Source organism: Rathayibacter rhapontici, from assembly GCF_001995175.1.
GTDB lineage: Bacteria > Actinomycetota > Actinomycetes > Actinomycetales > Microbacteriaceae > Rathayibacter.
Genome location: NZ_MUKN01000028.1, coordinates 1 through 51747, shown reverse-complemented (window position 1 = coordinate 51747; position 51747 = coordinate 1). Strand labels below are relative to the sequence as shown.

The following is a 51747-nucleotide window of genomic DNA, read 5'->3' as shown; positions in this document are numbered from 1 at the left end:
CGATCCGCCGCCGCCGCCGCCGGCGCCCGCGACGGCGAGACCGTGCTGGCAGCCGTCGGACCCGATGGTCGAGAGGTACTGCGCGTCGCCGCCGACGCGCCGCGGCCCTGCCAGTCGGTGGCCGACCATCCGGCCGCCCCCGCAGGGGCTCCCTTCAGGCGCCCGATCTGCAGGACCTGTCCCGGAGTGACGGCCACGTCCACGACGAGCGTCGAGCCGCTCCCGCCCTTCGACCCGTCCCCCACGAAACCGATGCCGCTGACCGAGTACGGAGCGGAGCCGCTGCCGTTCTGACCGCTCAGGATCGCGCGCACCGTGGTCACCCCGGCGGGCACCGTGTAGTCGAGAGCCCTCTCGACCTTCGGTGACGTGAAGCACGCCGTGGTGAAGACCGGAGCGGCCGACGCGGTCGGCGCGACCACGACGCTCAGCCCGATGCCGGCGACGAGGACCGCCCCGGCGACGAGGGACGAGAGGAAGGACTGACGACGCATGCGCTGCTACTCCTGGCGGCTGCTGCCGGGAGCCGATGCCCGCGGTCGCCTCACAGTAGGAGTGCAGCCGCGCCACGGGAACGCGGAAGGTACACGCTCGCCCTTGTCGGGGGGTACGGATTCCCGTTCTCCGAGCCTCCTCCCAGAGAGCCCTCCTCCGCCGGAGCGCCGATCGGCACAGGGCCGGAGTCGCGCTGATCGTCGCCCTCCCTCCCGTCCCGGCAGCCACGGCAGTGTCCCGGTAGATTGACCGCGAGATGACAGCCGATCCCGATTCGCGCCAGTGGCGGAGGCCGTCGGTGACGGCCGATCAGCGCCGGCCCGACGCCGCGACCGCCGCCGCCCTGTTCGGCGCCTCGATCCTCTCGCTGGTCCTCGGCCGCGCGATCGGGATGTACCCGGACGGCGCCGAGCCGGCGCTGAGCATCGGCCTCCTCGCCCTCGTGATCCTGCCGCTCGCCTTCCGCCGCAGTGCCCCGGTGCCCGTCCTCGCCGTCACCTCGCTGGCGTTCCTGCTGGTCGGCGAGCTGCGCGTGCCCGAGCTGACCATCAGCAACATCGCCCTCTTCATGGCGATGTACACCGTCGGGGCCTGGGAGCCGAGGCGGGCGCGGGCCGACTGGACGCGCGGCGTGCTGGTGATCGTCATGGCCGTGTGGCTGCTCGTGACGTTCTTCCGCGCGAGCACGCAGGACCTCGAGTTCGAGGGCGCGGGCATCGGCGCGCTCACGCCCGTCGCCGCGTACCTCCTCCAGCAGATCCTGATCAACATCCTCTACTTCGCCGGGGCCTGGTGGTTCGGGAACCACGCCTGGGCCTCGGCGCGCCAGCGGGCCCTGACCGACCTCCGCACCCGGCAGCTCGAGGACGAGCAGGCGAAGGTCGCGCGGCAGGCCATCACGATCGAACGGCTCCGCATCGCCCGGGAGCTGCACGACGCGGTGGCCCACCACGTCTCGCTCATGGGGGTCCAGGCGGCGGCGGCGCGGACCCTGCTCGACTCCGACCCCGACCGGGCCCGCGGGCAGCTCGAGGCCCTCGAGGGCACGTCGCGCGCGGCGGTCGGCGAGCTGTACCAGCTGCTCGGCACGCTCCGCGACGAGGAGTCCGTACTCGACCCGGTCACCGCGTCGCTCGGCCTCGACTCCCTCCCCGCGCTGATCGCCGACGCCGAGGCTGCCGGGCTGCGGGTGACGCTCGAGCAGGTCGGCGAGCCGTTCGACGTGCCGCCGCTGGTCGGGCTGAACCTCTACCGCATCGCCCAGGAGTCGCTGACGAACGTGCTCAAGCACGCCGGGCCCGGCACGAGGGCGCGGGTGCACGTGCGCTACGGCGAGGACGCCGTCGAGCTCGAGGTCGCCGACGACGGACTCGGCCGCCCGGGCCCCCGCCAGCGCAACGGAGGCCTGGGCCTCGTCGGCATGCGCGAGCGCGCGGCCACGCTGGACGGCGTGCTCGAGGCGGGGCCGCGCGCCGGCTCCGGCTGGGTCGTCCGCGTCGCCGTCCCCCTGGGGGTGGCGGCATGAGCGATGTCCGAGTCGTCCTCGTCGACGACCACGCCCTCATGCGTCAGGGCATCAGCACGATCCTCTCGGTGCAGCCCGGCATCGACGTCGTCGGCGAGGCCTCCAGCGGCGAGGAGGCCCTGGAGCTCGTCGCGAGGACCCGCCCCGACGTCGTGTGCATGGACGTCGAGATGCCGGGCATCGGCGGGATCGAGGCGACCCGGCGGCTGCTCGCCGATCCGGGGACGCCGGTGCGCGTGCTCATGCTGACCACCTTCGACCGCGAGGACTACCTGCTCGAGGCGCTCGACGCCGGAGCGAGCGGGTTCCTGCTGAAGAACTCGCCTCCGGAGCACCTGGTCTACGGGGTGCGGGCGATCGCGGCCGGGGAGGCGCTGCTCGCGCCCGAGCTGACCCGCGCGGTGATCGAGCGCGCGGTGGCCGCCCGGGGGCGGACGTCCGCGCCGAGCAGGCCCGAGCCCGAGCAGCTGACCCCGCGCGAGGTCGAGGTGCTGCGGCTGATGGCGCAGGGGCTCTCGAACGACGAGATCGCCGACCTGCTCGGAGTCGGCCGCGCCACCGTGAAGACGCACGTGTCGAACGTGCTGATGAAGCTCGACCTGCGCGACCGGGTGCAGGCGGTCGTCTACGCCTACCGGTCCGGCCTCGTCGGCTGAGCCCTCCCTCCGTCCCGAGGCGGAGAGACGGGTTCACCCCCGGGCCGGAAGCGCTCCCCGCGGCCCGCTTCTAGCGTGGAGGTGTCAACGGATCCGGGGAGGTCGCATGCTCAGCGTGCAGAACATCAGTCGCAGTTTCGGCGAGCGCCGCGTCGTCGACGACGTCAGCTTCGACGTGGGCCGAGGGCGCCTCACCGGCTTCGTCGGAGGCAACGGCGCCGGCAAGACCACGACCATGCGGATGATCCTCGGGGTCCTCCGCCCCGACTCCGGCACCGTGACCCTCGACGGCGCGCCCGTGGGCCAGGCGGCTCTGCACGGCTTCGGCTACATGCCGGAGGAGCGCGGCCTCTACCCGAAGATGGAGATCGGCGAGCAGCTGGCCTACCTCGCGCGGCTGCACGGCATCGACAAAGCGACCGCCGTGCAGCGCGGCGACGACCTGCTCGAGCGGCTCGGACTCATCGAGCGCCGTCGGGACAAGCTCGAGGCGCTGTCGCTGGGCAACCAGCAGCGCGTGCAGGTCGCCGCGGCGCTCGTGCACGACCCGGACGTGCTGATCATGGACGAGCCGTTCTCGGGGCTCGATCCGCTGGCCGTCGACGAGGTCGTGGCCGTGATCGCCGAGCACGCGGCACGCGGAGTGCCGGTGCTGTTCTCCTCCCACCAGCTCGACGTGGTCGAGCGGCTCTGCGACGACCTGGTCATCATCGCGGGCGGCAGGGTGCAGGCGGCCGGCGAGCGCGAGGCCCTGCGCGATCAGCACTCCGGCGACCGCTGGTCGCTCGAGATGAGCGGCGACGTGGGCTGGATCCGCGGCCTGCCCGGCGTGGAGGTGGCCGAGCTCGCCGGGACGTCGGCCCTCTTCCACGCCGATGCGGCCGCCGCCGACGCCGTCCTGCGCGCCGCGGTCGAGCGGGGCACCGTGTCGTCCTTCCGGCCGGTGAGGCCGACCCTCGGAGAGATCTTCCGGGACATCGTGGTCAGCGCACCCTCGGGTGCCGATGAGAGAGCAGCAGCCTGATGAGCACCAGCACCAGCACCAGCACCAGCACCAGCACCCCCGCGACCGGCGGCACCCCTCGCTCGGACGCCCCCCGCGACGCGCGGCTCGGCACCTGGGGCGCGACGCTCCTCGTCGCCGAGCGCGAGATCCTCTCGCAGGTGCGCTCGAAGGCGTTCCTCGTCTCGACCGTGATCACCCTCGTCCTGGTGATCGGCGGCATCGTCCTCTACAGCGTGCTGGGGAACCGCACCGCCGAGGCGACTCCGGTCGCGGTCGTCGGATCCGTGCCCTCCGCCGTCACCGGCGCGGACACCCTCGAGATCACCGAGGTCGCCACGCAGGCCGACGCGGAGGACCTGGTCCGCGACGGAACGGTCGATGCCGCTCTCCTCCCCGACGACTCCGCCCTCGGCTTCTCGATCGTCGCCCTCGACGAGGCGCCCGAGGACCTGGTCTCGGCCCTGTCCGTCAGCCCCGAGGTCGCCCTCCTCGACCCCTCCGAGACGCCTTCCGGTCTGCGCACGCTCATCGGGCTCGCCTTCGGCCTGGTCTTCATGCTCGCCGTCCTCGGCTCGGGAGCGACGATCATGCAGAACACGGTCCAGGAGAAGCAGTCGCGGATAGTCGAGATCCTGCTCGCCGCGGTGCCCGCTCGAGCGCTGCTCGCCGGCAAGATCCTCGGCAACTCGGTGATCGGAGTCGGCACCGCGGCCGCCATCGCCGCCGCGTCCGCCCTCGGGCTGGCGATCACCGGCCAGACCGAGCTGCTCGATCTGCTGTCGGCTCCGCTGATCTGGTTCGTCGTCTTCTTCGTCTTCGGATTCGTCCTGGTCGCGAGCGTCTTCGCCGCCGGTGCCGCCCTGGTCTCGCGGCAGGAGGACACGGGCTCGGTGATGACCCCGGCGATGATGCTCGTGATGGTCCCGTACTTCGGCGTCGTGCTCTTCGGCGACAACGCGCTCGTCATGACGATCCTGTCGTACGTGCCGTTCAGCGCTCCCGTGGCGATGCCGGTGCGCCTGTTCTTCGGCGAGGCCGACTGGTGGGAGCCGCTCGTCTCGCTCGCGCTCCTCATCGTCGCGACGACCGCCGTGATGGCCGTGGCGAGCACGATCTACACGAACTCGCTGCTGCGGATGGGCTCGCGGGTGACGCTCCGCGAGGCGCTGAAGTCGAGCTGACCCCGGCCCTGTCGCCTCGTCGCCCTCCGCAGACGCGGCGCCGTCAGGCGGGGGCCCGGTCCGTCGCCGCGTTCTCGACGGAGTCGCCGCCCGCGCGCTCCGCTCCCGGATCGCGCGAGGCGCGCGGCCGCAGCTCGCTCACGATCGTCCCCGCCACGATCAGCGCGGCGCCGACCAGCGCGAGACCGGGCAGCCGCTCGCCGGCGAGGCGGCCGACGACCCCTCCCCAGACCGGCTCCGCGGCGTAGATGATCGTCGCGCGGCTGGGCGAGACGGAGCGCTGAGCCCAGTTCATCGTGAGCTGGATGAGGCAGCTGCTCGCCCCCAGGGCGAGGGCGGCGACGAGCCACACCCAGGAGAACGCGGGGATCGCCTCCCCCGCGACGGGCATGGCCGCGAACGCGAGCCGCCCGCGACGAGCAGCTGCACCACGGTCACGCGCCCGAGGTCGACGCGGCCGGCGAAGACGCTGATCAGGATGATCTCGGCGGCGATCGGGACGGTGCTGACGAGCGTCGCGATCTCGCCCGCCCCCAGCGCGACTCCCGGCTGCGGCCCGGCGACGAAGAGGAGCCCGACGAAGGCCAGCGCGACCCCGACCAGGGTCAGGACCCGCGGTCGCCGGCGGAACACGACCCACTGCAGCAGCGGCACCAGGGGCACGTACAGGGCGGTGAGGAACGCGGAGGTGCTGCTCGGGATCGTCTGGAGGCCGGAGGTCTGGAGCCCGTAGCCGAGCGCGATCATCGCCCCGATCGCCGCGCCCGCACCGAGGTCGATCCGCCGCATCCCGCGCAGCGTCCGACGGAAGACGAGGGCGCTGATCAGGCCCGCGACGACGAAGCGGAGCCCGACGAAGAACAGCGGACCGCTGTGCTCCATCGCCACGTGCACGGCGAGGAAGGTCCCGCCCCAGACCGCGGTGATGCCGATGAGCGCCCACTCGGGCTTCGAGAACCGGAGGGAGCGGAGGAGCGGGAAGTGCAGCATTCTGCACACTTTAGGGTGCAGAATAGTGCGCATGCAACCGTCCTCGGTCCTCGCCCACGTCGGCGGTAACCTCCGGAGGGCCCGGCTGCTCGCGGGGCTCAGCCAGGCCGCGCTCGCGGAGCGCTCGGGCATCAGCCGGCGCACGATCGTCAACGTCGAGGCCGGGGAGGCCAACATCAGCTTGACCGGTGTCGACCGCCTCGCCGAGGCGCTCGGCACCAGCTTCACCGCGCTCGTCTCGGCACCCGGCGGCTCCCCGACGTCGATCGGCGAGGTGGCCTGGCGCGGCGCGGATCCGGCGAGCGTCGCGGTCCTGCTCGCCTCGGTCCCCTCCCGCGAGGAGTCGCAGCTCTGGACCTGGACGCTCGGACCGGGCGAGCGCTACGACGCGCAGCCCGACCCCGACGGCTGGCACGAGATGCTGCTCGTCACCGACGGCACCCTCCTCCTCGCCCGCGACGGGGAGGAGGACCTGACGCTGACCGCCGGGCAGCACGTCGCCTTCTCGACGGACCGGCCCTACTCCTACGTGAACGCCGGAGCGGAGCGCTCCGTCGCCGTCGTCCGCGTCGTCGTGCGGTGAGACCGACCGCCGCCGCGCGGGTGGTTCACTGGAGGGATGACCGATCGTGACGCCCGCATCGCCGATTTCGCCGACTTCCTGACGGCCTCCCCCTCCTCCTTCCACGCCGCCGCCGAGACCGCGCGCCGCCTCGCCGATGCCGGGTCCGTCGCTCTCGACGAGACCGAAGCGTGGCCCACCGCGCCCGGCCGGTACCACGTGGTCCGCGACGGCGCGATCATCGCGTGGCACCTCCCTGCCACCGCCGACGCCGTGACGCCGTTCCGCATCCTCGGCGCGCACACCGACTCCCCCGGGTTCACGCTCAAGCCGAACCCCACGATCGGCTCCGAGGGCTGGCTGCAGGCCGGCGTCGAGGTCTACGGCGGACCGCTGCTCAACTCCTGGCTCGACCGCGAGCTCGAGCTGGCCGGTCGCGTCGTGACCCGCGACGGGAGGGAGCTTCTGGTCCGCACGGGGCCGTTCCTCCGGATCCCGCAGCTCGCGATCCACCTCGACCGCGAGCAGAACGACGGCCTCACCCTCGACCGGCAGAAGCACACCGTGCCGGTGTTCGGCCTCGGCGACGCCTCCGAGGTCGACCTGCTCGACCTGCTCGCCGCGGAGGCGGGGCTCGCCGACGCGTCCGACATCGCCGGCTACGACCTCGTGACCTGCGACACCCAGCCGCCTCGCCGCTTCGGCCTCGACGACGCGCTCTTCGCGGCCGGCCGGATGGACGACCTGAGCTCGGTCCACGCCGGTCTCGTCGCCCTGCTCGCGGCGAGCGCCGCCCCCGTGGAGCCGCGGCACATCAGCGTGCTCGCCGCCTTCGACCACGAGGAGCTCGGGTCCGCGAGCCGCTCCGGAGCCAGCGGCCCGTTCCTCGAGGACGTGCTGACCCGCATCGGAGCCGCCCTCGGCGCCGGCGTCGACGAGCGCGCCCGGGCGATCGCGGCGTCCTGGTGCCTGTCGGCCGACGCGGGCCACTCCGTGCACCCGAACCGCGCCGACAAGCACGACCCCGTGAACCGCCCCGTCGCGGGCTCCGGTCCGCTGCTCAAGATCAACGCCTCGCAGCGCTACGCGACGGATGCGCGGGGCGCCGCGCTCTGGGCGGGCGTCTGCGCGCAGGCCGGAGTCGAGTACCAGGAGTTCGTCTCGAACAACTCCGTCCCCTGCGGCTCGACCATCGGCCCCCTCACCGCGACCCGGCTCGGCATCTCGACCCTCGACGTGGGCGTGCCGCTGCTCTCGATGCACTCCGCCCGCGAGCTCGCGCACGTCGACGACCTCGTCGCGCTCGCCCGCGCGATCGAGGCCTTCTTCATCCCGGAGGCGTGACGGGGAATCCCCGCGGCCGCCGCGCCGTTGTCCCCCGCATGTCCTCGCGCCTGCTCATCGTCCACGGCTACCGCGCCTCGGTCCGGGCCCACTGGTTCCCGTGGCTCGAGCGCGAGGCCGAGGCGCTCGGCGCGACGGTGACGCGCGTCGTCCTGCCCGACGCGATGGCTCCGGATGCGGCCGCCTGGCGCTCGAGCGTCGCGGAGGCCCTGGGAGCCGCCCGGGGGCCGGGCCGCCTGGTCGTGGTCGCGCACAGCCTCGGCTGCGTGACCGCGCTGCGCGCCATCGCCGCCACCGGCACCCGCGTCGACGGCGCCGTGCTGGTGTCGGGCTTCGCCGAGCACCTGCCCGCCCTCCCGGCGCTCGACGGATTCCTCGGAGAGGATCCGGCTGCCGTGATCGCCGAGGCGGCCCCGCACCTCGGCGCCGTGCACCTCGTCCGCTCCGACGACGACCCGTTCGTCCCTGCGTCCGCGACGGACGCCCTGGCGTCGGCGCTCGGCGCCCCGGTCGACGTGGTCCCCGGCGGCCGCCACTTCCTCGCCTCCGAGGGCTTCACCGAGCTGCCCGTCGTCGGCCGCCTCGTGCGATCCCTCCTCTGACGCCCCCCTGCTGCCCCTCTCCGAGACATCGCGGATCTCGATACGCGCGCTACTCGATCAGCAAGAAGAGGTCCGGAGCATTCCTTGATGGTCGAGTAGCCCCGCAGGGGCGTATCGAGACCCACCTCACCAGGAGCGCCGACGGCGCACGCCCCCTCAGAACCGCGCGGCCACCTCGTACAGCACCTCGTCGTCGCCCGCGTACAGCCCGTCGGCCCGCGGCCAGTGCGAGATCACGTCCGTGAATCCCAGCTCCCCCGCCCGCCCGGCCATGTCCTCGAAGAGGCTCACACTCGAGAGCGAGTAGTGCGGCCCGGAGTCGAGCGACAGGTGCCGCTCGATCGAGCGAGGATCGCGCCCCGCGGCATCGAGCGCGTCGTCGAGCCGTCCGCTCAGCGCGGCCACCGCCGACCACCACTCGTCGCTCGTCGTGCCCTCGGGCCCGGTGGTCACCCAGCCCTGCCCGCGCTCCGCGACGAGCGCGAGGCCCTTCGGACCGTTGGCCGCGAGCACGAACGGCACGCGCGGACGCTGCGCAGGCTCGCCGACCATCCGGGCCCCTCGTGCCGTGAACCAGTCGCCGTCGACGTCGATCCCGCCCGAGCCCGGCTCCTCGTGCCGCAGCAGCACGTCCAGCGCCGACACGAACTCGACGTAGCGCTCGTGCCGCTGGCGGGCCGAGTAGGCGGGCTGCCCGAGCACCGACGCGTCGAAGCCCGTCCCTCCCGAGCCGATGCCCAGCACGAAGCGCCCGCCGGCGATGTCGTCGACCGTCGCGACGTCCTTCGCGAACGGCACCGGATGCCGGAAGTTCGGCGACGCGACGAAGGTGCCGAGCCGGATCGTCTCGGTGACGAGCGCCGCCGCGGTGAGCGTGGGGATCGTCGCGTGCCACACCTGGTCGGCGAGCGACCGCCACGAGAGGTGGTCGTAGGTCCAGGCGTGATCGAAGCCGAGCCCCTCCGCCGACTGCCACTTGCGGCGGGCGGTGGTCCAGGTCTCCTGCGGGAGGATGACGATGCGTGGCGCATCGTCCCAGCGTAGGGTCAGGCCCCCACCGGCGTCGCCAGGATGTCGTCCCACTCCTCCGCGCGCTCCCAGCGGAAGCCGTGGCGCTCGTAGAGCCGGCGGGCGGGGCTGAGCTTCAGCACGTCGATCCGGAACGGCAGTCCCGCCCGGGCCTCCTCGGCCATCACGTGCCGCAGCACGGCGGATCCGGTGCCCCGGCCCTGCGCGGACGTCGCGAGGTAGAAGTGCTCGATCCAGACCGCGTCGTCCTCGACGCGCGAGGCGATGCAGCCGACGTCGACGCCGTCGATCACGATCACCCGCGTGCGCTCGGGCACGAAGCCGTCGAGGAACCGGTGCCGCACGCGGTGCTCGTCGTAGCGGTCGAGCCGCTCGAGGTCGGGGCGCATCACGACGGCGCGGAGCTCCGCGATCCACTCGGCGTCGTCGACGGTCGCCGGCCGCAGGCTCCAGTCAGCGGCCACGGGGCTTCCGCGTGCGCCGCACGACGGCCTTCGCCGGACCGGGACGCGCGGGCTTCTTCTTGCCGCCGCCCGCCTTCTCGGCCTTCTCGCGCGCCTCGCGGGCCTTGGCCTTGGCCGCCTTCGCACGCGACTCGACCTTGGGGGTCGCGGCCGTGCCGCGCGTGGTGTTCGAGCTGCGGCCGCGGACCACGCCGATGAAGTCCTCGACGTCGTCCGTCTTCTCCTCCGTGACCCACGCCAGGCGCACCGCGGTCGGCGCGACTCCCGAGACCGGCACCGCCCGCACGTCCTTGCGGCTGTGCACGCGGGCGACGGCCTGCGGCACGATCAGCACGCCCACGCCCGCGGCTACCTGCTCGACGGCGTCGTCGAGCCCGGACATCCTCGGCAGCGCGCGCCGCGAGCCGTCGGCGACCTCCACCGCGACGGCCGCCCACTCCGGCACCGCCGACGGCTCCTGCAGCAGGTGCTCGTCGGCGAGGTCGGCGACGTCGACCGACTCCGCGTCGGCGAAGGCGTGCTCGCGGCCGAGCACCACGACCGGCTGCTCGTCGTAGAGGTGGATGGCGCTGAGGAGGGAGGCGTCGACGTCGCCCCGGACGAACGCCACCTGCGCGCGGCCGTCGAGCAGCGCGCGCGCCGTCTCGTCCTCGGCGAGCGCCAGCACGCGCAGCGGCAGGTCCGCGCGGCGGTCTCCCCAGATGCGCGTCCACTTCGTCGGGGTGACGCCCGGCGCGAGGGCGACGGAGAAGACCGGGCCCACGGGCTCGTCCGCCTCGACGGCCTCCACCTCGTCCGCATCCGGCTCGTCCGCAGGCGGCTCCTGCGCACCGGACGCGTCCCCGTCCGGCCCCTCGATCGCAGCCTCGTCCAGGCGCTGGGTCCCGACGGCGTCGGCGTCCTGCTGCGGGGTGTCCGGCTCGTCGCTCATCCGTCCAGGGTAGGCGCTGTGCGCGCGACGGTAGGGTTGCCGCATGGCCAAGGCGACACAGACGATGAAGGCTGCGACCGCGGCGAAGAAGCTCCAGATCTTCCTGCCCGCGACCCCGGAGGAGTTCCAGGAGTCGGCGATCACGCGCGAGCAGTACGACGAGCTCGTCGCGAACCCGCCGGCGTGGCTCGTGGAGCTGCGCGAGAACGGGCCGCACCCCCGCCCCGTCATCGCCTCGCGGCTGAACGTCTCGATCTCGGGGCTCGCCCGCGGCGGCATCACCGACGCCCTCACGACCGACGAGATCCAGGCCCTCCTCGACGAGGTGCCCGAGTGGCTCCGCGTCGAGCAGAACCGCTACGCCGAGGTGCGCCGCGAGCAGGCCCGCCTGAAGTCCGAGCGCGCCGCCAAGGCGCCGAGTAGCCCTCCCCCTCTGTCGAACCGGTCGGCGTCGACTCCTCCTCCGTCTCCTGCGAGCAGCTGTCCGAAGGTCGGCCGCACGGTGCGCGGCCGACGCCGGGAACATCGACTGCCCGTGTGCGTCGGCTCCGAGCAAGTCCCTGGCGACGTCGGTCGACGACGGCGGCGCCGAGACCCGACCGAGGTCCACGCCGCCGAGGCGGGGGTCGAGCGGTTCTTCCGGGCCCCGCCGAAGCACCTCCAGTGGTGTCCGCGACGGCGAGGGGCGGGGGTGTCACTTGCTGTCGGCGCGGCCGATCGGGTCGGTGCTGGTGCGGAACGCGCGGCGGGCAGTGGGCCAGCTGGTCGCGTCGACGTTCAGAGCGGTGCGGAGGTAAGCGGTGCTCATCCGCTGGATGACGGCGACCCGTTCCGGGTTCTCGTCGGTGGTCTCGGCGACGTCGTACCCGACGATCCCGCCGAGGGCGTGCTCGGCGCCGGAGAAGGTGAGGAGGTCGGTGGCGCCGGGGCTGTGGGTGTAGGCGTCGGTGAACCAGTCGGGTCCACGGCTGGACATCGTCGACTGGTCGTGGTCGCCGGCGATCACGAGCGTCGGGGTGGTGAGCTCGCGGAACGAGGGGCGCATGAACGGGAAGTTCGCCTGTGCGAACGGGTGGAGGTCGTCACCCCCGAGACCGGTGGCGGCGAGGAGGACGCCCGCGGTGATGCGGCTGTCGGACATGTCCTCACCGACCTGACCGTCCTCATCGAGGATCCGTGCGCCGAGGAGCGACTGGGCCGTCTGACCACCCCAGGAGTGTCCGGTGGCGGCGATGCGGCTCCGGTCGACGCGGCCGGCGAGGCCCGGGACGGCGGCTTCGACGGTGTCGAGCTGATCGAGGATGCGGGTCAGGTCGGCGATCCGCTCGGTCCAGATGGTGGGGAAGACGGGGTGGTCGAACCCGAATCCGTTCCGGCGCGAGTCCAGGTGCGTGGGCTGGATGACGACGAAGCCCCGCGAGGCCCAGAAGGCGGTGAGGGGAGCGTAGCCGTCGAGGTTCCACCCGTTGCCGTGGGAGAACACGACGAGGGGAAGATCCGTGCCGGTCGCAGGTGCCGACACGCGCACGTCCAGCGGCACAGGGCGATCCGGGGCGAGCAGTGCGACAGGCGCGACGGACACGACCGGGCTGCCGACGCCGATGATGTCGTCCAGCGCGGAGAGGAGTGGTGAGGGCATGGGAGTTCCTTCCGGGGTAGCCGCTCTGCGATACTGATTATCGGAGCGCTGCTCCGCAACGTTACGGAGCACCGTTCCGAAATGCAAGCGAGCCGTTCGACGACCGCGGAGGAATCGATGACCGAGACACGGAGCGACGACCAGACGGCTGTGCGGTCGGTCGGTCGTCCCCGTCGGAGCCGGCAGGCCCTGTTGGATGCGGCCGCAGCGGTGTTCGTGGAGTCCGGTGTCGACGCACCCGTCCGTGAGATCGCGGCGAGAGCCGGTGTCGGGATGGGCACCGTCTACCGCCACTTCCCGACCCGGCCCGAGCTGGTCGTCGCGGTCTACCGACACCAGGTCGAGGCGTGCGCAGAGGCCGGGCCGCGGCTCCTCGCGGAGAGCGCATCCCCGGAGGCGGCTCTGCGGCAGTGGGTGGCACTGTTCGTGGACTTCCTGGTGACGAAGCACGGTCTCGCCGGGGCGGTCCACGGTGACAGCAGCGGATCGGATGTCCTGCACGCGTACTTCGTGGACCGCCTCGTGCCCGTCTGCGGCGCTCTCCTCGACGCGGCCCGTGCAGATCGAGGTTCTCCGTCGGGAGAATCGGCCCTGAACGGGTACAGCCTCTTGAAGGGTGTCGGGAACCTCTGCATCGGAGCCGCGAACGACTCCGACTACGACGCCGATCGGCTGGTGCAGGCTCTCGTGTCCGGCGCGCTCACATCCAGCCGACCGCCGGCAGCGGGAGTCCAGTAGCGCACCACCGCGGCTTCGGCGGAGAGCAGATCACGAAGCGCATCGGCAGCTCTGGGACGTCGTCCGCCTCCCACTCCCGCGCCACGAGCACGCCTTCGGCCTGACCGACACAGTGCGATCGCGCTCGCGTCCCGGAGTGGCATCTCGCGCGGCAGTGCCCCCTACTGGTTCGAGAACGCCGCGTCGAACGACGCCGTCGGCGTCCTCCAGAGCAGCGAGCGGATGAACCCCACGGCCTCCGCCGCCCCGTGCAGTCGGTCCATCCCCGCGTCCTCCCACTCGATCGAGATCGGGCCGGAGTAGCCGATCGCCTCGAGCGCGCGGAACGAGTCCTCCCACGGCACGTCGCCGTGGCCGGTCGACACGAAGTCCCAGCCGCGCCGCGGGTCGCCCCAGGGCAGATGGGAGCCGAGCACGCCGGCCCGGCCGTTCTGCGGGCGCATCCGCGTGTCCTTGCAGTCCACGTGGTGGATCCGGTCCTTGAAGTCCCAGAGGAAGCCGACCGGGTCGATGTTCTGCCACATCATGTGCGACGGGTCCCAGTTGAAGCCGAAGGCCTTCCGGTGGTCGATCGCCTCGAGCGTCCGCACGCTCGACCAGTAGTCGTAGGCGATCTCGGACGGGTGCACCTCGTGCGCGTAGACCACGCCCTGCGCGTCGAACTCGTCGAGGATCGGGTTCCAGCGGGTCGCGAAGTCCTGGTAGCCCTCCTCGATGACCGACGCCGGCACCGGCGGGAACTGCGCGACGTAGGGCCAGATCTTCGACCCCGTGAAGCCGACGACCACGTCGACGCCGAGCTTGCGCGCGACGCGGGCCGAGCGCTTCATGTCCTCCGCCGCCCGCTGCCGGACGCCCTCGGCGTCGCCGTCGCCCCAGGTGTAATCGCGCACGAGCGCCTTGTGGCGGAAGTCGATCGGGTCGTCGCAGACGGCCTGCCCGGTGAGGTGGTTCGAGATCGCGAAGACCTCGAGTCCGTACCGGTCGAGGATCTCGAGCCGCGACGCGGCGTACGAGTCGTCCTCGTCGGCGCGCTTGAGGTCGAGGTGATCGCCCGACGCCGCGATCTCGAGGCCGTCGTAGCCCCACTCGGAGGCGAGCCGGGCCACCTCCTCGAACGGGAGGTCGGCCCACTGGCCGGTGAACAGGGTCACCGGGTGCGTGGCGGCGTAGGACTTCTCGCTCATGGCGCTGTCTCCTTCGACAGGGGGGTCAGAGCGCGGCGGGCACGGTGACCCAGGCGCCGGAGTCGGCCGCGTCGAGCACGGCCTCGGTGATGCGGGCGGCGCGGAGTCCGTCGTCGAAGGTCGGCAGACCCTCGACCTCGGCTCCGGCGATCGCGGCGTACGTGTCGCGGGCGAACGCGGTGAACGCGTCCTGATAGCCCATCGGATGCCCGCTGGGCACGATCGAGAGGCGGGCCGCGTCGGGAGCGAGGATCGCGCCGTCGCGCGGCACGAGCACCGCGCTGTCGCGGCGCCCCACCCAGAGCGTCTCGGGCAGCTCCTGCTCGAAGCGCAGCGACTCCTCGAGCCCCGACACCTCGAGCACGAGCTCGTTGCGGTGACCTGCCGTGACCTGCGAGACGAGGAGGGTGCCGACGGCACCCCCGGCCAGGCGGACGATCGCCCCGGCCACGTCCTCGGTCTCGACCGCACGGCCGCCCCGCTCGGCGTGGATCGTGCTCGTGATCGCCGCGAGCGCCTCGATCCGCTCGCCCGTCACGAACTCGAGCAGGTCGACCAGGTGCGAGCCGATGTCGCCGAAGGCGCGCGAGCGCCCGCCGGCCGCCGGGTCCACGCGCCAGTTGTCGTCGGAGGCGCCCAGCAGCCAGTCCTGCAGGTAGCTGCCGCGCACCGTCACCAGCCGGCCGGTCTCGCCCGCGGCGACCCGGGCGCGCGCCTCGCGCACCATCGGGTGGAACCGGTAGGCGAACGGCACGGTGGCGACGATCCCCGCGGCAGCAGCGGCGCTCGCGAGCGCCTCCGCCTGGGCCACTGCCCCCGCCAGCGGCTTCTCGCACACCACGTGCTTGCCCGCGTCGATCGCCGCGAGGGCGAGCTCGGCGTGCGACGCGTTGGGCGTGCAGACGTGGATCACGTCGATGCCGTCGTCCTCGACCAGCGCCCGCGCGTCGGCGTAGGCGCGCTCGAAGCCGAGCTCGCTCGCCGCCCTCTCGCCCTTCTCCGGGCTGGAGGAGGCGACGCCGGCCAGGACCGCGCCCGCGCTGCGGGCCGCCCGGCTGTGCACGGCGGCCATGAACCCGCCGCCGAGCACGCCGACGCGCAGGGCTCCGCCCATCAGACCAGGGTCGCTTCGCTCGGATCCCAGTCCTCGGGGACCGCGGGACGCGGCGCGACCGTGCTCTCGACGAGCACCTTCTCGCCCGTCTCGGCCGCCTCGAGGAGCGACAGCATCACATCGGTCACGTGGTACGCGAGATCGCCCGACGCCGCCTCGGGCCGATCGGCCCGGATCGCCCGGGCGAGCTCGAGCACCCCGGTGCCGCGCGAGAACGTCGATCCGGTGGCCGGGACGACCTCCGGCTCCGTCTCGCCCCGGCGGTACAGGGTGACCTCGCCGTCGTGCATGTTGGGGTCGGGCAGCACGAGCGTGCCCTCGGAGCCGTTGATCTCGACGAAGCCCATGCGCTGCATGCTCGACTCGAAGCTCCAGACGCCCTGCGCCGAGGCGCCGGACTCGAAGCGCAGCAGTCCGCCGATGTGCGTGGGGATCGTGACCGGGAACTCCGTCCCCTCGCGGGGGCCGGAGCCGACGACGCGCGTGGCGCGGGCCTGCGAAGACACCGCGGTGACGCTCTCGACCGGGCCGAGGTTCTGCACGAGGGTCGTGATGTAGTACGGCCCCATGTCCAGCAGCGGGCCGCCGCCGGGCGCGAAGAAGAACTCGGGGTTCGGGTGCCAGCCCTCGGGGCCGGGGCCCTGGAAGAGGGTGATGGCCGAGAGGGGCGTGCCGATGGCGCCGCTCTCGATCACGCGCTGCGCGGTCTGCAGGCCGGCACCGAGGAAGGTGTCGGGCGCCGTCGCGACGCGCAGCCCCTTCTCCTTCGCCAGGGCGAGCAGCTCGACGCCGCTCTCGCGGTCGAGCGAGAAGGGCTTCTCGGTCCAGACGTGCTTGCCGGCCTCGAGGGCGCGGCGGGCGACCTCGACGTGCGCGGCCGGGATCGTCAGGTTGACGACGATCTCGATGCCGGGGTGCGCGAGGAGCTCCTCGACGGGGCCCGATCCGGGCACGCCGAACGCCTCGGCCTGCGCCTTCGCGCGCTCGAGGTCGATGTCGGCCACGAAGAGCACCTCGAGGTCGGGGAAGACCGTGAGGTTGGTGAGGTACTGGGTGCTGATGTTCCCGGCGCCGATGACGCCGACGCCGACGCGTCCCGAGCCGCTCATGCGGAGAGCTCCGAGACGTAGCGGAAGCCGGTGGTCAGGCCCTCGAAGATGTCGCCCGCGTAGGCGTCGAACTCGAGCACGGGGAGCGCCTGCGGCGCGGCGGCGAGGATCGACGGGATGTCCATCGCGCCGTCCCCGGCGGGCAGCTGCTCCTGGGTGTCGCTCGAGACGGGGCCGTCCTTGATGTGCAGGAAGCGGACCTTCTCGCCGAGGCGGCCGAGCACCTCGGCGGGGTCGTCACCGCCGACCGCGGCCCAGTAGGTGTCGAGCTCGAGCACGATCCGCTCGTCGAGCAGGCCCGCGAGGTGCTCGAAGGCGCTGCGGCCGTCGACGCGGTTCTCGAACTCGAACGCGTGGTTGTGGTAGCCGAGGGTGATCCCGCGCGAGGCGGCGGAGTCGACGAGCGCGTTGAGCTCGTCGGCGATCGTCGCCACGTCGTCGGCGCTGGTCCAGCGCGTCGGGTCCACGTGCGGATCGATCACGGTCTGCACGCCGAGCGAGGCGGCGATGTCGAGGATCTCGTCGACGGAGGTGCCGTCCTGCGGGCCGAGGAGGCGCGCGTGCGCGCTCGGGGCGGTCAGGCCGCTCGCGGGCAGCGCCGAGCGGTAGCCCTCGGCGAGGTCGACGAACGAGAAGAGCTCGACCTTCGTGAATCCGATGCCGGCGAGCCGGTCGAGGGTGGCGGGCAGGTCGGCGGCGAGAGGCTCGCGGACCGAGTACAGCTGGACGGAGAGGTCTGTGGATGTGGCCACCGGGGGTGCTCCTGATCGACGTCGAACGTGGGTGCTCCGAACCCTACGCGGGCTTTTGCGTCCCAACAAGCAGAACTTCGCGACTCGGCGGGAGAAGTCGGTCGTGTCCCCAGCAGAAGACCCGGCGCTGTGGTTGACTTCGGCCATGCCGTCCCGCCGCCGCTCCGCCACGAGCGCCCCGGGCGAACTGCTGCTCCTCCTCTCCGACGGCGACGCCCGCACCCGCGCCGACGTGGTCGCCGAGACCGGGCTCCCCCGCGCGGCGGTCTCGGCCCAGCTCGACCTGCTGGCCGCCACCGGCCTCGTCGTCCGGCGCGACGACGCCCCTCCTCGGGCGGCCGCCCCGCCGCCCGCATCGCCTTCGATCCGAGCGCCCGCAGCCTGCTCGCGATCGACCTCGGCGCCGCGCACGCCACGATCGCCCTGACCGACCTCGACGGAGTCGTCCTGGCCGAGAGGCGCGAAGCGATCGCGATCGCCGACGGTCCGCACGCCGTCCTGGGCCACGCGCTCGACACCGCCGCCGCCCTGGTCGCCGAGGCCCCCGCCGCCGGTCCGCTCGCCGGCGTCGGCGTCGGAGTCCCCGGACCGGTCGAGCACGCCACGGGGCGGCCGGTGAAGCCGCCGATCATGCCCGGCTGGGACCGCTTCGACATCCCCGCCTTCGTCGCGCGCACCCTCGCCGTGCCCGTGCTCGTCGACAACGACGTGAACCTCCTGGCCCTCGGCGAGCACGCCGACCACTACGCGGGCGTCGACGACCTCCTCTACGTGAAGGTCTCCACCGGCATCGGCGCCGGCATCGTCAGCGGAGGTGCGCTGCAGCGCGGCGCCCTCGGCGCGGCCGGCGACCTCGGGCACGTGCAGGTGCCGGGCGATCACGGCGACGCCGACCTCGAGGCGATCGCGAGCGGCTCCGCGATCGCCCGCCGCCTCGGCGGCGACGTGGGCAGCACCTCCGACGTCGTGCGGCTGCTGAACGCGGGCGACCCGACCGCCGTCGAGCTGACCCGGGCCGCGGGCCGCGACATCGGCGAGGTGCTCGCCACCTGCGTGAACCTCCTGAACCCCTCCGTCATCGTGATCGGCGGCAGCGTCGCGGAGGCGAGCCACGAGGTCCTCGCGGGCGTCCGGGAGGTCGTCTACCGCCGCTCCCTCCCGCTGGCCACCCGCTCGCTCGACATCGTGCAGGCCTCCGGCGACCGCGGTGGCGGCGTCCGCGGGGCCGCCCTGATGGTGCGCCGGCACCTCCTCTCCCCCGCGGTCGTCGACTCCTTCCTCGCCGCCTCCTGACGCTCCCCCGGATCCTGCGGGATCTCGCGCTCGGCGAACGCCGGAGCCCCGCGTGCCGATTCGGCGCGGCCCTCGAACGGGCGCAGAATGTATCGGTGCCCGATCTGCAGCTCACGTTCCCCTGGGAGACGCAGCCCGTCTTCCGGGAGGCCGAGCCGCCGCACCTGAAGCGGGTCGTCGCCCACTCCGGCGATCGCGTCGCCTGGCTGCGCGCCCGCTCCCGCGGCATCACGGCGACCGACGTGGCCCGGCTCTCCTCGACCGCCGCGATCGACCGCGTCGCGCTCGACAAGCTCTACGGCAGCGGCTTCGGCGGCAACGCCTTCACCGATCACGGCCGAGCCCGCGAGCCCGAGATCGCCGCCTGGGTGCTCCGCGAGCACGAGATCGAGCCCAGCAGCACCCTCTTCCACGCGAGCCAGGAGCGGCGCCACCTCGCCACTCCCGACGGCATCGGCCTGCGCGAGGACGGCCGGCTCGAGCTCTGCGAGATCAAGACCACGACGAAGCCCTGGCGCAGCATCCCGCGCCACTACCTGCGGCAGGTCTTCTGGCAGCAGTACGTGCTGGGTGCCGAGCGCACGCTGGTCGTCTGGGAGCAGCACCGCGACTTCGTCCCGATCGACGCCGAGCCCGAGTTCCGCTGGGTCGACCGCGACGAGGACGAGATCCACGTCCTCGTCCGCCTCGCGGGCATGCTGATGGCCGAACTGCACGAGAGAACCCGCTCGGGCGCGCGGTGACCGTCCTCCTCCTGCACGGTCTGGGCGGCGACCGCTCCCAGCCGCTGGGGCTGCTGCGGCCCGCGCTGCCCGCGGGCAGCGAGGTGATCGCGCCCGACGTCCGCGCGCACGGCGCCTCCGACCTCCTGGGCGCGAGCGCCGACTTCTCGCTCGACTCCCTCGCCGACGAGGTCACCGAGCACGTCGTCCGGGCCGGAGCCGCGCACAAGCCGCTCACGGTGCTCGGCATCTCGATGGGCGCGGCGATCGCCCTGCGCCTGGCCGCCCGGCGGTTCCTGCCGATCGACCGCGCCGTCTTCGTCCGCCCGGCGTTCACCTCCGAGCCGCTGCCCGAGAACCTCGCGGTGTTCCCCGTCCTCGCCCAGCTGCTGCACGATCACGGGGCCAAGCGCGGCGAGCGGGTGTTCCGCTCCTCCGGGCTCTTCCACCGCGCCCAGGAGGAGTCGCCCGCCGGCGCCGAGGCGCTCGCGCAGCAGTTCCGCGCGCCGAAGGCCGAGGAGCGCGCCGTCCGCCTCGCCGAGATCCCGCGGAACGCGGCCTACCGCGACTCGACCGAGCTCTCGCAGGTCATCGCGCGGACGCTCGTGATCGCCGCCGAGCGCGATCCGGTGCACCCGGTCGCTGTCGCGGAGCAGTGGGCGCGAGCCCTTCCGGAGGCGTCGCTCGAACGGGTCCCGCCGCGGGACGACGGGCAGCAGCGCCAGACGGAGCTGCTGCGCGGCCACGTCCGCGACTGGCTCGCGCAGAGCTGAGCTCTTCGCGCGCGAGCACCGCGCCCACGACCGCCAGCCAGAGCAGGGCGATCGCGGTGGCGACGAATTCGAGCGTGCCGCCCAGGCGCATCCAGACCCGCAGGAGCGACAGGATCGCGCCCGCGCCGGCGACCACCGCGACCGCGATCCCGGCGATCAGCGAGAGGCGGGCGACGGCCGGCCGCTCCCGCGCCGTGGCGAGCTGCAGCATCGCGACGCACGCCGAGGCGAAGCCGAGCACGGCGGCGCTCGTGTGGATCAGGTCCTGCCAGCTGAAGCTCGCCCCGACCGGCAGCGGGCAGCCGGCCGTGCAGGTCACCTGCGAGGCGAGGGCGAAGCACGCCGACGCCAGCAGGAGGGCCAGCGCGGGCGCAGAGCGGGGAGCAACCGCGTGCGCACCGCGCGGGCGCGATCGCGACGGCCGTGCCTCCCGCGGCGACCAGGAGCAGAGCGGCCTGCACGACCCCCGCGGTCGGCATGTCGGGAGCGCCCATCTCGCTGACGTAGACCCAGCGGGTGAGGCTGAGGCGCGCCCCGAGCAGCAGCGCCAGACCGGCCAGGACGAGCACGGAACCGGCGATCAGCAGGGGGCCCTCGACTCGTCCACGCTGCATCCCCCCATCGTGCCAGACGGCGCCTCCGAGCCCGCCTCACCTCCCGCACGGGGGACCGAGAGCCAATCTTCTCGGGCGGGTGACACCGCCGTAACAGCGCGGACTCATTACCTCGATTGACTGAGCGAGGCGCTCGGAGACGGGGTCGGGGGACGCACGCCAGAGCGTCGCCCACCTCTGGAACCACCACCGGGGCCGAGACACAGGAAGGGCGATGATGCACAGCAGTGCGCTCGGACACGGCCTCACGATCGGCGAGATCCCGGAGGAGGTGGTCCTGCCCGACACCATGACGGCGGCGGTCATCGACGCACCGGGCGACGCCTCGGTGCTGCACCTCGCGACCGTGCCGACCCCCACGGCCATCAACGCCGAGTTCACCGTCAAGGTGGTCGCGGCCGGAGTGAATCCACTCGATGTGAAGACGCGCGCCGGTCGCGGAGTCGCCTCGCAGATCTCCTCCTACCCCGCGGTCCTCGGCCACGACTTCTCGGGCGTGGTCGTCTCGAGCCCGTACCCCGCGCACCCGCTGCGCCCCGGCGACGAGGTCTACGGCTTCGTGATGGTGCCCCGCTACTCCGGCTCCTACGCCCAGTACGTCAGCGTGCCCAGCGTCTCCGTCTCGCGGAAGCCCTCGACGCTGTCGCACGTCGAGGCGGCCGGCGTCCCGCTCGCCGCTCTGACCGCGTGGGGCATGGTGGTCGAGCTGGCCAAGGCGCACGAGGGCCAGCGGATCCTCATCCACGCCGGATCCGGCGGAGTCGGCCACTTCGCGGTGCAGTTCGCCGCCTACTTCGGCGCCTCCGTCATCGCCACCGGGTCCACCCGCAACCAGCAGTGGCTGCGCGAGCTGGGCGCCACCCAGGTCGTCGACCACACCTCCGAGCGCTTCGACGAGGTGCTCGCCGACGTCGACGTCGTGATCGACCTCGTCGGCAACGTGCACGACGACACGGGGTCGCGCTCGCTGCGCGTGCTGCGGCCCGGCGGCCTGATCGTGAACGCGCCGACCGGCAGCTGGCCCGGCTTCTTCGAGGAGGCGGCCGCCGCGGGAGTGCGCGCCTCGACGTTCAAGGTCGCGCCCGACGGAGCGACGCTGGCCGTCGTCTCGCGCCTGCTCGAGTCGGGCGACGTGCGCGTCTTCATCGACGGCGTCTTCCCGCTCGAGAAGGCGGGCGAGGCCCACGAGCAGCTCGAGACCGGCCACACCCGCGGCAAGATCGTCCTCACCGTCTGCGAGGGCTGACCCGCCGGATCAGGGCAGCGGGCGCTCCAGCACGAAGTCGTCCTCGTAGCGGTCGCCGACGAGGAAGCGCTTCTCGCCCACCACCGCGAAGCCGTGCCGCGCGTAGAACCGCTGCGCCCGCTCGTTGAGCCGGTTCACCCCGAGCCACACCCCCGAGGCCCCGCTCCCCCGGGCGTCCTCGAGCGACGCCGCCATCAGCGCCGAGCGACCCCGCTGCCGTGACTGCCGGGCAGGACGTAGCACTTGCTGAGCTCGACGGTCGGCCGGAGGCGCACCGCGGCGGCCGCGTCGGCGTCGCCCGGCTCGCCCCGCACGAGCATCGTGTAGCCGACCACCGCCCCGGAGGCGTCCTCCGCGACGAACAGCGACCGGGCCGGGTCCGCGAGGTAGCCCGCGAAGCGCTCCTCCGACAGCACCGTGCGGATGAACGCGGCCTTCGCCTCCTCGCTAGTGTGCGGCGGGCAGGCCAGCGGGAAGGTGATCGCCGCGACCTCGGCCAGAGCGGGGGCGTCGGAGGCGACGGCGGGGCGGACGACGGATCGGAGGGAGTCCGGAAGCATGACGTCCAGTCTGCCCGCGCAGCAGGGGGAAAGACGAAGGAGGGGGCCCGCCGAAGCGGACCCCCTCCTGTCGGTGCTGCCGGAGCAGCGACTCCGACTTACGCGAGGACGTTGACGTCCAGCGGGATGCCGGGGCCGAAGGTCGTCGAGACGGCGGCCTTCTGGATGTAGCGGCCCTTCGAGGAGGAGGGCTTGAGGCGGTTGATCTCGTCGAGAGCCGTCTTGAAGTTCTCCTGGAGCTGCTCCTCGGTGAACGCGGCCTTGCCGACGACGAGGTGCACGTTGGCGTGCTTGTCGACGCGGAACTCGATCTTTCCGCCCTTGATCTCGTTCACGGCCTTGGCCACGTCCGGGGTCACGGTTCCGGTCTTCGGGTTGGGCATGAGGCCGCGGGGACCGAGCACCTTTCCGAGACGGCCGACCTGGCCCATGAGCTCCGGCGTCGAGACGGCGGAGTCGAACGCGACGTATCCGCCGGCGACCTTCTCGATGAGCTCGGCGCCGCCGACCTCGTCGGCGCCCGCGGCGATCGCGGCCTCAGCGGCCGGACCCGTCGCGAACACGATGACGCGGGCGGTCTTGCCCGTGCCGTGCGGCAGGATGACCGTGCCGCGGACCATCTGGTCCGCCTTGCGCGGGTCGACGCCCAGCTTCAGCGCGACCTCGACGGTGCTGTTGAACTTCGCGGAGCCGGTCTCGCGAGCGAGCGCGACAGCCTCCTCGGCGGTGTAGTACTTGCCCTCTTCGAGCTTGGCCGCGGCGGCCCGGTAGGCCTTCGACTTCTGTGCCATGTTGTTTCTCCTTGAAACGAGAATGTGGTTCTAGAGCCTGGCGGGCTCTCCCACGGGGTGTTGAGTTCTTGAGTGACGCGACGTGACGAGTCGCAGAGCGGTGTGGCTGCTCCCGGGGCGAGGAGGAGGTGTCGTGCGACCCATTGAGGGTCGCTGTCACTTCTCGCAGTCTCCCGAGGACGACGGTCCACTGGACCGTCGGGCTGCCGCCGTCCGCGCAGCACGGGAATCACCCCGTGCAAGCGCTGGAACGGGATCAGCCCTCTACGGTGATTCCCATGCTGCGCGCGGTGCCGGCGATGATCTTCGCGGCGGCGTCGATGTCGTTGGCGTTCAGGTCGACCTGCTTCGCCTCGGCGATCTCGCGGACCTGCGCCTGGGTGAGCTTCGCGACCTTCACGGTGTGAGGGGTCGAGGAGCCCTTGGCGACGCCGGCGGCCTTCTTGATGAGCTCCGCGGCGGGCGGGGTCTTCAGGATGAAGGTGAACGAGCGGTCCTCGTAGACGGTGATCTCGACGGGGATGACGTTGCCGCGCTGCGACTCGGTCTGCGCGTTGTACGCCTTGCAGAACTCCATGATGTTGACGCCGTGCTGACCGAGCGCCGGACCGATCGGGGGCGCGGGGTTCGCCGCGCCGGCCTTGATCTGGAGCTTGATCAGGCCGGTGACCTTCTTCTTGGGGGCCATTCTGATTCCTTTTCTCAGGGTTCGAGTGGTCGGGGGTTCCCGGCCGCTCTCCCGCGCACCCGACGGGGTCGGATCGCGGTGGAGGAGGGTCGGTCGGTGCGCACGCGGACGGGCGCCGACACGAAAACCCGTACGAGCTTACACGGCTCCGGCCACTCCCGACAGGGCGGATCCGCCCGCCGCGCACCATCTGTAGGCATCCGCACCATCTGCAGGCATCTGCACCCTCTGCAGGCACCCGCACCATCTGCAGGGGAAGCGCGCCCGGCCTCGCCTGCGAGGCGGAGGAAAGCGCTTCTTCGTCGGGATCCCCTGCAGATCGCACCGGCACCCGCGCCGACGAGCACCCCCGGAACGGCGAACGCCCCCTCCGCCGGAGCGGAGAGGGCGTCGACGCGACGTCGGGACGTCAGAGCTTGGTGACCTGGTCGAACGACAGCTCGACGGGGGTCTCGCGCTCGAACAGCGACACGAGCACCGTGAGCTTGCCGCTCTCGGGCTTGATCTCGCTGATGGAGCCGGGGAGCCCGGCGAACGAGCCCTCCTTGATGGTGATCGTCTCGCCGATCTCGAAGTCGACCTCGGCGGGCAGCACGCGCTGGGCCTGCTTCTGGCCCTTCGCGCCGGGCGCCTTCGAGGGGGCGACGTCCTTGATCTCGACGAGGCTCTTCAGCATCGTGAAGGCCTCCTCGAAGCGCAGCGGAGTCGGGTTGTGGGCGTTGCCCACGAAGCCGGTCACGCCCGGGGTGTGGCGGACGACCGACCACGAGTCCTCGTTGAGGTCCATGCGCACCAGCACGTAGCCGGGGATGCGCACGCGGGTGACCATCTTGCGCTGGCCGTTCTTGATCTCGACCACGTCCTCCATCGGGACCTGGACCTCGAAGATGTAGTCCTCGGCCTCGAGCGAGACCTTGCGGTTCTCGATGTTCGACTTCACGCGCTTCTCGAAGCCGGCGTAGGAGTGGATGACGTACCACTTGCCGGGCTTGCCGCGGAGCTCCGTGCGGAACGCCTCGTAGGGGTCGATGTCGGCGAGGTCCTCGCCCGCGGCCTCCGCGTCCTCGGCGGCGACCTCGGCCTCGTCCTCGACGGCCTCGAGGGCCGCTTCGGCCTCCTCGACGGTGTCGATGTGCGCGGCCTCGTCGACGGCGCGGTCGGCGTCGGGGTCGTCGACCGACCCGATGGCGTCGAGCGCGGCCTCGAGGTCGGACGCGAGGTCCTCCTCGGACTCGTTCTCGTCGATGACGCTCAGGGCGCCCTCCTCGGCGGGCTCGACGGAGTCCTCCGCCTGCGTGAGGGTGCCGCCCTCCTGCGTCTCCTCGACCTCCGACGACTGCTCGGCAGCCGTCGACCAGTCGACGTCGTCGCGGTTTCTGTCAGACACTCGTCACAACTCTCTCTCGATCGATGCGGTCGGCGCCCCGAGGGCGCGTCCCGCTGTGGCCGGCATCCTCCGCAGAGGCGGATCCGGATGCCACCGGGTCAGGCGCCTGGTGTGCCGAAGACGTACGTGACGGCCAACGCGAACACCCAGTCGAGGAACGAGACCAGCGCCATCATGATGACGACGAAGATCAGGACCACCACGACGTAGTTGCCGAGTTCTTTCCTGGTCGGCGTCACGACCTTCTTCAGCTCGGCGATGACCTGCCGGATGAAGAGGGCGATCCGCGCGAACGGATTGCGCCGCGCCGCACGCTGCTGATTCGCGATCGCGACGACGTCCTCGCTCGGCTCGTCGACTGCTTTCCCGGCCACCTGCACGCACCTTTCCCGCACCGGAACCTCCGGTGTGGCCGGCCGCCCATCGGGCGACCCTGGACCGATGTCCGCTGCATCGCGGGGACCGCGTGCGACGGGCATCGATGTGCAGGGCGGACAGGGCTCGAACCTGCAACCTGCGGTTTTGGAGACCGCTGCTCTACCAATTGAGCCACCGCCCTATGGATGCCGTTGCGGGCATCCGAGGAGGAACCGAACCCCGCAGCACCCGTCGCAGCCCTGTCGGGCGCGGTGAAGAGTGGCAGAGTTCGACTACCTCGGAAGAGTGTACGTGGACCCGCCAGGAGTGTCCAGCCGGGCCCCGGGGAGCGGATGCGGCCTCGCGCGCGCAGAGGATACGCTGGCGCTCGTGTCTGCTCCCACGCGCGTCTCCGCCCGAATCTCCGCCATCGCCGAGTCCGCGACCCTCAAGGTCGACGCGAAGGCCAAGGCCCTCCAGGCGCAGGGCCGGCCCGTCATCTCGTACGCGGCGGGCGAGCCGGACTTCCTCACTCCCGAGCACATCGTCGAGGCCGCGTCGGCCGCCGTGCTCGATCCGAAGAACTACCGCTACACCCCGGCGGCGGGTCTGCCCGACCTCCGCGCCGCGATCGCCGAGAAGACGGCGCGCGACTCCGGATGGGCGGTGGAGGCGTCGCAGGTCGTCGTCACCAACGGCGGCAAGCAGGCCGTCTACCAGGCGTTCCAGACCCTCCTCGACGACGGCGACGAGGTCCTCGTGCCGACCCCCTACTGGACCACCTACCCCGAGGCGATCAAGCTCGCCGGGGGCGTGCAGGTCGACGTCTTCGCCGGAGCCGACCAGGGCTACCTCGTCACGGTCGAGCAGCTCGAGGAGGCGCGCACCGAGCGCACCAAGGTCCTGCTGTTCGTCTCGCCGTCCAACCCCACCGGAGCGGTCTACTCGGCCGAGCAGACCCGCGCCATCGGCGAGTGGGCGCAGGAGCACGGCCTCTGGGTCATCGCCGACGAGATCTACCAGAACCTCGTCTACGCCGTCGACGGCCAGGACGACGCCGGACCGCTCGAGCGCGCCACCTCCATCGTCGAGGCCGTGCCGGAGCTGCGCGACCGCACGATCCTCGTCAACGGCGTCGCGAAGACCTACGCGATGACCGGCTGGCGCGTGGGATGGATGGTCGGCCCCGCCGACGCGATCTCGGGCGCCTCGAACCTGCAGTCGCACCTCTCGAGCAACGTCTCCAACATCTCGCAGCGCGCCGCGATCGCCGCCCTGACGGGTCCGCAGGAGCCGGCCGAGGAGATGCGCCTCGCGTTCGACCGCCGCCGCCGCACCATCGTGGCCGAGCTGAACGCGATCGACGGCATCGACTGCCCCACCCGGGCGGCGCGTTCTACGTCTACCCCGACGTGCGGGGCCTGCTGAACCGCGAGTGGGACGGCGTCACGCCGACCACCTCCCTCGAGCTGGCCGACCTGATCCTCGAGAAGGCCGAGGTCGCCACCGTCCCCGGAGAGGCCTTCGGCCCGAGCGGATACCTGCGCCTCTCCTACGCGCTCGGCGACGACGCGCTGCTCGAAGGCGTGCAGCGCCTGCAGAAGCTGTTCTCGTAAGCCTCTCTCCTCCTCCTTCGTCGTCGTCGATCGGCCGCAGTCGGCTCGTGAAGACGGTCGCGTCTCGCAGAGCGGGGCGCGTCCGCCTACGGCGATCCGCTGACACGCGGATCCCCGGTGACGCTCGGCCGTGCCGGCGAGCCGGTGGCTGCTTCTCCGGATGTTGGAGGAGGTGGGGCGCGGCTGTGCCGGCACCAGTGCGGGGACTGCTCGCAGCTGGTACGGACCTCGATCGCGACGCCACCTGAACGGGGCGGCTCCTCGCCGCGGGCGGGGGCGGTCGTGGGGGAAGAGGGGGGAAATCGCAAGAGGGGTGGTGAAAAGGGTGCAGAGCTGTCAATGGGGGCCGCGACAGGGCACGCTGGTGCGATGAGCCCCGACGCAGCAGTCCGAGTCCGAGATCTGCGGAAGGACTACGGTGGCGCGCCGGCACTGACCGGCATCTCGTTCGACATCCACCGCGGGGAGACGTTCGCCCTGCTCGGACCCAACGGCGCCGGCAAGTCGACGACGATCGAGATCCTCGAGGGCTACCGCGACCGCTCCGGCGGCGAGGCCTCGGTGCTCGGAGTCGACCCGCGCCACGGCGACCTCGCCTGGAAGTCCCGCCTGGGCATCGTGCTGCAGTCCAGCGGCGAGTCGGGCAACGCGACGGTCCGCGAGCAGATCGCGCACTTCGCCGGGCTCTACCCGCGTCCGCGCGACGTCGACGAGACCATCGAGGCCGTCGGCCTCACCGCGAAGGCGCGCTCGCGCATCGGCAAGCTCTCGGGCGGTCAGCGCCGCCGGGTCGACGTCGCCCTCGGCATCATCGGCCGCCCCGAGCTGGTGTTCCTCGACGAGCCGACCACCGGGTTCGACCCGGAGGCGCGGCACTCGTTCTGGGAGCTCGTCGCGCTTCTGAAGAGCGAGGGGACCACCATCCTCCTCACCACCCACTACCTCGACGAGGCCGCCCGCCTGGGCGACCGCGCGGCCGTCATCGCCGGCGGCCGGCTCCTGGCCATCGGCCCGGTCGGCGAGATCGGCGGCGACGAGGCGCGGGTGCCCATCGTGCAGTGGGAGGAGGCGGGGGTGCTCCACCGGGTCCGCACGAGCGAGCCGACGCGCTTCGTCGCCGAGCTGTGCGCGCGCCTCGGCGAACCGCCGGCGCTCGAGGTCCGGCGGCCCAGCCTCGAGGACATCTACCTCGACCTCATCCGGGACGACCGGGCGAGCGACGGCGGAGTCGCCCTCGACATGATCGGAGAGCCGGCATGAGCACGATCACCCAGGCCCGTCCGCGCACCCGGCTGCGCACCGGCCCGGGGCGCACCCTGCGGCTCGGCGCCGCCCGCGCCCGCTACGAGGTCCGCTCCTACTTCCGGGCGCCCGACCAGGTGTTCTTCACCTTCCTCTTCCCGGTGCTGCTGCTCACGATCTTCTCGGTGGCGTTCGGCGAGAACGCGATCATGCAGGCCGACCCGCAGGATCCGGGCATCACCATGGCCGAGTACTACGTCCCCGGACTCGTGGCCGCGGGGATCCTGCTCTCGGGGGTGCAGAACCTCGGCGTCGACATCGCGGTGGAGCGCAGCGACGGCACGCTCAAGCGCCTCGCCGGAGCCCCGCTGCCGGTGCTGAGCTACTTCCTCGGCAAGTTCGGCCAGGTGCTGGTCACCAGCGTCGCGCAGACGGCGCTGCTGCTGGTCGTCGCCGCCACGGCGTTCTCGGTCGAGCTGCGACCGACGGGGGCCGCTGGGCGACCTTCTCGTGGATCTACCTCGCCGGAGTCGCGACCTCCGCGATCCTCGGCATCGCGGTCTCGGCGCTCCCCCGGTCCGGCAAGAGCGCGACCGCGGTGATCGTGCCGCCGCTGCTGGTGCTGCAGTTCATCTCGGGCTCGTACCTGTCGTTCACCACGCTGCCCGACTGGCTGCAGAACATCGCGAGCGTGTTCCCGCTGAAGTGGATCGCGCAGGGCATGCGCGCCGTGTTCCTCCCCGCGGACTTCGAGCAGCTCGAGGTCGACGGGGCCTGGGATCTCGGCGGCGTGGCGATCGTGCTCGGCGTCTGGCTCGTCCTCGGACTCATCGCGAGCCGGCTGACGTTCCGCTGGATCCGCCGCGACGCCTGATCGGAGCAGCGGCCGCAGGCCGCGCGTCGGCATCCACCCGTGCCGGACGGAGCCCGCCCGCGCGCGTCAGACCGTGGTGCCGACGACCACGGGCTCGGGGTGCAGCAGCACGCCGAACTCGGCGAGCACCCGGCCCTGCACGTAGCGCGCGAGCTCCGCGACCTCCTCGGCGCGGGCGCCGCCGCGGTTGGTCAGCGCGAGGGTGTGCTTGCTCGACACGGCCGCACGCGAGCCGGGCAGAGCGAACCCGCGCGAGACTCCGGAGTGCTCGATCAGCCACGCGGCGCTGAGCTTGACGAGGGCGTCGGGCGCCGAGGGCGCAGGCAGTCCGATCGGCGCGCCCGCGGCGACGGCGTCGAGCGGAGTGACGACGTCGGCCTCCTCGGCCGGCTCGACCGGCCAGCGGGGCGCGGTCGGCGGCAGCCCGGCGGCGGCCGCGGTGGTGACGATCGGGTTCGTGAAGAAGGACCCCGCGCTGGCGGTGTCGGGGTCGCCGGCGTCGAGCACCATGCCCTTCGAGGCGCGCAGACGGAGCACCGTCTCGCGCACCCGGTCGACGGGGACCCGCTCCCCCAGCTCGACGCCGAGCGCCGAGGCGAGCTGCGCGTACGCGATCGGGGCGCCGACCCCCTCCGTCTCCTCGAGGGCGAACTCGACGGCGAGGACCGCGCCGCGGCGGCCCTGCTTGAGGACCGACGTGCGGTAGCCGAGCTCGAGCTCGGCCGCGGTGAGGCGCACGGGCTCGCGGGCGCCCTCGTCGAGGAAGTCGACGGCGACGAGGGTGTCGCTGAGCTCCTGGCCGTAGGCGCCGATGTTCTGCACGGGCGAGGCCCCGACGGTCCCGGGGATCCCGCTGAGGGCCTCGAGGCCGGTCCAGCCGTTCCGCACGGTGGTCGCGACCAGCCCGTCCCACGACTCGCCCGCCTGCACGCGCAGGTGCACGGACCCGGGCCGGTCGGAGTCGAGCCGCTCGACGCCCGTGGTGCGGACGCGGACGACCGCGCCCTCGACTCCGTCGTCGCCGACGAGGAGGTTCGACCCTCCGCCCAGCAGCAGCCACGGCTCGTCGTCGGCCCACAGCTCCTGCAGCACCGAGACCAGCTCGGCCGCGGTGGCGGGCTCGAAGTAGCGCTCGGGCGCGCCGCCGACGCGCAGGGTGGTCAGCGTGGAGAGGGACGGGGTCGTCATCGGCACCGGGTCAGACGAGCCGGACGCGCGCCTGGGCCTTGCCCAGCACGGCCTGGCCGGCGACCGAGACCGCGAGATCGACCCGCACCCAGCCCGCCTCGGCATCGATCGCGCCGACCTTGGCGATCACGTCGACGTCGGCGCCCGAGCGGGGGTCGACGACGACGGGACGGGTGAAGCGGACCTGGTAGTCGAGGATGCGGCCGGGATCGCCGACCCAGTCGACGACGACCTGGACCGCGGTGCCCATGGTGAGCATCCCGTGCGCGAGGACACCGGGGAGCCCGACCTCGGCGCGACGTCGTCGCGGTAGTGGATGGGGTTGAAGTCGCCCGACGCACCCGCGTAGCGCACGAGGGTGTCGCGCTCGAAGTGCAGACGGCGCTCGGCGAGGACCTGGCCCTGCTGGAGCTCGGCCAGGACGGGGAGCGGCGCGGGCGCCTCCCCGGTGGGAGCGGTGGTGGACTCGGTGCTCATTCGTCTCCCCTGACGACGAGGGTGGACACGGCGGTGACGACGTGCGCGCCGTCGCTGTCGGTGACGGCGGACTCCATCGTGACCATGGAGTGCGGGCCGAGCTGCTTCACGCTCGAGACGCTCAGCACGGCGACGAGCTCGTCGCCGGCGACGATCGGGCGCGAGTGCACGAAGCGCTGGTCGCCGTGGACGACGCGGCTGAAGTCGATCCCGGAGTCGGGCTCGGCCAGCACCTGCGAGACCGTGAGCTCCTGCAGCACGACGGCGAAGGTCGGCGGGGCGATCACGTCGGCGTAGCCCGCACGGCGCGCGGCCTCGGGGTCGTGGTGGAGCGGGGAGGTGGCGAGCACGGCGCGCGCGAATTCGCGGACCTTCTCTCGACCCACCTGGTAGACGGCGGTGGGCGCGAAGGCGCGACCGGTCAGTTCGGAGTTCACGGGCACCCGGACAGTGTACGCGGTGCCCCTTCCGAGGCGGCAGCCCGCCCTCGCCCGGGTGGCATGCGCGTATGACCATCCGGAATTTCCCATGCGGGTATGGGTGACCGCTCCGCGTTCTTCTCCGAAGCTGGCCAGCATGTCGACACCCCTCCCCGAGCGCGACTGGGCCGAGTACGCCCGCGAGCTCGGCACCAACCTCCACCGCGCCCGCATCGCCAAGAACGAGAGCCAGGAGCGCATCGCCCACGCCGCCGGGCTCGCCGGCTACACGTACCAGAAGTTCGAGAAGGGGGAGTCGAAGCCCGGCTCGCCCGCCAACCCGCAGCTGAAGACGCTCTTCGCGCTCTGCGAGGCGCTCGACGTCGAGCTGGCGGACCTGCTCCCGCCGAATCCGCCCCGCGTCTCATCCCGCGACTCCTCGTAGCAGGAGCGCCCGCTCGATCGCCCGGGCGAGGCGGGCCGCTCCGCTGAGATCCAGATCGAGCACGCCGAGCGCGTCCGACTCCATCCGCAGCCGCTCCTCGCCCCGGTCGCCCGGGCGGCAGAGCGAGACGTGCACGACGAGCCCCTCCGGCTCGTCGGCGGGCGCCCCGGGCGGCCAGCGCACGACCGGCGCGCTGCACGCCTCGGAGCGGTGCAGCCGCCGCGCCCGCCCGCCCACCTCGTCGTGCTCGCCGGTGCACCACGCCGGGCATCCGTCGTCGCGCCCGCTGTCCTGTCGTCCGTCCATGTTCCGCACCAATCGCTCGAGGCGCACAGCACACCAGTCGGCACCGACATCGAGGAGAGCCCTCGACGGAGTCCCGCGCGGGGGTGTGGACAGTCACCGCCCCCTCCCCCACTGTGGAGGAGTGCCGCCACTCTCCCATACCGAGATGGTTCCGCGCCGTCGTGCCGTCGGGCGTCGCCGAGCGGGTCAGCGGTGCACGATCAGCCAGGTCGCGACGGCGGTCGACGCCCCGCGGTTGACCATGCGGTGCGGGCGCTCGCACGGGAACGTGATCGCATCGCCGGCCGCGAGCACGACGGTCTCGTCCTCGAACTCCACCGTGAGCTCGCCGAGCGTCACCGTGCCCACCTCGAAGCCGTCGTGCCGCAGGAACTGGCGGTGCGCGGTCGAGGTCGACCCCGGCGGATAGGTCGACTCGAAGAAGTCGACCGCCTCGACCGGACGGGGCGCGAGCCGACGGAAGAGCACTCCGCCGTCGAGGGTCACCGGAGCGACCTCGCCCGCCCGCACGACCGCCGTCGCGACCGACGGGGGCGCCGGCTCGTCGAACACCGCCGACAGCGGCACTCCGAGCGCGCCGACCACGGCGATCAGGCGGCCGACCGAGGGCTGCATCGAGCCGCGCTCGATCTGCGAGACCGCGCTCGCCGAGATGCCGAGCTCCCGGGCGAGGGCGCGCAGGGACATGCCGGAGGCGAGCCGGAGCTCGCGCAGGCGCGCACCGAGGCGCTCGCGGTCCATGCCCGCGGCGAGAGCCCCCGCGGCGACCTCGACCGAGGCCTCGGGGGCGCCGGCACCGGGAGCGGAGTCGTCGGTGAGCATCGGGCGGCCCTCCTTCGGCGATCGTCACACACCCGTAACGGACCCGAAACGAGCCGGAGTGTGTCAAGCAATAGGTTCACATGCTGTGAAGCCACTGCTTCACGGCACCGGACTCCACGAACAGCGCCTCACGCACTCCGCGGGGACGGCCGACCGCCTCGGTCCGCCACCACGACCACCCTGACACATCCGATCCGAGCCGGGCCCGCGCCCGGCCGCCCGAGAGGTGGATCCTCCATGACCGACCGCGCCACAGCACCCCGCACCGACCTGCCCACCGTCCCACCCGCTGCCCCCGAGCTCCCGGCCGGCGCCGCCCTGATCAAGCCCGGCTACGACGACCGCCTCGCGAACGAGGACCTCGCTCCGCTGGTGAAGCAGCGCTGGTCGAGCTACAACATCTTCGCGTTCTGGATGTCGGACGTGCACAGCGTCGGCGGCTACGTCACCGCCGGATCCCTCTTCGCGCTCGGACTCGCCGGCTGGCAGGTGCTCGTCGCGCTGGTCGTCGGCATCGTCATCGTGCAGATCTTCTGCAACCTCGTCGCCAAGCCGAGCCAGATCACCGGCGTGCCCTACCCCGTCATCAACCGGGCGATCTTCGGGATCCGCGGTGCGAACATCCCCGCGATCATCCGCGGTCTCATCGCCATCGCCTGGTACGGCGTCCAGACCTACCTGGCGGCGCAGTCGCTGAACATCGTGTTCCTCAAGTTCTTCCCCGACCTCGCCGCCTGGAACACTCCGGAGGCGTCCTTCCTCGGGCTCTCCGCGCTGGGCTACCTCTCGTACGCGATCCTCTGGGTCGCTCAGGCCGCGCTGTTCTGGCGGGGCATGGAGTCGATCCGCCGCTTCATCGACTGGGCGGGCCCCGCGGTCTACGTCGTGATGCTGATCCTCGCGATCTACCTCGTCTCGCAGGCCGGGTGGGAGAACATCTCGCTGAACCTCGGCTCGGGCGAGGTCCTCGACTTCGCCGCATCGCTGCCGGTGATGATCTCGGCCGTCGCACTCGTCGTCTCCTACTTCTCGGGGCCGATGCTCAACTTCGGCGACTTCTCGCGCTACGCCCGCAGCTACGGCGCGGTGAAGAAGGGGAATCTGCTCGGCCTGCCGGTCAACTTCCTCTTCTTCTCCCTCCTCACCGTCATCACCGCGTCCGCGACCGTGCCGGTCTTCGGCGAGCTCATCACCGACCCGATCGAGACGGTCGAGCGGATCGACACCTGGTTCGCAGTGCTGCTCGGCGGGCTGACCTTCGTCATCGCGACCATCGGCATCAACATCGTCGCCAACTTCATCTCCCCCGCGTTCGACTTCTCGAACGTCAACCCGAAGAAGATCAGCTGGCGGATGGGCGGCATGATCGCCGCCGTCGGCTCGGTGCTGCTGACCCCGTGGAACTGGTACTCGAACGACACCGCCATCCACTACACGCTCGGGATCCTGGGCGCCCTCATCGGCCCGCTGTTCGGCGTGCTCATCGCCGGCTACTACCTGATCAGCCGCCAGCGCGTCTGGGTCGACGACCTCTACACGATGAGCGAGACGGGACGGTACTGGTTCTCGAAGGGGTTCAACCCCAACGCGGTGTGGGCCACCGTCATAGGCGGAGTGCCGTCGGTCGCCTCGGTGCTGGTGCCCCGCTGGATCGCGGAGGCGGGCGGCCCCTCCTTCACCTGGCTCGGCGACTACAGCTGGTTCCTGGGCTGCGGACTCGGCTTCGTCGCCATGGCCCTGCTCGAGCGCCGCGCACCGCGGATCGGCCGCCTCGAGGAGGACCTCGAGAACGTCAGCGACGGCAGCGCCGCCTGACCCGCCCGGGCGGCCGCTCGCTCCGCGCGGCCGCCCTCCCCTCACCCGCCCCGTCCCCGAGGAACTCCATGCGCATCACCGTCGTCAACCCGAACACCAGCGAGCGGATGACGGAGGCGATCGGCCGGGCCGCCCGCTCCGTCGCGTCGGTCGGCACCGAGATCACGGCGGTGACGCCTCCGATGGGGCCCGCCTCGATCGAGAGTCACTACGACGAGGCGCTGGCGGTGCCCGGGCTGCTGCACGAGATCGTCCGGGGGGACGCGGCGGGCAGCGACGGCTACGTGGTCGCGTGCTTCGGGGATCCCGGAGTGGACGCCGCCCGCGAGATCGCGCGCGGCCCGGTGGTCGGCATCGCCGAGGCCGCGATGCACCTGGCGACCCTGGTGGGCCGCCGCTTCAGCGTGGTGACCACGCTGTCCCGGACCAGCGGCCGCGCCTGGGACATCGCGCGACGAGCGGGCTTCGGAGAGGCGTGCGCCGGCGTGCACGCCTGCGACATCCCGGTGCTCGAGCTCGACGACCCGGGCTCGGCGCCCGCCGCGCGGTCCTGGAGGAGTGCGCTGCAGCGCTGGCGGCCGACGGCTCGGACGTGATCGTCCTGGGCTGCGCCGGCATGGCCGACTTCTGCCGGGAGCTCTCGCGGGAGCTGGGGGTGCCGGTGATCGACGGAGTCGCGGCGGCCGTCCGCCTCGTCGAGGGTCTCGTGGCGATGGGCGTCACCACCTCGCGCCGGGACGAGTTCGCCGCTCCGCGCCCGAAGGCCGTGACGGGCCTGCTCGCTCCGTTCGAGCGGGTCTGACGGCGGTCGCACCGGGCTGCCAGGATCGGAGCATGACGGTCCTGCGCGAACTCGCCCTCGGCGCCCGCCTCTTCCTCCGAGGCTTCGGCACCTGGGTGCGCTCGCCCCGGGCGATGCTGCTCGGGGCGATCCCTCCCCTCCTCGTCGGCCTCGTCTTCGTGGGGCTGCTCGTGCTCGTCGTGACCCGCGTGGGCGACGTCGTCACCGCCCTGACGCCGTTCGCCGACGGCTGGAGCGACACGTGGGCGTCCAACGCGCGACTGGCGATCTCGATCGCGGCGGTCGGCGCCCTCGTCGCCCTCGGGGTCGTGGTGTTCGCGGCGGTCACCCTGCTGGTGGGCGATCCGTTCTACGAGCGGATCTGGCGCGGGGTCGAGGACGAGCTCGGCGGAGTCCCCGACGAGCGCGAGACCGGGTTCTGGGCGGGGCTGGCCCGCTCGCTCCGCGACTCCGCCGTGCTCATCGCCACCTCGGTGGGCATCGGGATCGTGCTCGTGCTGCTGGGCGTGATCCCGATCGTCGGGCAGCTGATCGGCCTGGTCGCCGGCGCCCTCGTCGGCGGGCGCGCGCTCGCCCTCGAGCTGACGGGCTTCGCCGGCGACGCCCGCGGCCTGGCCCTCGGCGAACGGCGACGCCTCCTCGGCGAGCGCCGGGCCGTGTCGCTGGGCTTCGGGATCGCGGTCTACCTCGCGTTCCTCGTCCCGGGCGGCGCGGTGATCGCGACGCCCGCGGCGACCGCGGGCGCGACCCTCCTGCTGCGGACCCTCCTCGGCGAGCCGACCGAGCGCGTCGCCGCGTCCGGGACCCCCTGATCCGCTTGGCCGCCCGCCCGGGCGTCCCCTAGACTCCCCCCGTGCGCACGTCGACCCGAAGCCCCTGGTGGCCCGCCTCCTAGGCGGACCGACGCGCGAACCCTCGCACACGACCGCCTCGCCCGGGCGGTCGTTCTGCATGTCAGGGCCCGGGTGAGGGACACCCCGAACCAAGGACCACGATGACCTCGCTCCTCTCCCGCATCCTCTCCTCCGACGGATCGCTGCCGTTCGCCGTCGTGCTCCGGCAGGGCCGGTCCGAGGTGGACGTCTTCACCGGCGACGTCGTCGACGTCGAGGGGCTCGCCGACATCCCGCTGAACGGCGAGGACGTCCTCACCCTCGTGCCCTACCGCCAGGTGCGCGAGCGCGGGTTCGCCGCGAAGGACGACGGAGCGCCGCTGCGCAACCTGATCGTGCGCGAGCGCGAGAGCGTGCCCCTGGACGAGGTCCTCCGGCTGCTGCCCGACCGCGAGATCCCGGTCCAGGAGCGCGGCTTCGACGTGCCCGACGAGGAGTACGCCGATATCGTGCGGCACGTCATCGACGACGAGATCGGACGCGGGGAGGGCGCCAACTTCGTCATCGCGCGCGCCTTCGTCGCGCAGACCGAGGCCGCTCCGGTCGAGGCGGTGCTGGCCTGGTTCCGCCGGCTGCTGACCGACGAGTCCGGCGCCTACTGGACCTTCGCGATCCACACCCCGGGCGTCGACGGCGCGCCGACCGTGACCGCGGTCGGAGCGACTCCCGAGCGCCACGTGTCGGTCCGCGACGGCGTCGCGATGATGAACCCCATCAGCGGCACCTTCCGCCACCCGGCCGCCGGGCCCACGGGAGAGGAGGTGCTCGCGTTCCTCGCCGATGTGAAGGAGAGCGAGGAGCTCTTCATGGTCGTGGACGAGGAGATGAAGATGATGAGCGCGGTCTGCCCGAACGGCGGACGCATCCTGGGCCCCTTCCTCAAGCAGATGTCGCGCCTCAGCCACACCGAGTACCTCCTCGAGGGGCACACCGATCTCGACGTCCGCGAGGTGCTGCGGCTGACGATGTTCGCGCCGACCGTCACCGGCTCCCCGATGGAGAACGCCTGCGCCGTGATCGCCGAGTACGAGAAGGAGCCGCGCGGCTACTACTCCGGCGTCCTCGCCCTCTTCGAGCCCGAGGAGCACGGCTACACCGTCGACGCCCCGATCCTGATCCGCACCGCCTACCTCCAGCCCGACGGGCGGCTCACCGTGCCCGCGGGCGCGACTCTCGTGCGCCACTCGACTCCGGAGGGGGAGGTCGCCGAGACGCGCGCCAAGGCCTCGGGCGTGCTGTCGGCGCTGGGGCTCCTGCCGGGTCGCGAGATCCCGCCCGCCGTCGACCTGAACGCGCAGCCCGGAGTCGCCGAGGCGCTCGAGGCGCGCAACGAGCGGCTCGCGTCGTTCTGGCTCCGCCCGCAGCGCCCGAGCACATCGCGGGCCTCGACGGGCACACCGCGCTGATCGTCGACAACGAGGACCAGTTCACGACGATGCTCGCGCACCAGCTGCGCCACCTCGGCATGGACGCCCGGGTCGAGCGCTGGTCGAGCGTCGAGGACGTGCTCTCGGACGACCTCGTCGTGTTCGGGCCGGGCCCGGGCGACCCGCGCGACGACTCAGAGCCGCGCATCGCGCGCCTGCGCGAGCTGATGACGCGGCGGCTCGACTCCCAGCGCCCGATGCTCGCCGTGTGCCTCAGTCACCAGATGCTCTCGCTGCTCGCGGGCCTTCCCGTCGAGCCGCTGCCCGCGCCGCGCCAGGGCGTGCGGCTGGCCGTCGACGTGTTCGGCGAGGAGGCGGCGATCGGCTTCTACAACACCTTCTCGTCGGTGGCGGGATCGGGGCTCGAGCGCACACCGCTGCTCGATCTCGAGGTGTCGGGCGATCCGGTCAGCGGAGTGGTCGACGCGCTGCGCGGCGAGCACGTCGCGTCGGTGCAGGGCCACCTGGAGTCGGTGCTGTCCTCGGACGGGCTGCGCACGCTCGAGCGCCTGGTGCGCACCGCCACGGCGCAGCCGGCCCGCGCGTGAGCGACGTGCGGCTGATCGCGTCGGACGCCTACCCGCTGGAGCTGCGGTACGCGATCGCGGACAGCGTCCGGGCGGCGGCGGAGGCGGCCCGCGCCTGGCACGGATGGGGCGACAAGATCGCGGCCGACGAGGCCGCGGTCGCCGCGATGCGCGCGGTGCTCGCGGACGCTCCGTTCGACGGGGTCGTCGTGATCGGCGAGGGCGAGAAGGACGAGGCGCCGATGCTCGCGAACGGCGAGCGCCTCGGCCGCGCGCCCTCCCCCTCGTGCGACGTGGCGGTCGATCCGCTCGACGGCACCCGCCTGACCGCGGAGGGACTGCCCGGATCGGTGTGCGTGATCGCGCTCGCCCCGCGCGGCACCCTCTTCGATCCGCGCGACGTCTTCTACATGGACAAGCTCGTCTGCTCGGCCGCCGGGGCGGGCGTCGTCTCGCTCGACCGCTCCCCCGGCGACAACGCGCGGGCGCTCGCCGCGGCGCTCCGCAAGCCGGTGGAGGAGCTCGTGGTCGTGGTGCTCGACAAGCCGCGGCACGTCGCCCTGATCGCCGAGCTGCGCGGCGTCGGAGTCGCGCTGTCGCTGCGCGGCGAGGGGGACGTCTCGGTCGCGATCGAGGCGGCCGATCCCGACGGCGCGGTCGACCTGGTGCTCGGCGTCGGAGGCACGCCCGAGGGCGTCGTCGCGGCCTGCGCGGTGCGCGCCCTGGGCGGCGTGATGGAGGGGCGGCTCGCGCCGCAGACGGACGGCGAGCGCGCGAACGCCCTGGCGGCCGGCCACGACCTGGACCGGCTGCTGCGACTGGAGGACCTCGTCGCCTCGGACGACGTGCTCTTCGCGGGCTGCGCGGTCTGAGCCCGGCCGGGCGACCCCGGAATGCGGAAGAACCCCGGCTCGCGAGGAGCCGGGGTTCTTCCGGAACGTAGCGGGAGCGGGACTTGAACCCGCGACACCACGATTATGAGCCGTGTGCTCTAACCACCTGAGCTACCCCGCCGCGCGTTCTTCGCAGGCTCGGCCTGCGGGGAACGGAGCCCCCTGTGGGAATCGGACCCACTACCTCTTCCTTACCAAGGAAGTGCTCTACCAATGAGCTAAGGGGGCGCACCTGCGGGCTCCGGCCCTGGTGGGCCTGCCCCTCTCGGGGCGTGCCCGCGATTTGGCACCGTTAGACAATAGCACCTCGCCGGAGGGGCGGTGACCGCGGGTGGGGTGCCCGCCCCAGGGCCCGCCGGGGTCCCGAGACGCCCGGTGCGCGGACCGCTCGATCAGCGAGGGAGACCTGCTGGTCGAGCAGCGCCGCAGGCGCGTCTCGGGACCCGACGCGCTAGGAGCGGCTCGCCGCGTCGAGGGAGGCGAGCTCGGCCTCGCCGAGGACGAGGGTCGCGGAGGCGACCAGCGCGGGGAGCTGCTCCATCACGCGCGCACTGGCGATCGGCGCGACGACGCCCGGCTGCGAGCGGAGCCAGGCCAGCGCGACCGTCGCGACCTCGACTCCGTGCCCCTGTGCCACGGCGTCCAGCGCCCCGAGCACGCGGCGGCCGCGGTCGTCGAGGTACTGCGCGGCTCCGGAGGCGCGGGGCGAGTCGGACGTCGTGCCGTCGCGGTACTTGCCGGTCAGGAACCCGGAGGCGAGGGCGTAGTAGGGCACGACGGCCAGGCCGTGCTCGCGGGCGAGCGGCAGCAGGTCCGCCTCGATGCCGCGCTCGACGAGGTTGTAGTGCGGCTGGAGGGCGACCGGCGCGTGCAGTCCCTCCGCCGCGGCGACGCGCAGCCACTCCGCGATGCGCTCGGCGCTGAAGTTCGAGACGCCGATCGCGCGCACCAGGCCCTGGTCGACGAGCTCCGAGAAGACGCGGGCGATGTCCTCCATCGCGACCGCGTCGTCGTCGAAGTGGGCGTAGTAGAGGTCGATGCGGTCGGTGCGCAGGCGCTCGAGCGAGGCGCGGGCGGCGGCGCGGACGGTGTCGGGCGCGAGTCCCTGGAACTCGGGGTGGCGGCTGACCTTCGTCGCGACGACCACGTCGTCGCGGTCCGCGCGGCGGCTCAGCCACTCCCCGATGATCGTCTCGGACTCGCCGCCCCTGTTGCCGGGAACCCAGGCCGAGTACGAGTCGGCGGTGTCGATGAAGTTCCCGCCCGCGGCCACGTAGCCGTCGAGGACGTCGAAGGAGGTCTGGCGTCCCGCGGTCCAGCCGAAGACGTTGCCGCCGAGCGAGAGCGGGAAGACCTCGATGCCGGAGTCGCCGAGCGGTGCGCGGGTGGAGGAGTCGTGGGCGGTGGGGGCGCTGTCGATCGTCATGATCCGATTCAACCCGCTCGCTCCGCGGCGCTCACTCCCCCTCCTGCGCATGTGGAGCAAGCACTCAGGCGCCGAGCCGCGGGAGGCCGCCCGCGCTCAGAGGTGCTCGGGCAGCGGGTAGTCGGCGTAGGCGAAGCGGGACGAGTCGGGAGCCCAGCCCGCCACGTTGATCGTGCCCTGCCCGCCGAAGAGCCGCTCCACGACCCGGCCGGGCTCGACGGACCCTGCGGGACGGCCCGCGAGATCGAGCAGGCGCAGCTCGACCGGCAGGTTCTCGGGGTGGCCGGCCGTGCCGTCCGGATACGCGAGCGAGAGCAGGTGCGCGCCGTCCGGGGAGACATGCGGGAACCAGTCGACGGTGTCGGAGACGACCACGCGCTCGAGCCCGGAGCCGTCGAGCCGCATCCGGAACAGCTGAGCGCGGCCGCCCCCGCCGCGCTCGGAGTTGAAGTACAGGACCTCGCCGGTCCCGTCGAAGTCGACTCCGTCGTCGGGGTGCTCGTCGGCGGTCAGCGCGGTGAGCGGACCGCCCTCCGCGGGCATCGTGAAGACGTTCGTGACCCAGCGGCCGGAGGCGTCCTCGCCGCCGCCGATCAGGGCGAGCAGGGCGCCGTCGGGCGAGACCCCGTGGAGGTAGTGCTTGAACCGCCGCCCGTCGACCTCCTCCGTCACCCGCTGCGCCGGCGCCGAGCCGTCGAGCGCCACCGCGTACAGGTGGCCGTCGCGCGCCGACACGTAGGCGAGCCCGCCGCCGGGTGCGAGCACGTGGTCGTTGTTGAGCTCCTCCGGCACGCCCTCGAGCGGGATCGGCTGCAGCGTCCCCGCGTCCGGGCCCTCGAGCGGCAGCCGGAACAGCAGCCCGTCGCCGTTCACGACGAGGGAGGATCCGTCGGGCGACCAGTTCGGCGCCTCGACGAGCAGGGTGCGCGACTCGAAGACGGTGGTCGACGTGCCCGAGGCGATGTCGTGGACTCGGATGCGGCAGAGCTGGTCGGGGAGGAGGGAGCGGGCCATGGGCTCCACGCTACGGCCCCGCGGCGCCCCTCCACAGGAGCCCCGAGCGCTTGTCCGCGGCCCCGCGCCCCGTCAAGCCTCGACGCACCCAGGTTCTCCGGCGGACCGCTCCGATACCCTGGGAGGACGACTGTGCTGGGTACTCCTCGAGAGGAACATGTGATGCTCCTCATCCTCGTGATCTCGTTCGCCCTGGCCGTCGTGACGCCCTGGATCGTCGACCGGATCGGGCCCAAGGCCTTCTACGGACTGGCGCTCGTGCCCGCCGGCACCTTCGTCGCCACGGCCACCGCCCTGCCGACGATCCTCGACGGGGGCGAGGTCCGCGAGACCGTGCCGTGGATCCCCGCGCTCGACATCGCCCTGTCGTTCCGCCTCGACGCGCTCTCGATCGTGCTGGCGCTCGTGGTCAGCGGAGTCGGCGCGCTCGTCCTCGTGTACTGCGCGTCCTACTTCTCTCGCGACGAGCCGTCGCTGGGCCGCTTCGCCGCCCTCCTCTTCGCGTTCGCCGGAGTGATGTACGGCCTCGTCACCGCCGACGACGTGATCATCCTCTTCGTCTTCTGGGAGGCCACGAGCGTCCTCTCCTACCTCTTGATCGGCCACTACAGCGGTCGCAAGGAGAGCCGGGGAGCCGGACTGCAGGCCCTGCTCGTGACGACCCTCGGCGGTCTCGCGATGCTGGTGGGCGTCGTGATCCTCATCGTGGAGTCGGGCACCACGAGCCTCGTGGGCATCGTCGCGGCGGCGCCGTCCGGTCCGATCGTCTCGACCGCCCTGGTGCTCGTGCTGATGGGCGCCTTCTCGAAGTCGGCGCTCGTCCCGTTCCACTTCTGGCTGCCGGCCGCGATGGCCGCGCCCACCCCGGTCAGCGCCTACCTGCACGCCGCGGCGATGGTGAAGGCCGGCATCTACCTCGTCGCCCGACTCGCGCCCGGCTTCGCCGACGACTCCGTCTGGCTGCCCGTCGTCGTGAGCGTCGGCGTCTGGACCATGCTCGTCGGCGGTTGGCGATCGCTCCGCCAGTACGACCTCAAGCTCGTGCTCGCCTACGGCACGGTCAGCCAGCTCGGCTTCCTGACCGTCGCGGTCGGCTTCGGGTCGCGCGACGCCGCCCTGGCCGGGCTCACCCTGCTGATCGGGCACGCCCTCTTCAAGGCGCTGCTCTTCCTCGTCGTCGGCATCGTCGACCACCGGGCGGGCACCCGCGACCTGCGCAAGCTCAGCGGACTGGGCCGGCGGGCCCCCGTCCTCGCGGCGGCCGCGCTGCTGGGCGTCCTCTCGATGGCGGGGGTCCCTCCGCTGCTCGGCTTCGTCGCCAAGGAGGCCGTCTTCACGAGCCTGATCTCGGCGATCGAGCAGGGCTCGACCTGGGGGTGGGTGGCGCTGATCGGCCTCGTCCTGGGCTCGATCCTCACCGTCGCCTACTCGGCGCGCTTCTTCTGGGGCGCCTTCGGCCGCAAGAAGGGCCTCGAGGACACGCACCTGCACGCCGAGCCGTGGACCTTCACCGCTCCTCCCGTGCTGCTCGCCGCCGCGAGCGTCGTCTTCGGGATCGGCGCGAACCTCCTCGACCCGCTCGTCACCGTGTACGCCGACACCCTGCCGTTCGGCGCTCCCGACGGCGACGCGGAGCTCGTCGCGGCGGCCGAGGAGTCGGACCACGGCGGCTACCACCTGGCGCTCTGGCACGGCTTCGAGCCGGCGCTCGCGCTGAGCGCCCTCGTGATCGCGATCGGCCTGCTGCTGTTCGCCAAGCGCGTCGCGGTCGCGCGGCTGCAGTCGAAGGTGCCGAACCGCATCGACTCGGCCGAGGGCTACTGGGCCACGGTGCGCTGGCTCGACCGCGTCGCCAGCACGGTGACCGAGTTCGTCCAGCGCGGGTCGCTCCCCCGCTACCTCACGGTGATCTTCGCCGTCTTCGTCCTCGGAGCGGGCGGTGCCGCGGCGTTCAACCGCACCTGGCCCGACGAGCTCGTCCTCTGGGACACCCCGGGTCAGCTCGCCGTCGCGGCGATCATGATCCTCGCCGCGATCCTCTGCGCGCTCGCCCGCAACCGCGTCGCGGCCGTGCTGCTCGCGGGAGCGACGGGCTACGGCATGGTCGCGCTCTTCGCGCTCCAGGGCGCCCCCGACCTCGCCCTGACCCAGGCGCTCATCGAGACGGTGACGCTGGTCGTCTTCGTCCTCGTGCTGCGCCGCCTCCCCACCCGGATCGCCGCGAAGCACCAGCCGATGCGCAAGCGCCTGCGCGCCGTCATCGGCATCTCGGTCGGAGCCGTCATGGCGGTCGTCGCGACCATCGCCCTCGGGGCGCGCACCGCGACTCCGATCTCGGTGGATCTGCCCCGCCTCGCCTACGAGGAGGGCAAGGGCCGCAACATCGTCAACGTCCTGCTCGTCGACATCCGCGCGTGGGACACGATGGGCGAGATCTCGGTGCTCGTCGTCGTCGCCACCGGCGTCGCGAGCCTGATCTTCCTCTCCAGCCGGGCCGGAGGGGCGCCGCGCCTCGAGCAGCCGGGCGCCGGCGACCGCCGGGAGCGCGCCAGCTACCTCACCGCTCCCGCCGCCGAGTCCGAGCAGGCCGCCGGAGAGGGCGACCGCGGCTCGTGGCTCGTCGCCGGTCGCACGCTCCGCCCCGAGAACCGCTCGATCGTGCTCGAGGTTCTCGTGCGCCTCCTCTTCCACCCCGCGATGATCGTCTCGGTCTACCTGCTCTTCACGGGCCACAACACCCCGGGCGGAGGCTTCGCGGGCGGACTGCTCGCCGGTCTCGCCCTGGTCGCCCGGTACCTCGCGGGCGGTCGCTTCGAGCTCGGCGAGGCCGCTCCGATCGACGCCGGCAAGGTGCTCGGCCTCGGGCTCCTCTTCGCCGTCGGCACCGCCGTGTCCTCCCTCTTCTTCGGCCTCCAGGTGCTCGAGGCGAGCTGGCTCGACCTGTACCTCCCGGTGCTCGGCGAGCTGCACCTGGGCACCTCCACCCTCTTCGACATCGGGGTCTACCTCATCGTGATCGGCCTCGCCCTCGACATCCTCCGCAGCCTCGGCGGCGAGGTCGACCGCCACGGCGAGGAGGCCGAGGAGGGCTCGCCGTCCGGCGACGGGGTCACCCATTCGACCGACAGCACCCCCGGCCCCGGCGCCGGCACGGTCGACGGCCTCGAGACGAAGCTCCCCACCGGCTCCACGGTCGTCGGCGGCCCGGGACGGGGGGACGACGCATGAGCACCACCCTCGTCCTCGTGGTCGTGATGGCCGTGATGTACGCCGCCGGCGTCTACCAGATGCTCGAGCGCAGCCTCACCCGGATCCTGATCGGCTTCGTCCTGATCGGCAATGCGACCAACATCCTGATCCTGCTGATGGCGGGCCGCTCGGGCTTCGCGCCGTTCGTGGTCGAGGGCCGCGGCTACGAGGAGACCGCCGAGGGCATGGCCGATCCGCTCCCCCAGGCGCTGATCCTCACCGCGATCGTGATCACCTTCGGCATCACCGCGTTCCTGCTCGCGATGATCTACCGGCGCTGGCGCCTCGCCAACGCCGACCAGGTCGAGGACGACGAGACCGACGCCTCCGTGCGCGCCGACGCGGCGGGGATCTCGGCGCAGACCACCGCCGACGACAAGGCGCTCGACGATCTGCTCGAGGCGAGCGACGAGGGCACGGCCGCCCGGCACGGGGAGAGCTCGATGAGCGACGACAGGAAGGAGGACCGATGAACGTCCTGATCCCCCTCGTCGTCACCCTCCCGCTGCTGGGAGCCGCGGTCGCGCTGGTCCTCGGCCGGCACCGCCGCGCCCAGATCCTCGTCAACATCGTGACGCTGTCGGCGGTCCTCGTGATCTCCTCCGTGCTGCTCGTGCTCGTGCTGACGGGCGACGACGGAGGCAGCGCCGTCTACGTGGGCGGCTGGGAGCCGCCGTGGGGCATCGTGCTGGTCGTCGATCCGCTCGCCGCGCTGATGCTCGTGATCACCTCGATCACCCTGCTCGGCGTCCTGCTGTTCTCGGTCGGCCAGGGCCTGGTCGACGGCAACCGCGAGACACCGGTCACGATCTTCCACCCGACCTACCTGATCCTCTCGGCGGGCATCCTCAACGCCTTCGTCGCCGGCGACCTCTTCAACCTCTACGTGGGCTTCGAGATCCTGCTGGCCGCGAGCTACGTGCTGATCACGCTGGGCGGCACCGCGCCGCGCATCCGGGCGGGCACGACCTACGTGGTCGTCAGCCTGGTCTCGAGTGTGTTCTTCCTCTCGGCCATCGGCCTGCTCTACGGAGCGACCGGCACCGTCAACATGGCGCAGCTCTCCATCCGCATCGCCGAGCTGCCGCCGACGTCCAGCTCGTGCTGCACGTGGTGCTGCTGCTGGGCTTCGGTATCAAGGCGGCCGTGTTCCCGCTGTCGTTCTGGCTGCCCGACTCCTACCCCACGGCCCCCGCGCCGGTCACCGCGGTGTTCGCGGGCCTGCTCACCAAGGTCGGCGTCTACGCGCTGATCCGCACCGAGACGCTGCTGTTCCCCGGAGGGACCTGAGCGCGGTCCTGCTCGTGGTCTCCCTGCTGACGCTCGTCGTCGGGATCCTCGGCGCGGTCGCCCAGGCCGACATCAAGCGCATGCTCTCGTTCACGCTGGTCTCGCACATCGGCTACATGGTGTTCGGCATCGCGATCGGGTCGCAGGCGGGCTACGCCGCGACCATCTTCTACGTCATCCACCACATCACCGTGCAGACGACGCTGTTCCTCGCGACGGGGCTCATCGAGCGCGTGGGCGGGACGACGTCGATCCTGCGGCTGGGCGGTCTGCTGAAGGCCTCGCCGCTGCTGGCGCTGCTCTACTTCATCCCCGCGATGAACCTGGGCGGCATCCCCCCGTTCACCGGCTTCCTCGGCAAGGTCGGCCTCTTCGTCGCCGGCACGGAGTCGGCGACCGAGCAGCCCTCGTGGCTGGTGTGGGCGGTCATCGCCGCGGGCGCCGTCACCTCGCTGCTCACCCTCTACGCGGTCGCCCGCGTCTGGAACATGGCGTTCTGGCGCCGCCAGGAGGAGGTGCCCGGCTACGAGTCGCCGCTGATCGACCAGCTGCAGGAGGATCCCCACGACACGGGAACGGTCCGCACCCGGCACTCGCCGCCGATGATGGTGCTCGCGACCGCCGGCATGGTGCTCGTGAGCATCGGGCTGACCGTCGGCGCCGGACCGCTCTACGACGCCAGCGAGCACGCCGCGGCCGAGATCGCCGATCCGTCGACCTACATCGCCACCGTGTACCGCGACTCGTCCTTCGGAGAGGAGGGACCCCGATGAGCCCCCGCCGCCGCGTCGACGTGTGGAACCGCGTCGCGATGTTCGTCACCCTCGTCGGCATCTGGGTGCTGCTCTGGGACGACGTCTCGGTGCTCTCGATCGCGTCGGGCTTCCTGATCGCGCTTTTGATCACCCGGGTGTTCTACCTCCCGCCGGTCGAGTTCTCGAACCGCATCAACCCGTGGTTCGTGCTGCTCTTCCTCCTCCGGCTCGCCCTCGACATCGCGATCGCGTCGGTGCGCGTGTCGTGGCAAATCCTCACGCTCCCCGTCCCCGTCCACAACGCGATCGTCGCCGTCCACCTGCGCAGCCGCTCCGAGGGCATGCTCGTGTGGACGACCGAGGCCGTCTCGCTCGTGCCCGGCTCGCTCGTCATCGACGTCGACCCGCAGCAGAACGTGCTCTACCTGCACGTGCTGGGCGTCACGCACGACGAGGGCCATCGGATCGAGGAGGTGCGCCGCACAGTGCTGCTCACCGAGGCCCGCATCGTCCGGGCGATCGGCTCGAAAGAGGACGTCGCGCGCGTCGACCGGCCGCTCGACGAGGGAGCGGGGGTGCTGCGATGATCGACTGGCTCGTCTGGATCCTCGTCCCCGTCTTCGGCGCCGCCTGCCTGCTGGCGATGGTGCGCATCCTGATCGGCCCCTCGGTGCTCGACCGCGTGGTCGCGGCCGACGTGCTGGTCGCCACGATCATCTGCGGGATCGGCGCCGAGATGGCCGTCAACCAGCACGCCACCACGCTGCCCGTCGCCCTGGGCCTCGCCCTCTTCGCCGTCTTCGGCTCGATCAGCGTCGCCAAGTTCATGGCCAACCGCGAGGAGGACTGACATGGACCTCGTGCTCGACGTCCTCACCGCCGTGCTCCTGATCGTCGGCGGCCTGCTCTCGCTGATCGCGGCGATCGGCCTCCTGCGGTTCGGCGATCTGCTGTCCCGGATGCACGCGGGGACCAAGCCGCAGGTGCTCGGCCTGATCTGCGTGATGCTGGCCGTCGCGATCCGGAACCCCGGCTTCGCCGCCGCCGGCACCGTGATCCTGGTCATCGGCTTCCAGCTGCTGACCGTGCCGGTCTCGGCGCACATGGTCGGCCGGGCGGCGTACCGCGCCGAGGCCGTCTCGACCGGTCACCTCGTCGCCGACGAGCTCGCCGAGGCCGTGTCCCGGGCCGACGAGCAGGCGCGCACGACCACCGGACCGGAGTCGGGCCACACCTCCGAGGAGGCCGCGCGGACCTCGCGCGCGCCGCAGCCCGAGGACGAGGACGGCCCGGCGGCCACGGCGTAGGCCGGCCCTCCCGCGCTGCGCGAGTGGATCCGGAACGGGGTCCGGTCGGGCGGCGGGCCCACGTGGAGTCGACTCGCGAGCAGGCATCCGCAAGAGCGGACCCGCAACGGGGTCGGGAGCACCCGCAGGGCCCGATCAGCGCCGAGTCGCGGACGCGGGACAGCGCAGTGGACGCGCAACGGGCCGTCGAACAACTGCAAGCCTCGCCCAGCGCCGAGTCGCGAACCCGTGACCGTGCGAGGGGACGCGGGAAGGGTCCCGCAGCGAGCGCGGGCCGCTCAGCGCAGCAGGACGGCTCCGGACACCCCCGCGCCCTCCTCGCCCGTCATCGAGCGCGCCGCGAAACCGCCGATCGCGAGCGTCGCGGCGAGCAGGCCCCCGAGCAGGAGCACCAGCAGCGGCACCACCCAGAGCAGTGCGCGGCGGCGTCGGGATCGGGCCTCGTCGGGAGTCTCGTCGGTCACCCGTCGACCCTACGACGTCGTGCACCACCTGCCCGGGAGGGGTGCTCTATCCTGGCCGCATGCCCCTCGAATCCCCTGTTTCCGGCGCGCCCGCGAACGAGCCGGTCGTGTTCCCCGCCGACTCGCCGAGCACTCCGGGCTCGGAGTGGTGGCGCTCCGCCGTCATCTACCAGATCTACCCGAGGTCCTTCGCGGACGCGGACGGCGACGGCATCGGCGACCTCCCCGGCATCACCGGCCGCCTCGACAGCCTGGCCGAGCTGGGCGTCGACGCGATCTGGCTCTCGCCCTTCATGACCTCCCCGCAGAACGATGCGGGCTACGACGTGGCCGACTACTGCGACGTCGATCCGCTCTTCGGCACCCTCGCCGACTTCGACGCGATGCTGGTCCGCGCGCACGCGCTGGGCATCCGCATCATCGTCGACCTCGTGCCCAACCACTCGTCCAGCGCGCACCGCTGGTTCCAGGAGGCGCTGGCGGCGCCCGCGGGCAGCGCCGAGCGCGGGCGCTACCTGTTCCGCGACGGCCGCGGGGAGACCGGCGAACTGCCGCCGAACAACTGGGAGTCCGTCTTCGGCGGCCCGGCGTGGACGCGGATCACCGAGCCCGACGGCACGGCCGGGCAGTGGTACCTGCACCTCTTCGACACCTCGCAGCCCGACTTCGACTGGACGAACGAGTGGGTGCGCGAGCGCTTCCGCGAGGTGCTGCGCTTCTGGCTCGACCGCGGAGTCGACGGCTTCCGGGTCGACGTGGCGCACGGCATGATCAAGGCCGCAGGCCTGCCCGACTACACGCCCCCGGCCGACAGCGGCTCGATGGGCGGAGTGGCGCCGGCCGACGACCCCGATCCCGAGACGGCCCCCTACTGGGCCCAGGACGGCGTGCACGAGATCTACCGCGACTGGCACGCGCTGCTCGCCGAGTACCCGGCCGATCGCGTGCTCTGCGCCGAGGCGTGGGTGCAGCCGCTGCCGAAGCTCGCCCGCTGGGTCCGCCCCGACGAGATGCACCAGGCGTTCAACTTCGCCTACCTCGAGACGCCGTGGGCCGGTCCCGCCCTGCGCGACATCATCGACTCCTCGCTCGCGGCCTTCGCCGCGGTGGACGCCCCGTCGACCTGGGTGCTCTCGAACCACGACGTGGTGCGCCACGCGAGCCGCCTCGCGCTGACCGCGGACAACCCGCAGGGCTACGGCATCGGCCCGAAGTCCGCCGGGCTCCCCGATCCGGTGCTGGGTCTGCGCCGCGCCCGCGCCGCCACGGCGCTGATGCTCGCGCTGCCCGGCTCGGCCTACGTGTACCAGGGCGAGGAGCTGGGACTGCCGGAGGCCATCGACCTGCCGGACGAGTCCCGGCAGGATCCGACCTGGTTCCGCACGAAGGGCGAGCGCTACGGCCGCGACGGCTGCCGCGTCCCCCTGCCCTGGGAGGCCGGGGCTCCCGCCTACGGCTTCAGCGCCACCGGCGACTCCTGGCTCCCGCAGCCCGGCGACTGGGCCCCCTTCGCCCGCGACGCGCAGCGCGGGGTCGCGGGGTCGACCCTCGAGCTCTACCGTGCGCTCCTCGCCGAGCGCCGCGCGTCACGGCTGGGCGAGGGGTCGATCGAATGGCTCGACGGCTACCCGGAGGAGGTCGTGGCGTTCCGGAACGGAGGCGTCACGGTCGTCGCGAACACCGGCTCCGAGCCCGTGGAGCTGCCGGTCGGGACGGTCGTGCTCTCCTCCGAGGAGCTGCACGAGCCGGCGCTGCCGGGCGACACGACGGTCTGGCTGCGCACGAGCTGACGCTCGGGGTGCGTCCGGCGCCTGCACGCTCTGCAGGCGTCGGTGCGATGTGCAGGGCTTCCGCGGTCGAGCGGAGGAGCCTCCGCGGGCGGGCGCGCTCTCACGCCGCGAGAACCTGCAGATCGTACGAACCCCTGCAGATCGCACGCACCTCGCGACGGCCAGGGCCCGTCCGTCTCCGGCGGTCAGCGTCCGGCGTTGGCCTTCAGCCAGAGGTACGAGTCGACCTTCGTGACTCCGTCGATGCGGATCTCGAAGTGCAGGTGCGGGCCGGTCGACATGCCCGTGCTGCCGACGAGTCCGAGGAGCTGGCCGACCTTCACCGGGTCGCCCTCCTTCACCGCGGCGGTGCCGTGCTGCATGTGCGCGTAGACGCTGGAGACCAGCTCGCCGTCGATCTCGTGGTCGACGATCACGTGCACGCCCAGCGAGCCCTCGCCGTCGATCACGGTGCGCACGACCCCGTCGGCGATCGCCTGGATCGGCGAGCCGTTGCCGGGGTTGAAGTCGGTGCCGCCGTGGTTGACGGAGCAGCCCGCGCAGTTGCGGTAGCCGAAGCGGTCCCCCACCGGCACTCCCACGGCGAAGGGCCACTGGATCGAGGCGTTCTGGTCGTTGGTGAAGCCGGCGTCGGAGGTGCGGACGATGGCCGAGACGTCGGTCTGCGTCTTGCGCTCCTGCACCCCGAAGCGTCGCGCGCGACGGTCTCGGCGCCGACGGCGCCCGTGACGAACGACTGGGAGCCCTCGCGGAGGTCCAGGCCCGGCGCGAGCACACCGGTCAGGTTCTGCGCCTGCACGTCCTCGGCGGTGAGGAGGGAGGTCGCGGGCAGCGACGTCGCGGCGACGATGGCGGCGACGAAGGACAGGGCGACGAGCCCGCCCACGCGGGTGCGCGGCGCGGGCCGGAGGGGCGTGACGCGGGGAGCCGGGACGGGAGCGGGAGCGCGGG

General features: G+C 72.4%; 49 protein-coding genes, 3 tRNA genes and 7 pseudogenes. 31 read left to right on the top strand and 28 right to left on the bottom strand.

Annotation, left to right across the window (positions count from 1 at the left end; genetic code table 11):
• Positions 1–494 (bottom strand): hypothetical protein (locus tag B0T42_RS10655; RefSeq protein WP_201788528.1); only part of this gene is annotated, 494 nt, incomplete at its 3' end.
• Between the two features lie 257 nt (positions 495–751).
• Between B0T42_RS10655 and B0T42_RS10650 the strand changes: the two genes are divergently transcribed.
• The 4 genes from B0T42_RS10650 to B0T42_RS10635 all read left to right on the top strand — a co-directional run bounded on the left by B0T42_RS10650 (position 752) and on the right by B0T42_RS10635 (position 4863).
• Positions 752–2020 carry a sensor histidine kinase gene (locus tag B0T42_RS10650; protein ID WP_077223125.1) on the top strand — a complete coding sequence of 423 codons (1269 nt, stop codon included), beginning with the start codon at positions 752–754 and terminating at the stop codon, positions 2018–2020.
• Positions 2017–2676 (top strand): response regulator, encoded by a 660-nt coding sequence (locus B0T42_RS10645; protein ID WP_077223124.1) that lies wholly within the window; start codon positions 2017–2019, stop codon positions 2674–2676. The genes B0T42_RS10650 and B0T42_RS10645 overlap by 4 nt, the downstream gene beginning before the upstream one ends.
• Before the next feature lie 106 nt (positions 2677–2782).
• Positions 2783–3700, top strand: coding sequence for an ABC transporter ATP-binding protein (locus B0T42_RS10640; protein ID WP_077223123.1), 918 nt, complete (start codon positions 2783–2785; stop codon positions 3698–3700).
• Positions 3700–4863: an ABC transporter permease gene (locus tag B0T42_RS10635; protein WP_077223122.1), complete on the top strand. Its 1164-nt coding sequence runs from the start codon at positions 3700–3702 to the stop codon at positions 4861–4863. Before B0T42_RS10640 ends, B0T42_RS10635 begins: the two co-directional genes overlap by 1 nt.
• A gap of 43 nt (positions 4864–4906) precedes the next feature.
• Here the strand turns inward: B0T42_RS10635 and B0T42_RS21300 are convergent, their stop codons facing one another.
• On the bottom strand, positions 4907–5158 hold the full coding sequence (locus tag B0T42_RS21300) for an EamA family transporter (RefSeq protein ID WP_446737371.1): 252 nt from the start codon (positions 5156–5158) through the stop codon (positions 4907–4909).
• The gene (locus B0T42_RS10630; RefSeq protein ID WP_236720222.1) at positions 5155–5886 is read right to left on the bottom strand and encodes a DMT family transporter; all 732 of its coding nucleotides are present in this window, start codon (positions 5884–5886) and stop codon (positions 5155–5157) included. The genes B0T42_RS21300 and B0T42_RS10630 overlap by 4 nt, the downstream gene beginning before the upstream one ends.
• Here B0T42_RS10630 and B0T42_RS10625 point away from each other — a divergent pair.
• Genes B0T42_RS10625 through B0T42_RS10615 form a run of 3 tightly spaced genes read left to right on the top strand, consistent with a single transcriptional unit; the run spans position 5885 to position 8361 of the window.
• Positions 5885–6436, top strand: a complete 552-nt coding sequence (locus tag B0T42_RS10625) for a helix-turn-helix domain-containing protein (protein WP_077223121.1) — start codon at positions 5885–5887, stop codon at positions 6434–6436. The genes B0T42_RS10630 and B0T42_RS10625 overlap by 2 nt on opposite strands.
• A 36-nt stretch (positions 6437–6472) precedes the next feature.
• A complete protein-coding gene (locus B0T42_RS10620) occupies positions 6473–7759 on the top strand; it encodes a M18 family aminopeptidase (protein WP_077223120.1) in 1287 nt (428 codons plus the stop codon).
• Between the two features lie 38 nt (positions 7760–7797).
• On the top strand, positions 7798–8361 hold the full coding sequence (locus B0T42_RS10615; protein WP_077223119.1) for an RBBP9/YdeN family alpha/beta hydrolase: 564 nt from the start codon (positions 7798–7800) through the stop codon (positions 8359–8361).
• A 156-nt stretch (positions 8362–8517) separates the two neighbouring features.
• Here the strand turns inward: B0T42_RS10615 and B0T42_RS10610 are convergent, their stop codons facing one another.
• From B0T42_RS10610 to B0T42_RS10600, 3 genes are read right to left on the bottom strand one after another with little or no spacing between them, the layout of a single operon-like run.
• A complete protein-coding gene (locus B0T42_RS10610; protein WP_236720221.1) occupies positions 8518–9444 on the bottom strand; it encodes an LLM class flavin-dependent oxidoreductase in 927 nt (308 codons plus the stop codon).
• A complete protein-coding gene (locus B0T42_RS10605) occupies positions 9408–9854 on the bottom strand; it encodes a GNAT family N-acetyltransferase (protein WP_236720220.1) in 447 nt (148 codons plus the stop codon). The genes B0T42_RS10610 and B0T42_RS10605 overlap by 37 nt, the downstream gene beginning before the upstream one ends.
• Positions 9844–10785 carry a LysR substrate-binding domain-containing protein gene (locus tag B0T42_RS10600; RefSeq protein WP_139344480.1) on the bottom strand — a complete coding sequence of 314 codons (942 nt, stop codon included), beginning with the start codon at positions 10783–10785 and terminating at the stop codon, positions 9844–9846. The genes B0T42_RS10605 and B0T42_RS10600 overlap by 11 nt, the downstream gene beginning before the upstream one ends.
• A gap of 64 nt (positions 10786–10849) precedes the next feature.
• On the opposite strand from B0T42_RS10600, the pseudogene B0T42_RS21295 reads away from it, so the two are divergent.
• Positions 10850–11200, top strand: a pseudogene (locus B0T42_RS21295) (DUF5997 family protein); the annotation flags it as partial.
• A 279-nt stretch (positions 11201–11479) separates the two neighbouring features.
• On the opposite strand, the gene B0T42_RS10590 reads toward B0T42_RS21295, so the two are convergent.
• Positions 11480–12424, bottom strand: a complete 945-nt coding sequence (locus B0T42_RS10590; RefSeq protein ID WP_077223117.1) for an alpha/beta hydrolase family protein — start codon at positions 12422–12424, stop codon at positions 11480–11482.
• Positions 12425–12541: 117 nt separating this feature from the next.
• Between B0T42_RS10590 and B0T42_RS10585 the strand changes: the two genes are divergently transcribed.
• Positions 12542–13162, top strand: coding sequence for a TetR/AcrR family transcriptional regulator (locus tag B0T42_RS10585; protein WP_077223128.1), 621 nt, complete (start codon positions 12542–12544; stop codon positions 13160–13162).
• Between the two features lie 161 nt (positions 13163–13323).
• Here B0T42_RS10585 and B0T42_RS10580 read toward each other — a convergent pair whose 3' ends face one another.
• From B0T42_RS10580 to B0T42_RS10565, 4 genes are read right to left on the bottom strand one after another with little or no spacing between them, the layout of a single operon-like run.
• On the bottom strand, positions 13324–14349 hold the full coding sequence (locus tag B0T42_RS10580) for a sugar phosphate isomerase/epimerase family protein (protein ID WP_077223116.1): 1026 nt from the start codon (positions 14347–14349) through the stop codon (positions 13324–13326).
• Between the two features lie 25 nt (positions 14350–14374).
• Positions 14375–15463, bottom strand: coding sequence for a Gfo/Idh/MocA family protein (locus B0T42_RS10575; protein ID WP_077223115.1), 1089 nt, complete (start codon positions 15461–15463; stop codon positions 14375–14377).
• Positions 15463–16572 (bottom strand): Gfo/Idh/MocA family protein, encoded by a 1110-nt coding sequence (locus B0T42_RS10570; RefSeq protein WP_077223114.1) that lies wholly within the window; start codon positions 16570–16572, stop codon positions 15463–15465. Before B0T42_RS10570 ends, B0T42_RS10575 begins: the two co-directional genes overlap by 1 nt.
• On the bottom strand, positions 16569–17324 hold the full coding sequence (locus B0T42_RS10565) for a sugar phosphate isomerase/epimerase family protein (protein WP_236720219.1): 756 nt from the start codon (positions 17322–17324) through the stop codon (positions 16569–16571). Before B0T42_RS10565 ends, B0T42_RS10570 begins: the two co-directional genes overlap by 4 nt.
• Here B0T42_RS10565 and B0T42_RS22315 point away from each other — a divergent pair.
• The 5 genes from B0T42_RS22315 to B0T42_RS10545 all read left to right on the top strand — a co-directional run bounded on the left by B0T42_RS22315 (position 17230) and on the right by B0T42_RS10545 (position 21972).
• Entirely contained in the window at positions 17230–17751 is a 522-nt protein-coding gene (locus tag B0T42_RS22315; protein WP_342418232.1) for a MarR family transcriptional regulator, read from the top strand. The genes B0T42_RS10565 and B0T42_RS22315 overlap by 95 nt on opposite strands.
• A complete protein-coding gene (locus B0T42_RS10560) occupies positions 17679–18617 on the top strand; it encodes an ROK family protein (RefSeq protein ID WP_236720224.1) in 939 nt (312 codons plus the stop codon). Before B0T42_RS22315 ends, B0T42_RS10560 begins: the two co-directional genes overlap by 73 nt.
• A 95-nt stretch (positions 18618–18712) precedes the next feature.
• Positions 18713–19360 (top strand): YqaJ viral recombinase family protein, encoded by a 648-nt coding sequence (locus tag B0T42_RS19170; protein ID WP_446737370.1) that lies wholly within the window; start codon positions 18713–18715, stop codon positions 19358–19360.
• Positions 19357–20112, top strand: a complete 756-nt coding sequence (locus B0T42_RS19165; RefSeq protein WP_158078102.1) for an alpha/beta fold hydrolase — start codon at positions 19357–19359, stop codon at positions 20110–20112. The genes B0T42_RS19170 and B0T42_RS19165 overlap by 4 nt, the downstream gene beginning before the upstream one ends.
• A gap of 831 nt (positions 20113–20943) precedes the next feature.
• A complete protein-coding gene (locus B0T42_RS10545; protein ID WP_446737372.1) occupies positions 20944–21972 on the top strand; it encodes an NADP-dependent oxidoreductase in 1029 nt (342 codons plus the stop codon).
• Between the two features lie 9 nt (positions 21973–21981).
• On the opposite strand, the pseudogene B0T42_RS10540 reads toward B0T42_RS10545, so the two are convergent.
• From B0T42_RS10540 to B0T42_RS10515, 6 genes and pseudogenes are all read right to left on the bottom strand, one after another.
• Positions 21982–22532: pseudogene (locus B0T42_RS10540) on the bottom strand (N-acetyltransferase family protein).
• A gap of 98 nt (positions 22533–22630) precedes the next feature.
• On the bottom strand, positions 22631–23323 hold the full coding sequence (gene rplA / locus B0T42_RS10535; RefSeq protein WP_055790630.1) for a 50S ribosomal protein L1: 693 nt from the start codon (positions 23321–23323) through the stop codon (positions 22631–22633).
• A 256-nt stretch (positions 23324–23579) separates the two neighbouring features.
• Positions 23580–24011, bottom strand: coding sequence for a 50S ribosomal protein L11 (rplK, locus tag B0T42_RS10530; RefSeq protein ID WP_055790620.1), 432 nt, complete (start codon positions 24009–24011; stop codon positions 23580–23582).
• A gap of 409 nt (positions 24012–24420) precedes the next feature.
• Entirely contained in the window at positions 24421–25398 is a 978-nt protein-coding gene (gene nusG, locus B0T42_RS10525; protein WP_055790617.1) for a transcription termination/antitermination protein NusG, read from the bottom strand.
• Positions 25399–25496: 98 nt separating this feature from the next.
• Complete coding sequence (secE, locus tag B0T42_RS10520) at positions 25497–25772, bottom strand: preprotein translocase subunit SecE (protein ID WP_055790614.1); 276 nt, start codon at positions 25770–25772, stop codon at positions 25497–25499.
• Positions 25773–25884: 112 nt separating this feature from the next.
• Positions 25885–25957, bottom strand: a tRNA-Trp gene (locus tag B0T42_RS10515).
• 188 nt (positions 25958–26145) lie between these two features.
• On the opposite strand from B0T42_RS10515, the pseudogene B0T42_RS10510 reads away from it, so the two are divergent.
• From B0T42_RS10510 to B0T42_RS10500, 3 genes and pseudogenes are all read left to right on the top strand, one after another.
• Positions 26146–27371: pseudogene (locus B0T42_RS10510) on the top strand (pyridoxal phosphate-dependent aminotransferase).
• A gap of 369 nt (positions 27372–27740) precedes the next feature.
• Positions 27741–28631 carry an ABC transporter ATP-binding protein gene (locus tag B0T42_RS10505; RefSeq protein ID WP_077223112.1) on the top strand — a complete coding sequence of 297 codons (891 nt, stop codon included), beginning with the start codon at positions 27741–27743 and terminating at the stop codon, positions 28629–28631.
• Positions 28628–29487: pseudogene (locus tag B0T42_RS10500) on the top strand (ABC transporter permease). The gene B0T42_RS10505 and the pseudogene B0T42_RS10500 overlap by 4 nt, the downstream one beginning before the upstream one ends.
• Positions 29488–29553: 66 nt before the next feature.
• Here the strand turns inward: B0T42_RS10500 and B0T42_RS10495 are convergent.
• From B0T42_RS10495 to B0T42_RS10485, 3 genes and pseudogenes are all read right to left on the bottom strand, one after another.
• The gene (locus tag B0T42_RS10495; RefSeq protein ID WP_077223111.1) at positions 29554–30675 is read right to left on the bottom strand and encodes a UDP-N-acetylmuramate dehydrogenase; all 1122 of its coding nucleotides are present in this window, start codon (positions 30673–30675) and stop codon (positions 29554–29556) included.
• Positions 30676–30685: 10 nt separating this feature from the next.
• A pseudogene (locus tag B0T42_RS10490) lies at positions 30686–31152 on the bottom strand (MaoC/PaaZ C-terminal domain-containing protein).
• Positions 31149–31595: an FAS1-like dehydratase domain-containing protein gene (locus B0T42_RS10485; RefSeq protein ID WP_077223110.1), complete on the bottom strand. Its 447-nt coding sequence runs from the start codon at positions 31593–31595 to the stop codon at positions 31149–31151. The pseudogene B0T42_RS10490 and the gene B0T42_RS10485 overlap by 4 nt, the downstream one beginning before the upstream one ends.
• Before the next feature lie 133 nt (positions 31596–31728).
• Between B0T42_RS10485 and B0T42_RS10480 the strand changes: the two genes are divergently transcribed.
• Complete coding sequence (locus B0T42_RS10480) at positions 31729–32016, top strand: helix-turn-helix domain-containing protein (RefSeq protein WP_077223109.1); 288 nt, start codon at positions 31729–31731, stop codon at positions 32014–32016.
• Here B0T42_RS10480 and B0T42_RS10475 read toward each other — a convergent pair.
• Positions 31996–32322, bottom strand: a complete 327-nt coding sequence (locus B0T42_RS10475) for a DUF6907 domain-containing protein (RefSeq protein ID WP_077223108.1) — start codon at positions 32320–32322, stop codon at positions 31996–31998. The two genes, B0T42_RS10480 and B0T42_RS10475, sit on opposite strands and share 21 nt — an antisense overlap.
• Positions 32323–32508: 186 nt before the next feature.
• On the bottom strand, positions 32509–33144 hold the full coding sequence (locus B0T42_RS10470) for a helix-turn-helix domain-containing protein (protein WP_077223107.1): 636 nt from the start codon (positions 33142–33144) through the stop codon (positions 32509–32511).
• A 237-nt stretch (positions 33145–33381) separates the two neighbouring features.
• On the opposite strand from B0T42_RS10470, the gene B0T42_RS10465 reads away from it, so the two are divergent.
• The 6 genes and pseudogenes from B0T42_RS10465 to B0T42_RS10445 all read left to right on the top strand — a co-directional run bounded on the left by B0T42_RS10465 (position 33382) and on the right by B0T42_RS10445 (position 39480).
• Complete coding sequence (locus tag B0T42_RS10465; protein ID WP_077223106.1) at positions 33382–34959, top strand: NCS1 family nucleobase:cation symporter-1; 1578 nt, start codon at positions 33382–33384, stop codon at positions 34957–34959.
• Positions 34960–35027: 68 nt separating this feature from the next.
• Positions 35028–35761: pseudogene (locus B0T42_RS10460) on the top strand (aspartate/glutamate racemase family protein).
• A 32-nt stretch (positions 35762–35793) separates the two neighbouring features.
• The gene (locus B0T42_RS10455; protein ID WP_077223105.1) at positions 35794–36573 is read left to right on the top strand and encodes an EI24 domain-containing protein; all 780 of its coding nucleotides are present in this window, start codon (positions 35794–35796) and stop codon (positions 36571–36573) included.
• 182 nt (positions 36574–36755) lie between these two features.
• Complete coding sequence (locus tag B0T42_RS10450; RefSeq protein WP_342418229.1) at positions 36756–38060, top strand: chorismate-binding protein; 1305 nt, start codon at positions 36756–36758, stop codon at positions 38058–38060.
• 29 nt (positions 38061–38089) lie between these two features.
• Entirely contained in the window at positions 38090–38629 is a 540-nt protein-coding gene (locus B0T42_RS22305) for a glutamine amidotransferase-related protein (protein ID WP_342418228.1), read from the top strand.
• Complete coding sequence (locus tag B0T42_RS10445; protein WP_094742733.1) at positions 38626–39480, top strand: fructose-bisphosphatase class II; 855 nt, start codon at positions 38626–38628, stop codon at positions 39478–39480. Before B0T42_RS22305 ends, B0T42_RS10445 begins: the two co-directional genes overlap by 4 nt.
• Positions 39481–39548: 68 nt before the next feature.
• On the opposite strand, the gene B0T42_RS10440 is transcribed toward B0T42_RS10445, so the two are convergent.
• The 4 genes from B0T42_RS10440 to B0T42_RS10425 form a co-directional block, all read right to left on the bottom strand.
• Positions 39549–39622 (bottom strand) — tRNA-Met (locus B0T42_RS10440).
• A 35-nt stretch (positions 39623–39657) separates the two neighbouring features.
• Positions 39658–39729, bottom strand: a tRNA-Thr gene (locus B0T42_RS10435).
• A gap of 223 nt (positions 39730–39952) precedes the next feature.
• The gene (locus B0T42_RS10430) at positions 39953–40927 is read right to left on the bottom strand and encodes an aldo/keto reductase (RefSeq protein ID WP_077223104.1); all 975 of its coding nucleotides are present in this window, start codon (positions 40925–40927) and stop codon (positions 39953–39955) included.
• Positions 40928–41023: 96 nt separating this feature from the next.
• Positions 41024–41941 carry a TolB family protein gene (locus tag B0T42_RS10425; RefSeq protein WP_077223103.1) on the bottom strand — a complete coding sequence of 306 codons (918 nt, stop codon included), beginning with the start codon at positions 41939–41941 and terminating at the stop codon, positions 41024–41026.
• A 162-nt stretch (positions 41942–42103) separates the two neighbouring features.
• On the opposite strand from B0T42_RS10425, the gene B0T42_RS10420 reads away from it, so the two are divergent.
• From B0T42_RS10420 to mnhG, 6 genes and pseudogenes are all read left to right on the top strand, one after another.
• Complete coding sequence (locus B0T42_RS10420; RefSeq protein WP_077223102.1) at positions 42104–45169, top strand: Na+/H+ antiporter subunit A; 3066 nt, start codon at positions 42104–42106, stop codon at positions 45167–45169.
• On the top strand, positions 45166–45663 hold the full coding sequence (locus B0T42_RS10415) for a Na(+)/H(+) antiporter subunit C (protein WP_077223101.1): 498 nt from the start codon (positions 45166–45168) through the stop codon (positions 45661–45663). The genes B0T42_RS10420 and B0T42_RS10415 overlap by 4 nt, the downstream gene beginning before the upstream one ends.
• Positions 45660–47253, top strand: a pseudogene (locus tag B0T42_RS10410) (Na+/H+ antiporter subunit D). Before B0T42_RS10415 ends, B0T42_RS10410 begins: the two are co-directional and overlap by 4 nt.
• The gene (locus B0T42_RS10405; RefSeq protein WP_077223100.1) at positions 47250–47822 is read left to right on the top strand and encodes a Na+/H+ antiporter subunit E; all 573 of its coding nucleotides are present in this window, start codon (positions 47250–47252) and stop codon (positions 47820–47822) included. Before B0T42_RS10410 ends, B0T42_RS10405 begins: the two are co-directional and overlap by 4 nt.
• The gene (locus tag B0T42_RS10400) at positions 47819–48085 is read left to right on the top strand and encodes an MrpF/PhaF family protein (protein WP_077223099.1); all 267 of its coding nucleotides are present in this window, start codon (positions 47819–47821) and stop codon (positions 48083–48085) included. The genes B0T42_RS10405 and B0T42_RS10400 overlap by 4 nt, the downstream gene beginning before the upstream one ends.
• 1 nt (position 48086) lies before the next feature.
• A complete protein-coding gene (gene mnhG, locus B0T42_RS10395; RefSeq protein ID WP_077223098.1) occupies positions 48087–48542 on the top strand; it encodes a monovalent cation/H(+) antiporter subunit G in 456 nt (151 codons plus the stop codon).
• Between the two features lie 278 nt (positions 48543–48820).
• Here mnhG and B0T42_RS10390 read toward each other — a convergent pair whose 3' ends face one another.
• On the bottom strand, positions 48821–49006 hold the full coding sequence (locus B0T42_RS10390) for a hypothetical protein (protein WP_077223097.1): 186 nt from the start codon (positions 49004–49006) through the stop codon (positions 48821–48823).
• Between the two features lie 59 nt (positions 49007–49065).
• Here B0T42_RS10390 and B0T42_RS10385 point away from each other — a divergent pair, with 59 nt between their 5' ends.
• Positions 49066–50796, top strand: a complete 1731-nt coding sequence (locus B0T42_RS10385) for a glycoside hydrolase family 13 protein (protein WP_077223096.1) — start codon at positions 49066–49068, stop codon at positions 50794–50796.
• Between the two features lie 185 nt (positions 50797–50981).
• On the opposite strand, the gene B0T42_RS21280 is transcribed toward B0T42_RS10385, so the two are convergent.
• Positions 50982–51479, bottom strand: a complete 498-nt coding sequence (locus B0T42_RS21280; protein ID WP_077223095.1) for a M23 family metallopeptidase — start codon at positions 51477–51479, stop codon at positions 50982–50984.
• Between the last annotated feature and the right edge of the window lie 268 nt (positions 51480–51747).

What these genes read in the sequence shown, in the direction of transcription:
- B0T42_RS10650 (WP_077223125.1), top strand. Translation starts at nt 752, where the DNA reads ATGACAGCCGATCCCGATTCGCGCCAGTGGCGGAGGCCGTCGGTGACG.
- B0T42_RS10645 (WP_077223124.1), top strand. Translation starts at nt 2,017, where the DNA reads ATGAGCGATGTCCGAGTCGTCCTCGTCGACGACCACGCCCTCATGCGT.
- B0T42_RS10640 (WP_077223123.1), top strand. Translation starts at nt 2,783, where the DNA reads ATGCTCAGCGTGCAGAACATCAGTCGCAGTTTCGGCGAGCGCCGCGTC.
- B0T42_RS10635 (WP_077223122.1), top strand. Translation starts at nt 3,700, where the DNA reads ATGAGCACCAGCACCAGCACCAGCACCAGCACCAGCACCCCCGCGACC.
- B0T42_RS21300 (WP_446737371.1), bottom strand. Translation starts at nt 5,158, where the DNA reads ATGAACTGGGCTCAGCGCTCCGTCTCGCCCAGCCGCGCGACGATCATC.
- B0T42_RS10625 (WP_077223121.1), top strand. Translation starts at nt 5,885, where the DNA reads ATGCAACCGTCCTCGGTCCTCGCCCACGTCGGCGGTAACCTCCGGAGG.
- B0T42_RS10630 (WP_236720222.1), bottom strand. Translation starts at nt 5,886, where the DNA reads ATGCGCACTATTCTGCACCCTAAAGTGTGCAGAATGCTGCACTTCCCG.
- B0T42_RS10620 (WP_077223120.1), top strand. Translation starts at nt 6,473, where the DNA reads ATGACCGATCGTGACGCCCGCATCGCCGATTTCGCCGACTTCCTGACG.
- B0T42_RS10615 (WP_077223119.1), top strand. Translation starts at nt 7,798, where the DNA reads ATGTCCTCGCGCCTGCTCATCGTCCACGGCTACCGCGCCTCGGTCCGG.
- B0T42_RS10600 (WP_139344480.1), bottom strand. Translation starts at nt 10,785, where the DNA reads ATGAGCGACGAGCCGGACACCCCGCAGCAGGACGCCGACGCCGTCGGG.
- B0T42_RS10590 (WP_077223117.1), bottom strand. Translation starts at nt 12,424, where the DNA reads ATGCCCTCACCACTCCTCTCCGCGCTGGACGACATCATCGGCGTCGGC.
- B0T42_RS10585 (WP_077223128.1), top strand. Translation starts at nt 12,542, where the DNA reads ATGACCGAGACACGGAGCGACGACCAGACGGCTGTGCGGTCGGTCGGT.
- B0T42_RS10580 (WP_077223116.1), bottom strand. Translation starts at nt 14,349, where the DNA reads ATGAGCGAGAAGTCCTACGCCGCCACGCACCCGGTGACCCTGTTCACC.
- B0T42_RS10575 (WP_077223115.1), bottom strand. Translation starts at nt 15,463, where the DNA reads ATGGGCGGAGCCCTGCGCGTCGGCGTGCTCGGCGGCGGGTTCATGGCC.
- B0T42_RS10570 (WP_077223114.1), bottom strand. Translation starts at nt 16,572, where the DNA reads ATGAGCGGCTCGGGACGCGTCGGCGTCGGCGTCATCGGCGCCGGGAAC.
- B0T42_RS22315 (WP_342418232.1), top strand. Translation starts at nt 17,230, where the DNA reads ATGCCGGCGAGCCGGTCGAGGGTGGCGGGCAGGTCGGCGGCGAGAGGC.
- B0T42_RS10545 (WP_446737372.1), top strand. Translation starts at nt 20,944, where the DNA reads ATGCACAGCAGTGCGCTCGGACACGGCCTCACGATCGGCGAGATCCCG.
- rplA (WP_055790630.1), bottom strand. Translation starts at nt 23,323, where the DNA reads ATGGCACAGAAGTCGAAGGCCTACCGGGCCGCCGCGGCCAAGCTCGAA.
- rplK (WP_055790620.1), bottom strand. Translation starts at nt 24,011, where the DNA reads ATGGCCCCCAAGAAGAAGGTCACCGGCCTGATCAAGCTCCAGATCAAG.
- B0T42_RS10505 (WP_077223112.1), top strand. Translation starts at nt 27,741, where the DNA reads ATGAGCCCCGACGCAGCAGTCCGAGTCCGAGATCTGCGGAAGGACTAC.
- B0T42_RS10495 (WP_077223111.1), bottom strand. Translation starts at nt 30,675, where the DNA reads ATGACGACCCCGTCCCTCTCCACGCTGACCACCCTGCGCGTCGGCGGC.
- B0T42_RS10480 (WP_077223109.1), top strand. Translation starts at nt 31,729, where the DNA reads ATGTCGACACCCCTCCCCGAGCGCGACTGGGCCGAGTACGCCCGCGAG.
- B0T42_RS10475 (WP_077223108.1), bottom strand. Translation starts at nt 32,322, where the DNA reads ATGGACGGACGACAGGACAGCGGGCGCGACGACGGATGCCCGGCGTGG.
- B0T42_RS10470 (WP_077223107.1), bottom strand. Translation starts at nt 33,144, where the DNA reads ATGCTCACCGACGACTCCGCTCCCGGTGCCGGCGCCCCCGAGGCCTCG.
- B0T42_RS10465 (WP_077223106.1), top strand. Translation starts at nt 33,382, where the DNA reads ATGACCGACCGCGCCACAGCACCCCGCACCGACCTGCCCACCGTCCCA.
- B0T42_RS10455 (WP_077223105.1), top strand. Translation starts at nt 35,794, where the DNA reads ATGACGGTCCTGCGCGAACTCGCCCTCGGCGCCCGCCTCTTCCTCCGA.
- B0T42_RS10450 (WP_342418229.1), top strand. Translation starts at nt 36,756, where the DNA reads ATGACCTCGCTCCTCTCCCGCATCCTCTCCTCCGACGGATCGCTGCCG.
- B0T42_RS22305 (WP_342418228.1), top strand. Translation starts at nt 38,090, where the DNA reads ATGCTCGCGCACCAGCTGCGCCACCTCGGCATGGACGCCCGGGTCGAG.
- B0T42_RS10430 (WP_077223104.1), bottom strand. Translation starts at nt 40,927, where the DNA reads ATGACGATCGACAGCGCCCCCACCGCCCACGACTCCTCCACCCGCGCA.
- B0T42_RS10425 (WP_077223103.1), bottom strand. Translation starts at nt 41,941, where the DNA reads ATGGCCCGCTCCCTCCTCCCCGACCAGCTCTGCCGCATCCGAGTCCAC.
- B0T42_RS10420 (WP_077223102.1), top strand. Translation starts at nt 42,104, where the DNA reads ATGCTCCTCATCCTCGTGATCTCGTTCGCCCTGGCCGTCGTGACGCCC.
- B0T42_RS10415 (WP_077223101.1), top strand. Translation starts at nt 45,166, where the DNA reads ATGAGCACCACCCTCGTCCTCGTGGTCGTGATGGCCGTGATGTACGCC.
- B0T42_RS10405 (WP_077223100.1), top strand. Translation starts at nt 47,250, where the DNA reads ATGAGCCCCCGCCGCCGCGTCGACGTGTGGAACCGCGTCGCGATGTTC.
- B0T42_RS10400 (WP_077223099.1), top strand. Translation starts at nt 47,819, where the DNA reads ATGATCGACTGGCTCGTCTGGATCCTCGTCCCCGTCTTCGGCGCCGCC.
- mnhG (WP_077223098.1), top strand. Translation starts at nt 48,087, where the DNA reads ATGGACCTCGTGCTCGACGTCCTCACCGCCGTGCTCCTGATCGTCGGC.
- B0T42_RS10385 (WP_077223096.1), top strand. Translation starts at nt 49,066, where the DNA reads ATGCCCCTCGAATCCCCTGTTTCCGGCGCGCCCGCGAACGAGCCGGTC.